The organism is Candidatus Acetatifactor stercoripullorum (assembly GCF_944382095.1).
In the GTDB taxonomy this organism is placed as follows: domain Bacteria; phylum Bacillota; class Clostridia; order Lachnospirales; family Lachnospiraceae; genus Acetatifactor; species Acetatifactor stercoripullorum.
In genome coordinates this window covers 1-57671 of sequence record NZ_CALWMU010000004.1, presented here as the reverse complement: position 1 = coordinate 57671, position 57671 = coordinate 1, and the positions used below count along the sequence as shown (strand labels likewise).

Genomic DNA, 57671 nt, shown 5'->3' with positions numbered 1-57671 from the left:
TCCCGTCCAGCGTCTGCCAGCCGGTATACTTCGCCTCGCCCTTCACAAAAAATTTATCTGCCGTATAATAATCCGCAAAAACCGCTTCTCTGTAGGCATTATTTTCCAAAACATAAAGCTGCTGTCCGCTGGAATCCTTCAGCTTGCTTGTCTTATCCTCTCTGGGATGGGCCTTTACGGTCACCGCACAGGCAGCTTTTACCTCTTCGCCATTTTCCGAATACTTCACCGTTATAACAGCACTTCCTGCGCTCACACCAGTGATGGTCACCGCCCTGCCGCTTACCGATACAGTGGCGACTCCCGTATCCGAGGACTCCGCCGTCACAGCATTCTGGGTGGTTGCATTGGTGATAGAAGCGTTGATGGTCACCGGCGCAGTAAGGTAAACCGTGGCAGAGGTTTTGTCCAGAGTAATCGTCTTATTCCCCGTGACTTTTACATTGAGCGCAGCGCTGGCAGCCGTGGCCGCAGCTCCGCCAGTATAGTTTACAGTCAGGGTAATCACAGCATCTCCCGCCGCAACGCCCTTTATGGTAAGATTGCCGGAAGCATCCACCGACGCCGTGGCAATATCCGTTCTGTTCGAGGAAACGCTGTAAGTGAGCTGCTTGCCCGCAGTAAATCCTGCGGCCTGTGCCTTTGCGGTTCCCTGAGCCCCAATGGCCAGGGTCATGGAGGACTGATCCAGACTCACGCTGCCCGCCGCGTCACTTACCGTCACACTGCAGGTTCCCGTCAATCCCGTCACCGCGTTGTTGCCGCTTACCGTGCTTCCGCTTGCGCTAAAGGAGATCAAAACCGCGCCGTTTGTGGCGCCAAGAGCCGTCACGGTGGCGCTTGCACCGCTTCCCTCCACCTTCACAGCGCCAGGATTGCTGCTGGTCCAGGTCACATTGGTCAGATTTACCTCCGGGCACTGGGCCGTAACTGTAAAGCTCTCTCCCACCTTCAGCGTCTTGCTGGAGGGAGACACACTGGCCGTGTAGGTTGCCATTCTTAAAAAGCTGCCGCTCATGGCGTAAGTAGCCGGGTCTGGTATAGTGCTCTTTGCCACCTCAGTATAAGTATTTACCGTGGATGTGCTCTCCACCCATTCCACCGTATCCTGCAGCGAGGATTCCACCACCGTTTCATTCTTTCTGGTGTCCTCCTTGGCCGCATCTACTTCGGATTCCTTCTTAATTTCGTTTTTTACATCTATTTTCTGATAAGTAATATCCTTTTTCACCACCACCGACTGTGCTCCCTGGGGGATGGTGTAATCCGCATATTTGGCATCTGTCAGCGCATTGATGGAAACCTTATAGGTGCCGGGCGTAATATCCTTTTGATAGATAATGCCATCCATATCGTCGTCCGTCCAGGTCTCGCTGTCCCCCTCCGGGTCTGTAACCGTCACAGAAAAGGGCACATTGGCAATCAGCTTGCCGGTTTCCTCATTGGTGAATTTCACCTTTAAATCCTTTTGCACGGAGGTCAGCTCCAGCTTCACAGTCACCTGTCTGCTGTATTCCGTCTCATCATACTCCGTATTCTGCTCCTGCTCCACAACGCCTGCCGCCGCAAGCCTGGCCAGCTCCGCATCCGCCACTGCCATAAGACCGGTCTCTCCTATGGTGGTAATCCCGTCCAGCTGGGCTCCCACGGTGACAAATTCATCCACCTGGCCGTCTGCAATCCGGGCGCTGGCATATATGCTCCCTGTCACCAGGGCAAGCACCAGGACTGCCACCCCTGTAGAGGTAATGATCTTGTCCATGGTTCCCATCGCCAGAAACCGATTCCATAATCCGGCCAAAAGCACGCCCGGGCCGGCCTTTTTCCCGGTACGCCTCTGTTTTTTGGGTGCAGCCGTGGAATGATAAGCGCTTCTTTCTTCCTCTTCGATGTAATATCCGGCTTCTGCGTCGTCCTCCGGGTAATACTCCTCTGCCTCATAAGGCTCTGTATCATCCTCCGGGTAATATTCAGCTTCTTCCGGGTATTCTTCCTCTATGTAATATGCAGCATCCTCTGCCTCGTCATCCTGGGCATAATATTCAGCTTCTCCGGATTCCTCCTCTGCATAGTACCCAGACGCCTCTATATCATCCTCTGCAGCATCCTCTGCGTAATATTCGCTCTCTTCTGCTTCCTCGTCTCCGTAATAATTCTCGTCTTCGTAATATTCCTCGTCGGCGTAATACGTCCCTTCTTCGCCCTCTAATTCCTCCTGGGCATCGTACTCCTCTTCCTCCCGGGCATCCCAGTCAGCATCCCAGTCGGAACGATCCTCTTCAAATTCTTCATATGGCTTTTTCGTATGGCCGAACAACCTTTTCATTTACACTACCCTTTCTAACATTTAAAACACCCGTTGACAATTCCGTAATATTATAGCATTCCCCACCCACAGCTTCAAGCAAGAAAGCCATTTCTTCATAATTTCTTAAATTTTCACAGGAACGGAATGTTCCATTTTCTCTCACCGCCCCATTCAAAAACTTAAACATTTCTAAAATTTTCTAATAATCTGGACTTTCCTCCCACATAATAGTAAAATAAAAAACAACTTTTTTACCCTGAAAATGGAAGCAGCATCGCAGAATGTGAGGTAATGTGAAAAATCACACTGATGTGCTGATTTTTCACACGGCTATTTGTTTCTGGACGAAAACAAATAGCCATGATGGCAGACGCAAATTTGACATTTGCGTCGCCTCCTCGCGACAAGTCGCTTAGAAATGAGGTAATATGAAACAAAATAAAGAAAACCGGGAGCAGGTTCACACTGCTTCTATCTCTGATAATGACATTCCTGATATTGAAATTATTGATCTGGAAAAAGAGGATTCTTCAGAGGAACCATACGATTCGGAGCCCTCTGAAGAGCTGGAAGAGGCATACGACGATGATGAGTTTTTTGAGGAACCATTAAAAAAGAAACGGTTTCCCATCAATATGCACCTGATCCTGATTTTCACAGTGATCGTCTTTTTCGGCGGCATCCTGTTCAAGTTTTTCAACTGGGGTGTGGAAGTAGATCTGGAAGAAATTTTTAAGGACGGACCGGGCACCTACGAGGACACCCTGGATGAGATTCTTCCGCTGGTGGGCGGAACCGAGGAGGGGCCTGTGGATGACGGCGTCACCACTATTGTAGCCTTTGGAAATGCACCCTTTGCCGATGACAGGGATTCTCAGGACAGTCTGGCCGCTATGATTGAAGAGCTCACCGGAGCGGTTGTCTATAACTGTTCTGTAAGCGGCAGCTATCTGGCGGCCCTTTCACCCCAGATCGATTCCCAGAATTATCCCATGGACGCCTTTAATTTTTACTGGCTCTGCACTCTTGCCACGGGAGGGCCCATCGACTATTTTTATGAGGAGGCCAAGGAGGTGATGGGGGAGGATTATCCCCCTGAGGGCGATGAGGTATACAACACCTTAAAGACACTTGACTTTAACACGGTGGACGTGGTAGTGATTATGTATGATGCCAGCGATTATCTTGCGGGGCATGAAATGTACAGCGACCAGAATTCCACGGATATTCAGCAGTTTACAGGAAATATGGAGGCTGGAATCGAGCTTTTGCAGTCCACCTATCCCAATATCCGCATTATTGTCATGTCGCCCACCTACGCTTTTGCCATAAATGAAGAGGGTGAATATGTGAGCAGTGATATTCAGCGCTATGGGCAGGATGTTTTGTCCACCTATGTGATCAGACAGTATGCCTCCTGCGCTACCCGAAGCGTCTCCTTTGTGGACAACCTATACGGAACCATCACTGAGGACAACGCAGAGGAATACCTCATTGACAATCTCCATTTGAATGTGGAGGGCAGACGAAGGGTTGCGGAACGCTTCGAATATGCTTTGAATTACTATAATAGGGAAGGCAGCTGAGCCTTCCCTGTTTTTTCCCTTATTTTCTATTCTTCTTCTTTTTTGTCAGCTCTGGAAGTTCCACCACTCCGGAGTGGTGTCCCGGTAAATCACATACCCTTGTGTGCTTCCAAAAACCACATATCCGTATTCCTCCAGATTTCCGTTGATTTCCTTATCCTGTGGCAAAATCACATAATGGCACATTTCCGCCTTTGCCTGCTGGGAAAGCGCCCGGGCGTCTATTACCTCTGCCTCCATCACATCGTAGAGATCACTTAAGTGACTCCACCTTTCCACTGTAATCTCTCTGCCGTAGGGCATACATACCACGGGAGAATACTGCCTCACATACTGCAGAAGCTCCGCCGGGAAAACAGCCATCACCTCCCGTCCCTCCACCTCTATGGCATCACAGATGTCCACAACGCTCTGAGGCACATGATAAAGATTTTCTGCCCTGCTGAAAAAAGGGTTGCTGTACACAAAGCTGCCAGATACCCCAATTATCCCCGCAAGACATGCTGCCAGCACATACCTGCCCTTCCCCTTAAGCTGCCCGTAAAGCCGCGCGGCCGCAAAGCCATTCACCAGTGTAATGGGCAGAAGCCAAAGAATCCGGTAATAAATCTCACTGTCCGCAACGCTGTATACCAGACGCGCAAACAAAGGATTGAAAAAAAACAGCAATAGAATGGCAGGCACATACAAAAAAAGGATTCTGATATGCTTTCTCTTTTCCACCACAAACAGATATACAGCCGAAACAAAAAACCAGATCACAATCAGACCGGTTCCCATATAATCCCGAAACAATGTGGTTATCTCACTCCACATAAGGCTTTCCTCCTATACGAACTCGATGAGGTGGGGGTGCTGCATGTTTCATAAACAGACCCTTGCTAACCGCCGGTACTTAGACTGCGTCCTCTGCAGCCTTATGTACCGCTGCGGTTAGCTCGGAGCGAAAGCGTGTCTGTGTTGAAATATGCAGCACCTCTTACACTATTTCCCCACTCATTTCTTTACAAAAGCAGGTACAGCACTGCAAAGCCCACGCAGGGAATGCAGCAGCAGCCCATAGGAAGCAGCACGCTCCATTTTCGAAAGCAGACCGCCGCGCATATCCCTGTGATTCCCATGAGCATACAGACCAGCAATGCTCCCATGGTGCTGCAAAGACAGGCCGCCGTCATGGCCGCTCCCAAGAGAACCCAAAACCCCGGAGGAATTTTCTCTTTCTCCTGAATCTTTTCCAGCAAAAGCAAAAGAAGCAGAAACAGGGCCGGTATGATGATACTGCCAAGAGCAGCCTTCCCCTGGCGGCTTCTGGCAATCATAAAGTTTTCCACAGTGTAAAAGGAGGTATCTCCAAACAGCACCAAAAGCTGCGTAAAAATCAAAAATACAGGGACACACTCACGTCTTTTGGCAAAAAGCTTTTCTCCAATCAGATAAAAGATTCCATAGGTCATGGCAATCAAAGCCACGGGAACCGCCACATGAGCCACGCTGACGGTACGGATTCCCGACATACTGGCCAGAAAGGCAATCCAGATGGGGAAAGGCGCCAGCCCGTGCCTTGCATCAAGCTCTGTGGTGCCTCCCGTATAGGGAAGCTTGCGGTACATGGTTCCTGCATTCTCCGTTATGGAAGAGACGGCCACATAATAAGCGTCGTCTCCGTCCGCATAGGTCATCACAACCGCCTGCACCAGCTGAAAAAGCAGCAAAACCCAAAACAAAATCCAGGCTGCTGTTTCCACCTTTCTCTCCTTAAAGCTGTGCTCCCGCACCACATAAAGAGCAGGCCGTTTTCTTCTTCTCAGGAAAAGGACTGCAGCCCCAAGCAAAAGAACCACCGTATAGGCCAAAAACAGCCTGACTAAAAATCGGTAATCCTTTTGAGCCAGCACCAGGGGAACGCATAAAAGCTGAAACCCGCCCCACAGGCAAAGCTGCCCGTTTATCAGGCGGAAGGGAAGTCTCCCTGCCAGCCTGTCTGCGCCCACGAAAAGCTCTCCCACCCAAATGGGAATCACAAAAAGCCATATACATAAAATCAAAATTCCTATCACCGTCATTAACATTTTCTTCTCCATGCCCTGGGCATCAAAGCAGCCCTTACTTTCCAAGCAAAAAGATTCGATCTTGATGCACACTGTCCGCAAGAAGCTCCTGCTTGAGAGACAGACCGTAGACCTCCTCCATCACAGTCAAAACCTCTTCCCAATCCGCCTCAGATTTTACCAGAACCACTGCCTGCTCCAAAGAGGCCACAGATTCCCTGTCCCTTCTCTCAATCAGCTCGCTCAGACGCACAAGAAGGGTTTTTTCATAATGCGTAAATTCCAGCAGATTCTCATAATAACCCACTCCTTCATAGACGCAGATACAGGGAAGGGAGGCATATTCCTGGGAAAGCTCTTCCTGTTTTTCGTAACCCCGATAAAGATAGCTGCCGTCATAGTCAAAAAGCCCAAGAACCTGCCAAAGCAGGCAGATGCCGCAGACTGTCCCCGCAAAAATGCCCTTCTTATTGCCAAAATAGCCCTCCAGCTTTCCCAGCCACAAAACCAGCGCAAGGGCACCCCAAAGACACACAAAGGGAAACAGCGGCATGATATACCGGTCCACCAGATAAGGGGACATTCTGGCCGCCAAAAAGAAATAGCCCACAGGAGGTACGAAAAGCAGGCAGATTTCGGCCAGAGGCTTTTTTTTCTTTTGCAGGCACACAAGCCCCCACACTGCGCAGCACAGCCCCATGGCGCATAAAATCCACATCAGATTCCCAAAGGTTCTGGAGACCAGGATTTCCAAAAAGGCAGACAGCCTCTGTCCATAGCCGGAAACACCGGCGGCCAGATTCTCAAGGGCCTCCACCCCACGGGAACTGGAAAACACATCCGAAAGAGCAAAGGGAAACAGTAAAATGCCTGCCGCAGCCGCAATCACCATAGATCGCACCAGGCAAAGGCATTCTCTGAAACGCCGTTTCCAAAGAAGCCCTGCAGCCAGGGTAAGAAACAAAAAAATACAGTAAAACAGGAAAAAATACTGGGTCAAAAAGCCAAGCACCGTAACTGCAATCAGCCTGAAATTTTTCTTTTCAAACCCACTGTGCTGCCATTTCTGCATACAAATGTAAAAAAACGCCACACAGAAAAAGGTCAATACCCCATACATCCGTATGAGAAGCACACAGGCCATGGCCCCGGTGGAAAGTCCGTAGAAAAGAGCCGCTAAAATTCCCGAAAGCCGCGCCTTGTCCGGTATTCCAAAAAGGCAGGCAAACTGCCGTCCCAGCCTCATCAATAGAAGCATCGTGCCAACAGCTGCTGTCAGATTGATCACGCAGCCCATGAAGGGCTTGATTTGTCCCCGAAACAAGGAACACACTGTGTGCAGCAGCATAAAATGCAGCGGAGGATGATTGTCATCCTTCACATTGAAATACACGGAGGCGTAGTTAAAGGCGTCCTTATCATCCACGGTAATGTAATCCGAAAATTCCTCCGCGCCAATCCACACCGGTTCCTCATAGACATCCGCCTGATAGGACAAAAGCTTGCTGTTTCCCCTGTTTTGTATCACATCCTTACATGTGCTCCAGAGGTTTCCCATGGTTTCGGAAAAACTTTCCCCACGAATCTCATTTTCCACAAACTTAGCCAGTCTCCCCTGGGGCTGGGTGGGCACAATCCAGGGATTAAACTCCCCATTGGCAAGCTCGAAGCTTAAAAACTCATCCATGTGGTAGCCTTCCTTTTGGGATATGCCAAAGGAAAGCACGATCACACAAAGCAGTATGGCTGCAATTTCCCAGCTTTTTTCTTTTAACCTTCCTTTTTTCATGGGCGCCTCACAAGTTTATAAAATTTCATATAGGAAAATACGGTAATAGCTGTCCTGGGTCTCAAAGGGCTCCTCTCTCACCAGCCTAAACCCCGTCTCCTCCCCATTTTCAATCCAGGCGGCGGAAAGCAGATATTTTCCTCCCAGCTCCTTAAGGGCGGACACATCCAGGGCGTAATCCTGAAAATAGAATCCATTTTTCTCTATGGTATAATAGCCGGGGCATTCCGCAGAAAACAAGTAACAGCGGTTTCCCCAATCATCAAAATATTCCTGTAAATACTGGTTCTTTTCCAGCTCAGGAGCAATAATCTCACGAAAGCTGTGCTTGTATTCCAGGGAATAATTGTTGGAATACCCGTCCAGACAGTAAAATCCCTGATAAAGCGCGGCGGCAGGGTCAATGCCAAGGCTCACCACCCGATAATCCTCCGGCTTTTGTCCTGTCTGCTCCAAAAGATATGCTTCCACCTGCTCCATCACGCCTATGGCGTAATAATCCCGAAAGGACAAAAGACCATAGTCGGGGTTGCGCAGCTTCTGCACATTGGGCTTTAGATTGCTGTTTCTTAAAACCTCCACCCCCGTTAGAATCGTCACGGCTGCAAAACAAAAAAGTCCTGCCCCCGCAAGAAACCGTCCCGCCACAAGGCTGCCTGAAAGGGCTCTCTTTTCCCCTCTCACAAAGTGAAGCAGGCAAAGCCCAAGCTCCAGCTCACAGGCCAGCAAAAGATACCACAGGCAGGGAGCCAGCCACAAAAGCCGATCCGCCTGGAAAGCTCCCAGAACCGAAAGCCTTGTGCGAAGCAAAATTCCCAGGCCGCTGTCCCAGAGGGCAGATACCAGAGCAAGCAGAAAAGTCACCCCGAGAGAAATCCCCATGGCCCCCAGAATCTTCCGTTCCTTTTCCCGCCGGAAAGCCCCGGTGAGGAGAGAAAACACCCCGGCAAGAACGGCTCCTCCCAAAATCCACTGGTGGTAGTCTCCACTGTGCTGCCCTCCCTGCAGAAAGCCCGTAAGGAGACTATTCCAAAAGGGCTCCGCCGTCAAAACATATTCCTCCTTGTGGGAAACCGCGCTTGGTATCCACCCAAGCAGCTGTCCCAAAAGGCGGAAATTTTCCACTACATAGATTCCCGTCATCATCCCAAGGCAAAAAAGGGGCAGGCGGCGGCGCCCCCTCTGACTGGGCAGAAGCGTCCACAAAAGTCCCATACCGATCACCCCAAAGCCGATGAGCACCAGGGAAGAGCATAAGGCGTACATTGCACTATACCCAAAGGCAAAGGCTCTGTACTTTTTATTCCTCAGCTGAAGGAAGCTCCAGAAAAGCAGGGGCAGCCCATACTGTGACAGCCCGTATACCGGCAGAAAGGGCAGGTATGCGTATAGAATTCCCACAGCCATGGCAGCCGCCGGATGCGCTCTTGGAATTTCCCTTGTCAGAAGGTACATTCCTACATAGCCGCACAGACTTCCCAGAAGCTGCATAGACACCAGTGCCCAAAAAGGACGCATGACCAAAAAAAGAAGCACAAATCCGGGCGCAGGCAGCGTCAGTGCAGTTTTGTCGGCTCCGTTCATAAATTCCGGCAGGAGATTCCCGTCAAAGAGATGCTTCGCCTGCAGCATATAGCCGATCAGTTCTCCGTCCAGCTGATCATGATAGGTTACAATGGCGTCCTGCCCTAAGATCAGATAAGGCACAAGCATTGCCAGGACGGCGCCAAAGCCCAGAAAAAAACAGATATTATGCAGTTTTATTTCCTTCTGTGCAGGCATACGCACCCATCCCTTTCTCCATCAGCAAAAGGCTAAAGACCATCCACACACAGGTCACCCCTATGGTATTTTTATAGTCCATCATTCCTGCTCCCTGCATGGTATACCAAAAGATAAGTCCCAAACAGGACACCCCCAGAATAAGGACCGAAAAGAAATTTCTGCCTGAAATAAGGCTCCTGTCCAGAAAAATACAAAATACCCCAAGAATCGCCCCAAGGCAGAGCGCTGCCGCAAACCACCAGCAGCTGTAATCCATATAAATCCGGGACAGCACCGGCGTGTAATGGCGCATGATCTCATAATTTCTCCCGGAATAGGAATCATATCCTCTGCCTGTAAGCTGCATCTGCAGCGCAATGGGAGAGACTGTGTACGCCGCCGCATCCCAGGCAATCTCATGGAGAATATGTGCCCGGTTCTGCTCCCAGGCCTGTTTGGAGAGGGCAAGGAAAAATTCCCGGGCTTCCTCCGTTCCCAGGGCCTCCTCCACTGCCGGGCCAAACACCATAGCCATGTTGTCTGCATAATAAGCGCTGGCTTGGACATCTCCCCAGTCTAAGATCTCCCGAAGCTGTTCCGGAAAGCCTTCATAATAGGACATAAGACTGGTCCACGCCGTACGGCTTACCAGACATGCCTCCAGGCTTTTTTCGTTTTTTCCATAATATCCCTTTACCTGCGTCAGACTGTTCATTCCTATGATCGTTGCCCCAAAGGCCAAGAAAATCACAAATTGTCTGGCAAACCGCCAAATGTCCTGACGTCTTGTTTCCTGGCAGTTCCCTCTCCGAACCAGTCCAAAAATCCGGACCAGCCCCCAAAGAAGCACAAGCACCGGGGGAATGGCCCCCAGAAGCAGATATTCTGGCAAAAGCAGAGCGCACAAAAGCCAGAAGGACGCAAGTTTCACCATCTGCCTTACCCGCAGCATACCCTTTCGCACCGTCTCCAGAGAAATAGAAAGCTCCAGCAGAAAAAAGGAGGAGACAAGAGAATAGGGAAGCACCGCCAGATGGCACTGCATGGCCATGGGCAGCGTCAGGACGGCCAGACTCCCCCAGAGATTCAGGGCTCTCTTTGTTTTTTTCAGCCCCATCAAAAGCCGGTGGGCCGCATAGCAGGCTACCAGCAGCTGCACCACATACATCACGCAATAATAGGGAAGTCCCGCAAGCCCCTCAATCCCTCTTGCCAAAAGCAAAAACACGGGATAAAGGATTCCCGTATACTCATCGCATATAAAGTTTTTGCTGATTTCCACGTAAAAAAGGCTCTCCCCAAACTGCGGAAGCTTGGAAAAATTCAGACACATCCAGGTCATGCCAAAGACGATCTGGATGGAAAAGCCTATGAAAATCACTCTGCCCAGAATGGCAGATATATGCCTGACTGCCCTCTGCATACTCATCTCCGTTAGCGATAAAACTTTTTGATGGTGTCACTGATATAGTCCACCTGATCAAGGGTCAAACCATAATACATAGGAAGCCTTGCCAGTCTTTCGCTCTCCCTTGTAGTATATCTGTCCTCCCCGTGGAAGCGGCCGAATTTCCGCCCGGCGGGAGCCGTGTGCAGCGGGATGTAATGGAATACGGACAAAATGCCATTCTCTTTCAGATACTGGATCAGAGCAGTCCGTTCCTCCAAATCCGCCGCCTTGATATAAAACATATGGGCATTGTGGACACAGCCTTGCGGCACCACAGGAAGTTTCACCTTTCCTGCTTCCTCCAAAGGCTTAAGATTCTCGTAATAACGGTTCCAGCAGGAAAGTCTTGCCTCATTGATCTCATCGGCCTTTTCCAGCTGGGCGTAGAGGTAAGCGGCATTCATATCGCTGGGGAGATAAGAGGAGCCAAAATTCACCCAGGTATATTTATCGATCTGCCCTCTGTAAAATTTACTGCGGTTGGTTCCCTTTTCCCGTATGATCTCCGCATCCTCCACATTCTTCTCATCCCGTATCAAAAGTGCGCCGCCTTCGCCCATGCTGTAATTTTTCGTCTCATGGAAGCTGAAGCACCCGTAGTCCCCAAAGGTTCCCAGCGCCTTTCCCTGATAAGAGGCCATGATGCCCTGGGCTGCATCCTCAATGACCATCAAACCGTATTTGTCTGCAAGCTCCATAATTTTATTCATCTCACAGGCTACCCCTGCATAATGCACCGGCACAATCGCTTTGGTCTTGTCTGTAATCGCTGCCTCTATGAGATTTTCGTCCATATTCATGGTATCCGGCCGGATATCCACAAACACAGGCACAGCCCCTCTTAACACAAATGCGTCCGCTGTGGACACAAAGGTATAGGAGGGCATAATAATCTCGTCCCCCGGCCCCACGCCTGCAAGCAGCGCAGCCATCTCCGTGGCGTGGGTACAGGAGGTGGTCAGCAGGCATTTTGCCGTTTTCGTCCGCCTCTCTATCCATTCATTGCATTTGTGGGTATAGGGCCCGTCCCCACATATTTTCTGGTTCTCCACGCACTCCCTGATATAATCTACAGCCTTCTCTTCGTAAGGCGGCACATTAAAATTGATCATAAGCTCCTCCTATCTCTTCCATGCCCCAAGCACACTGCCCTGAACATTGTCCGTCACCTTGCTGATAATATATTTGGGTCTCCCCTTGACCTCCTCGTAGATTCTTGCAATGTAATGCCCGATGATGCCCAGACTCAGCATCAAAAACCCTCCGATAATCAAGATCAAAAGAATCACTGTGGTAAAGCCCTCTACAGCAGTTCCCATAAGATACTTCACAAGAGTCTGTACCGCAAGTATAATGCTGAATAAAATGGAAATCATTCCCATCACCGTCACCAGCTGCAGCGGCAGTGTGCTGAAGGAGGTTGCGTTTGCCACCGCATATTTCATCAGACTGAAAAAAGACCATTTGCTTTCTCCATACTGGCGCTCCTGCACTTCATAGGAAACCGTCTCCGTGCGAAAGCCTGACCAGAAGGTCAGCGCCCTGAAAAAGGTATTCCGTTCAGGCAGCCCTAACAGCACATCCACCACCTTGCGGTCTAACAGCTTAAAATCCGAGGAGGCGTTCATGTCCATCTTAATCAGACGGCTCATTATCTTATAAAACAGCCCGGCTGACAGCTTGTGTCCCAGGCTTTCCTTCCCCCTGCTCTTTTTGATCCCTTCTACGATCTCTGCCCCTTCCTTCCATTTTTTCCACATTTCAGGAATCGCCCCCGGAGGGTGCTGCAGATCGCAGTCCATGACAATCACGGCATCCCCCGATGCCATGGCAAGTCCCGCAAATATCCCTGCTTCCTTGCCAAAATTACGGCTGAATTCCGCTCCCTTGATTCGAGGGTCTCTCTCTGCTTCCTTTCGGATTTCTTCAAAAGTGCCGTCTCTGGAGCCGTCGCTGATAAAAACCAGTTCGTATTCGATCTGATTTTCCGTGAGTATGCCTGAAAGCACACGAGCCGTATTGGAAATATTCTGCTCCTCATTATAAGCGGGCAGTACAATGGATAGCAAGGCCATTTTTTATCCTCCGTCAGTGATTCACATTTTCCGTCTTTACATATAAAATTCCATCCACTACCTTTGTGGACGTCTTGCCCGGAAAGCTTTCCATTTCCACATATTCCGGGGATTCATAAATATCCTCCATAGCCTGGGCAGGCAGGAAATTCAAAGTAGCTCCCAGATAGTTTTTTATAAATGCCTCATAATTATCGCTGGTGTATAACAGGCTGTCCCCATTTAAACCGATCATGTTGGAAGTCACATCCCCCGTGATATCCGTAAGAGGAAACTGATGATCCCCCACCACGCCCACAATGGCAATGGGGATGCCCTGATAGTATCCTTCCGTCTGCTCTATCCGGTCCAGCAGCCTGACACAGTAGGCATAGGTTTTCTCATAACGCTTTTCCAGATTGGAGTATCCGATATTGTCCGTGACGCCGTAGTGAAACACCAAAGCTCCTGCCCCCAAAAGGGCGCACCACTGCATAGCTCCGTTCCCGGGCAAAGCTTTTGCGTATCTGCTCACAAAGGCTGTCATGACGATCAGATAGATCACCCACTGATACCGCATCAGCAGATGATAAGTCAAATCCGGGGAAATAAACAGGATGGCGTTTGTCACAAGGGGCAGCACAGCTGCCAATAATGCCATTATAACGAAAAATGCCGGATTCTTCCACCATTTTTTCCGAAGGCACAGCGCTGTAAGGGTCCAGGCTGCCGAAATTCCCAGAATTATAATTGCCGCCGCTGAAATCCATCCGTTAAACAACACATTTCCCTTCAGGCTGAAGGCCCCAAAGTCCCTGTACGAAACGGCAAGCATCTCCATCAGTCCTTCCCCCGAAGCCCCGGCGCTCTCCAGGGTGTTTATCCCCTGGTAGGTATCCAGCTCCTTGCCTTGAATCCGCAGGAGCACCTGCAAAATAACGTAATACATGCCCGCCCCCAACAAGCCCATATACAAATAGCGCAGACTTTTTTGCAGCTTTTCCCTGAGGGTCAGCGTGTCCATAAGCGTCATAAGAATACAGTAAATGCTAAGCAGCATGGCAACGGACACATACGCCTGATAGGTTCCCATGCTGAATGCCAGGCAGATGCCTCCGCCCAGAAAGCCCAGACGCTTTTTTTTCGTAAAAAGCACCGCCAGTATAGCCAGAAAAAGAGCCAGCATATAGCCGTCCAGGGTAAATACATAGGCAAAGGTGGATGCCAGCGCCGGAAAGGAAACCAAAAGCCCGCTGATAAGCACTATGGCCGCAGAGTCCCTCACCTCCAAAAGCTCTGTCAGCGCCGCTGCCGAAAGGGCCAAAAACAAAAGGCCCAGCACTCCGATGAGCCAGGGAAGTGTGTAATAAGAGGAAAATCCGCAGGCAATCATCAAAAACCACCTGCCTGAGGTAATCATATTCTGATCAAAATACATGCTGTCTAAGCCGTCATGATTGGGAATATCCGACAGCATGACAGGCATATGAATCAAAAGCCCCAGAATAAACGCCGATAAAAAGGCGATTTTCCATTCCCTTTTGATTCTCCTGTTCAATGACTGCAATGCCTCAGTGGGAGTCAACATTTTTATCCTTCCTTTCCTCAATTTGTAACAGCTCCTGGCTTATGCTTTAATCTGTCCTTAAATATTCCGCCAGGGTTCTTGCGATCATTTCCCGTCCCGCCTCATTGGGATGCAGCCCGTCCACTGTGTACAGCTCCATATCAGACCAGCTCTCGTGGGGATAAAAATCGTGATACAGATCAATGACCTCCACTCCCAGCTCTGCCGCCACCTGCTTTTCCGCCTCCACAAAATCCTCCAGAATGCCATAACCCGCATCCAGCTCTTCACAGGTAAGCTGCTGCACCGTATACCAGCTGTAGGTGGGTGTCACAAGGATGATCCGCAGATCGGGGTACGCCTTCCTGATGGATGTGATACTGCTTCGCAAAGCCCCAGTAAAGGTGTATTCATCATAGGGGTCCTCCTCATTATACATCACCGCACCGCCGTGGTAATCATTGAGCCCGTGTCCGATAATGAGAATTTCCACAGCGGAAAAATCAATGTTTTCCAGCTCGTCTATGGTATCTCCAAAATATTCCGTAGCGCTCTCTCTGATCCGCACTGTCTGCTGTACGCCGAAGTCACCAGCCTCTATGGCCTTTGCCAGCCCGGCCATGGACAAGGCATCCTTGGAATATCCCATGCGTTTTTCCGTGTCCATGCGGCTTAAGCAGGTGCCCCCCAGGGCCCCGTTAAACACAGGCTCTCCCAGATAAGCGGCCAGCTTTTCCGTGACGGAGGTCTCATCCCGGACGATTCCCATGATACTGTCCCCCAAAACCACGATCCTCACCTGGGTTTTCTCCTGTCTGTTCTCCCGGCTGGAATAAGTGAGCGCAAAAAGAAGCACAAAAAACGCCGCTGCCAAGACTCCGTATAAAATTTTGCCAGAAAGTCCGTGTCCCTTCATTCCCGCTTTCTCTCCAGTCATTTCCTGAAATCCTCTATTGTGCCAGTATCCAGGCCAGTCTGTCCGCACCTTGGCCGTCCGCAACAGCTCGTATCCTCTCTCTTAAGCTTGCTCTGGCCTGTACATCATCACACAAATACCCAAACTTCTCTCCCAGCCGTTCCAAAACACCCAGGGCATCCCGATGGAAGGCTCCTGCATTTACGGCAATCCCATGATTCCCCAGGTACGCTGCCAGCTCCTCTTGATTTTCCGCATAGGAAAAGCACAAAAAAGGAACGCCCACAGCGCAAAGCTCATAAACCGTGGTTCCCGCTGCTGTCACCGCAAGATCACATTGCTCCATAAGTCCTGCCATATCCTGCACATTATGGTGTATGATCACACCCTCCCTTTTTTCTTCCAGCTTCTTTAATGCACTGAAATTTGGGGAGAAGCTTCCCGCCGTTATGTGAAAGTGTATCCCTTTTCTATAAATACAGTCAAGCACTTTACCAGCAATATTCTCCCTGTCTCCTCCACCGGTGGTGATCAGTACACTGCGCACTTTTGCAGATACCCGGCAATTTCTATTACGAAACTGGGGTCTTAAGGGCACATAGCAGCTTCCCAGGTACAGCTTTGTATTGCGTCCTTCATACAGCCTTTCATAGCTCCTTTGGTCTGCAAAGATGTTATAGTTGATCACAGCATCCACAGGAAAGGGGCGGCTGTGCATATCGTCCAGCAAGAATACCTCTCCCCAGCGGGCCACGTTCTGCAGATAGACATCCGTCACATAGTAGCTGTCCACCACAATTTTTCTCTGTCCCCTTTCACTTTTGTCCCCCCCGGGGAGGTCTTCTTTCTCCTGAAGCAATGCCTCCCACAGGGGAAGCTCCTCCTCCATCCTTTGAAAATCCGTGTGAAGCACATGCACCAAAAAGCCATAGCTCGCCGCCAGCTCCCCGGAGGCCTCATCCGCACATAAAAATAAAATCTGCTCCGGTGATCCCAGTCTCTCCGAAAGAGCCCTGGCGATGGTCAAGCACCGCATCAGATGTCCCGCCCCTATACGGGCATTTCCGTCCGCCCGAAAAAGGTATTGCTTTCTTTTCATGAAAAATCCACCAAATCCCAGCTCATAGGCGTGCCAAGTCTGGCGTCCCGGCTGATCTTCTTTCCCAAAAGCTCTTCATAATACATGGTATGCAGTCCGCAGGACGGTCTTACAGAACGGAGATTTTCCGGTGTAAATACGTCTCCCGCCTTCATATCCTGGGCCACAAAAAGCGAGCGGGAATGTTCTCTGCTCTTTTTCTGCTTTTCTGTCAGTTCATAGGTAACCTTCCCCACAGCCTTCTCAATCTGCCGAATATGCTCCACCATTTCCTTAAATTCCTCCGGCTCCATGGAAAAGGCTGCGTCTGCGCCTCCATCCGCTCTCCTTAAGGTAAGATGCTTCTCCACCACCTTCGCACCCAGGGCAACTCCGGCTCCTGCCACAGCGCTTCCCATGGTGTGATCAGAAAGTCCTGTCAGGCAGCCAAACACCTCCCCCATGGAAGGAATGGTCTTTAAATTGATTTCCTCATAAGGCGCCGGATAGGCTGAGGTGCATTTTAATAGAATCACATTTTCATTGCCAGCCTCCCTGCAGGTCTTAAGGGCCAGCTCTATGTCCGCAAGATAGGCGATGCCCGTAGACATAAGAATAGGCTTGCCCAAACGGGCAATCTTACGGATAAAGGGAATATCCGTAATCTCGAAACTGGCCACCTTATAAGCGGGCACATTCATTTCTTCCAGAAAGTCAATGCTGGAAAGGTCAAAGGGCGAGGAAAAAAAGATAAGTCCCATATCCTGTGCAATCTTCATCAGCTTTGGCTGCCACTCCCAGGGCGTATACGCAGTCTCATAAAGTTTGTGCAGAGTAGTTCCGTCCCATATGGTGCCCTGGGTGATCTGAAAGCAGGGATCGTCACTGTCAAGGGTGATGGTGTCCGGCGTGTAGGTCTGTATCTTCACCGCATCCGCCCCCGCATCTTTTGCAGCCTTCATAATTTTCACCGCCCGGTCAAAGTCCATAAGATGGTTCGCAGACATTTCTGCAATAACAAACACCGGCGCGTTTTCACTGATCATTCGTTCCCCAATGACAATTTCCTTGTTCATAACGCTACACCTCTCCGTTTTTAAAATCTATTTTCTCATATTTTTTGTCCCCTCGTATCTGCATCCAGTGTTCCGCTGTCATCCGCATAAAGGTCACATCATAGGCGACACCCTCCTTGAGAATATGCCCTTTTTTCTCCTCCACGATTTCACAGCCGCACATTTTATGCAGCTGGATGACTCCCTGGTTTTGGGTAAAGACATCGGAATACACCGCCGTTTTTCCCAGACTGTCAAAGACATAGTCATACATGCTCATCTCAAGGGACAATGCCGTTTTCAGGCTTCTGAGCCTTTTTTCTCCCATGTAATAGGCCCATCCTAGGTTTCCTTCCGGATTTTTGAGTCCCGTCAGATTAATCACTCCCGCTGGAATTTCGTCCACCCGTATGAGCCAATATCTCACATCCTCATTGCTTCGTATAGAGGCCAGCCATTTTCTTTGTCCCTCTAACGTAAGCTTGGGATTTGTATTCATGTATCGGGTAATTTCTTCATCCATGCGCCATCGCATAATATTTTCCAGGTCTTCTTCCTGTATGGGATGCAAGGTCACACTCATTTTTATCCTCCATTTCGAAGCGTTTTGGAACCGTCAGTCCAAAGCCCCTGATTTTTCCAACAGTTCTTTCATACTGGTGATTTCCACAGCCTCCTCCAGGGGAATGGAAATGCCAAACCGCTCCTCAAGCTCTCCGATAATCATGACCTGTGCCAGAGAATCCCATTGCTCCACATCCTCCATCTTTGTGGTTTCTGTGATAGTTCCCGCAGTCACCTTCAAAATTTCCTCTACTAATGAAATAATTTTTTCCTTCATATCGTCTCTTTCTCCATTACATTACTTTATCTGTTTTCCATCATACAATGATATTTGATCTCCGCGATTCTCCAGTCTGTCTGGTTATCAATATCCTGTACCTCCATCTCAGAAACCACCATGGGAAGAATGTTTCCCACCATAAGCTTCCGGTTTCTCCGAAAAGGGGCCGTCCGAAATACATAAAACTGACCTGCGTCATGGTAATGGGGCTCCAGATCCTGAGAACGGCTGTCCAAATATTGGGGATATTCAAATACCAATCGCCCTTCCTTCATAATCATGGCCCGCTGGGGAGGATATGAAAAAGCCACTACAGGAATCAGTGTATCCGCATTGCTGTCCAGAAGCTGGCTGACAGCATCCTTCAGCTTCTTTGCGGTCACAAAGGGAGCCGTTGGATAGATACAGCACGCCAGCTCATACTCCAAGCCTCTCTTTTCGTATTCCGCCAGTACCTCCAACAGCACATCATTGGTAGTAGCATAATCCCCGGAGGTCTTTTCACTCCGGTAGAAAGGCACCTCTGCCCCATACTGTCTGGCTGCCTGTGCAATCTCTTCATCGTCCGTAGACACCATGACCGTGTCAAACAAACCGGACTGCAGTGCTGCCTCCACAGAATAAGCCAATATGGGCTTCCCACAGAATTTTTTGATATTTTTTCGGGGAATCCGCTTGCTGCCGCCCCGGGCCGTAATGATTGCAATTTTCTTCATCGCTGCGCTCCTTGCTTCATTCTTTTCATTTTCATCCGCAAACTATACATCAAAAGTCCAATACTTACAATCACACTGAGCGCCTCTGCCAGTCTCCAATACCACATTCCGTCATACCACACGCGCACCGTTCCCTGAAATCCCTCCGGCAGCAGCACCCGCACGTCGCTGTTTTCCCCTTTGACTGCCGTAAGCATCTCTCCCGTTTCCAGAGCTTTGGCCCTATATCCTTTGTAGTACAACATAGGAAATTCTATATAAGACTCTTTTTCGGCAGTCACATAGGCCATGCAGCTTAGTCCTTCCTTTTCATAGCCCTCCATAGAGCCACCTTCCGAGATCACCGGTTCATGGTAAGTCATATGTTCCACCTCTGCACCAATGGGCAGATATGCCCCGTCCAGCACAGCAGTGCTTCCCATACTCTGAGCAGAATACAGCTTCACAACCTCATTTCTTGTAAGCAAAATGTCATTGACTTGATAGCTCCCAAATACAAAGGATATCAGCCCTATAAACGCCAGTACTGTTTTCCCTGAAAGAACGCCTGCCTTCTCCCGCAAAAACCACACTCCCATAACGCAGGCTGTAAATACGCTTGCTATAGCAGCAATAAAAATCATTCTGCCGGGGAACTGCAGATAGTCGGCCATTGCCGCCGCAAAGCGGCTGCTTTTACTTAATAAATCCCAAGGAAACAAGCAGGTACTCATAAACAAGGCCAGTGCTGTCATTCCAAAGGCAATATCTCCTGCCCTTTTCTCCCTTTTCCAGTATTCCTCCGACAGGCTCCCAGAATTCCTCCGGCGAATCACCAGCCACAAAACCAAACACAACAAGAGAGCTGCTCCCAATCCCACAGCGTCTGCCTGGAGTGTATAAAAAATCTGTGCCGGCAGGAGCCCTCGGCTTTGAATCAACGCATACCCATTGCCGTTGAAATTATACTTGTCAGCTGCCATTAAATCCAAAAAGGGTACAAGATACCACGCATTGACCGCCACAGTGATTCCCGCCGTATTCAAAAGTACTATAAAAGTTCTCCGGCGAAAGGTTTTCCTCCACAAAACCAGACACAACAGCACCGCAAATCCCACCGCCAGCTCACAGCTGGGCATATGGGACTGCATAATACCGGTAAAGCCAATCGCGGGTATCACCCAGTTCCAAAAATATCCTTTCCCCTTTGGGTCCTCCGTAAAAATACGATAAAATCCCCAAGCCAGCAGCGGGAGGAAAATCATGGCCGTATATTCTCCTACCGCAGCACTGTTATAAATATTATACAACCGATAGGGCGCCAATGTATACAGTACACTTCCAAAAATTCCAATATAACGGCTCCGAAAGCATCTCGAGAAACTCGCATAAGCAGTCAACGCTGTAGCCAAATTTACTGCGGCCACAAATATCCTGTAGGCGCTATCCATTGGGAACCCTATAATCCGCAGCAATGCAGGAAGAACCAGCCAAGTGTCTGCGCAAAAAATAGAATTTGCATAACCATGTCCGGCAAGCCACGCGGCTTCAATCCTGACACCCAGCTGCCCCCATTTTATACTGTCCGCCAGTGCCTCGATTCTCATCATGTGGAACATCAGTTCCTCTCCCATTATCGTATAATCCACCAGCAAAGGAAGGGAGGACACCAGCGTGATACCGGGAATTCCAAAGATCACAAGGCGACTCTCTGCGGAAAAAGGCTTTATCCGTTGCCGCCAGGCTGCCAGAAGATAGCCATCCAGAAGCAGGCTGCCCGTAATCACCCAAAAAAGCCATATCCTGCTTCCTCCTTTTTCAGCAATCAACTCTAATCCCTGGACTTCCACATTCTCCGCCACATTTAAAACTGCCCGCAGATTCTCCACTGAGTCCAGCAGATAAAACTGGCACGCACTCTCTCCTGCTCCGGCATACAGCGGTACATTGTTGCACAGCAATGTTTTGTACATCGGATTTTCAGCCTCCACACCGAAGTCCCCCAAACTATCGCCTTCCCCTTCATAATAAAGCTTTAGTGTGTAAACTCCTGCACTCAGCGGAATCCCTTCATCCACAAGCCATTCTGTATCCTGCCCTTCCAAAATCACTCCGCTTTTTCCAAAGAGTCCCGACACTCCAATCAAAAGCATCGCAAGCTCTGCAAACAGCAAAAGCAGTATCTTCCGATTTTTTAAAAATGAAACCTTAACTCGCACTTTTTCGTCTCCTCATAATCCACATTATCCCACAGACGAACAATGCCGCCACCGAGACAGCCTCGCAAAATCTCCATATTATGGATTCCTCCGTCACCAGAGAGAAAGGCACATTCCCAAAAGCCTCTATCTCCGCCTGTCTCACAAAATTCTGGGTAGTCAGGATTTTTCCCAGCAAAAACTGTGTGGTGCCAAAAGAGACGCACGCCACAGCCAAAAGCAAAAGCTTATATGACTTCTCCTCCATCACCTCCGCGAATCTCCCCAGAAGAATGCAGGCCGTCACAATTAATCCCATATCCGCTGCAATTCCCAGCTTAGCAGGCGAATACAATAGAGCAAGAATTATGGAAAACACCATATTTTTGTCCTGAAAAATGTCCCATGGAAACGCATTTAAGCTAAAAAGCATAAGAGCTGCGCTGACACACAGCATTCTTCCTGCAAAACGCCCCTCCGTACTGCCGTAAACGACACGCCTCCACCTTTCCTCGCGCCCTCTCGCAAAAAGAATCCAAAGATAAAAAAGCAGGATCAGTATAACTGCGATTCCAGGTCCCATAGCCCTGGCTTTATACATTCCATTTTCTCCCAGAAGCACACCGTCTCCTCCCCAGGAAAACACAGTAAAATACTGTGCTATATACATTCCTCTGCTGCGTACATCCTGCAGGATCATGGGGCCTACCACAGACACGTCGCGCATTCTTAGGAGCATTGGCACCAGAAACCACGCATTCACCGCCAATACTGCTCCCACAGTCTTTCCCACCACCACAAGTGTCCGGCGTTTTATTGTCTCTCTCCCCATTGCTGCCAGAACAAGCACCGTTACTGCCACTGCCAGAAACAAAAATACAGTGGAGGATACCGCCAAAAGGCTGAAGCTCCAGGTAAGCAATACCCACAGCCGCCCATACTCCAGCGCCGAGCCGGCGCCCCCCTCCCTGTCCTCAGTATAAAGAAGCTTCATCCCCAGAGCCAGCAATGGAAGAAATGTCCAAGCCGCCATTTCCCCCAGGTCCCCGGTCAGATACATCTCACTGCATCGGTAAGGACACCATGTATATAACATTCCGCCCACAACACCAACCTCACGTCTGCCGGTGCATTTTTCAAAACATCTGCAAGCCACCGCAGCCGTCAGCAGATTAAACAGCAGCAAAGTCAGCTTATAGGCCTCTCCCAGCCCCACGCCCAAAAAATGCAGCAGTCCGGGAATCAAATAGAATACATCTGCCTGAAAAGCTGCCGCACTGTATCCATAGTCCATATTTCCCAATGTTCCTACACGGATTGGAAACACTGTACCCAGTCCTTGGCTTATCACTCGGATCCGGCTCAGAGTAGCTTCAAGACAGCTGCCTTCCAGCACATAATCCGTCATAAGCGGTACGGAAGCCACTGCCGCAATCAGCAGGATATACCATTTCATGCCTTTCATTTCTTTCGTTTCTTTGCCTGATTTTTTCATCCTGCTTCTCCTAATGTCTCTCCCCCAAGAATCTCTTTTCCGTTCCCAGAGGTGCTCTTCCCTTGCCAAAGCCCTTTTCTCAAAAATCTTTGTAGAATCATTATCCCAAGAGAAAGCACCGTCACCGCTTCACCAGCTCTCCAGTACCAGGGGCTCACAAACCTGACCGTCAAAGCACCGTCAAATCCCGGCGGAATTTCCACTGTTACCTCCCCGTTTTCTCCGGCATGGCAGCTCAGCTCCTGTCCACTGTTTTCATCGAAAGCCCGATATCCCTTATAATACAGCAAGGCAAAGGAAACTCTCTCCCATACCTCGCCAGGGTTTGTCAGCCTCACCCTTGCGCCCAGTGACAGCTTCTCATAATCCTCTGCCTTCAATTCGCCGCTGCACACCGGATCGTGATACATAAATTTGGAGGCATCAACTCCATAGGGAAGGTACTCCGCACCGGAAATATAGCCTGTTCCCATTCCCTCATTATTGTACACTCGCACCGGTTCAAAGGTATCCATCAGATTCTCAAGCAGATACCCCCCGCTGATGCACAGCAGAAACGTCATCCCACAGAAATAGCACCTTGCCACTGTCCTCGTTCCGTACTCCAGAACATATTTTGCCAGAATCCCCGCCGCCCCGGTAAGACACACATTTGCAATCGTCAAAAAGCGGTTGGGAAATTGAATGCTGGATATCAATGTTGCGGCCCCGTCACCCCATGACTGGATTCTATCCCAAGGAAACAGATTCAAGCTCATCAGCATTGCGGCCAATGAAAATCCAGCCAAAATTTTGGCAAATCCGTTTTCTTCCCTTGTGAATTTTTTTATTTTTCCTGTAAAAAACAAATAGGCTAATCCTGCAAGGGCCAGCACGGGAGCTGTGCCCGGACCAATGGAAGCGCTGTTATACACAGGCTCCGAATCGTTTCCCTGTATAAAATATGTAAACAACAGCTGCGCCGGGAAAAGCCCTCTGTCCTGTATCGTCCTGCCGGATACATGGTGTATCGTAAAGTCTCCCGTTAACATATAATCTGCAAAGGGAACCAAAAACCATGCGCTGATAAGAACACTGTAAATAACCGTTTTTGCCAAAACCAAAAATGTCTGAAACCGGAAAACCCGTTTCCACATGACAATGCACAAGATAATCGTAAACAGTCCCACCATCTCTCCCGTAAGCAGATGTGACTGAACGAGCAAAGAAAATCCGGCAGTCAGCGGTACCCAGCTCCTTTTGTAGCTCTTCTCCCGTATATCCTGCGTAAACACCCGGTAAAATCCATACAAAATAAGCGGCAGTATCATAACACCCAAGCATTCTCCCCAAGAACCTGTACAGTAGGTCTTATAAGTGCGATACACAGAAAGTGTATACAACATACTGCAAAACACACCCACATAGGCTTCCTGAAATATCTTCTTAAAGCAGAAGTAAGCAATCAGCACTGTAGCTATGGTAACTGCCAGCATAAATAAACGGTAACTGGTAGTCACTGTAAAGCCAATCAGCCGAAACAGCGCTGCCAGATACAGTACTGTCTCCCCATAGAAAACAGGGGATGCATACCCATATCCCTGCTGCCATTCCGGCGAAATACGTATGGGGAACTGCCCGTTTAGAATGCCGTCCTTTATGCCCTCCACCCGCATCAGATGATACCCTAAATCTCCTCCTCCCATCATATAATTCAACGTGAGCGGAAGCGATGCAAACAGAATAATCAGTCCCAGGCAGAAAGTCACCGTCTTATTTTTGACAGGAATCCGGTATTCCCTGTCATATTGTACATAGCAGTATACTATATTAACAATGGATATCAGGCAAAGCATAACAAATAACTGTATCCTGTTCCAGTCATTGGTCTGCAGTATGCGAAGCCCTCTTACCGCCAGCATTCCGCTGCCACTATAATAAACATGTACAGTCAAATCCGTGGAATCCCGCAAAAGCCACATATCAAAGTCTGTGTGATCCAGCCCTGAAAAAAGCAGTGTGCCGTTGGTTTTCAGCGTCTGATCACTCAGTCGAAGATCTGTGACCTCACAGCTGTTTTCCATATCTGAATCAGTGGCGTACTGAAGCTGTACACGATAGGTCCCTCTGGGAAGCACAAGTCCTGTAAAATCAACAAGATTTCCACGTTCCTCTTCTGTGCCATACACGGCAATGCCGCCAAGCTCCTGGGAATACGTCCCAAAATTACAGCTTGCCGCATCCAGTCCATATTCATAGACCGCATCCTTTCCAAACAACCCCCAGATTCCCAGCATAACCAGGACTGCCTCTATGACTATCAGAATCCGGAATTTTTTCCTGCTGAAAAGGTGCAGGCTTCGTATTTTCGCATAATTGCTCATTTCTTTCATGCGTTATTTTCTTTCTCCACATAATATGCCCTTTTTGCCTCGGAAGGCAGCTGCGTCTCATAGACCCGCCAGGCGTTCTCTTTGGAATCGTCCCCTGAAATTTCCCGATAGCCCAGCCTGGGATACAACTGTGCTACCGGCCTGTTTTTCGCAGTTGGAATATAAATGCCCCTGAGCCGGTTCCAGCCTGAAGCAAAAAGCTCCTGCTCCACATCCTCTATGATGGCATCCTCAAGGTTTCTGCCCATCACCCTGCAGCTCATCACAAAATCTGTGACCACCGGTACCTCCTCCGAGGTATCCACAATGATCGCCGACACGATTCCATTATCTCCAAAGCAGTCTCTGACCTGATAGAGATAAATCCGTTTTCGGGAATCTTTTAACATCTCTCCAAGCTGTTGCAGGCCGTATCTATTGGTGGTCAAATTAAACTGGTTTGTTTTATTGAAAAGCTGCGTCAATCTCTCCAGGTTCTCATGAGGGTCCACTCTGGTCATCACCATCTTTAGCTGCTTTAAATACCCTTCAAAGCTTGCAGCCTGCTCCCTCATCAGGCTGCGTTTCGCATTTTCCGCATACTGCCTTGTTTTATGCAGGTCTTCCATGGTGACCACAGGCTTTTCAAAATATTCCCTGTAAATCGCTGTCATCGCAGAAGCAAGCTCCTCCGGCCTTTGGGGAAAATCCGGCACCACCACCTCCGGAAGCATCTCCTGCACCAGCCTCCTCTCTGCGGGATTGTCGTCCCAAAACACAAAGGAATCCAGCCCCAGATTCAACTCCTGTGCAATTTCCTGCAGATTTTCATGCTTGGGACGCCAATTAATCCGCTTTGCCGCAAAGGAATCCGATCTGAGCACCATATGAGAATGCCCGGCCAAAATGCGCTCTGCGTCCTCTTCATTATTTTTGGATACCAGCACAAGCAAAACCCCTTGCTTTTGCATTTGGAGAATCACCCGCTGCAGGTTTTTGTAAGCCAGCCCGCTGTGGTCGTCAGACAAAAGAATCGGCGTATGCTCCGCCTCCCCGGCCAGTCCTCCCCATAACGTATTGTCCAAATCCAACGCCAACACCTTTTTAGGCGTTCTCCTCTCCACGCGCAGCTTTTCCAATATAAGACTGCAGAGTCTCTCCTGGGCACCGGCAGTTAAGGGAAGCTTTCCCAAATACCACATTTTCCACGAAAAAGCATTTTCTTCTCCCATCACTTCTATCATGTGCCGATAAGGGAATATGCGTACATTGTCACAACGCTTTACAAGTTCCTCCAGATGTGTTTGCCACACCTGCTCCAGCGCCTGCTTTCTTCCCGGATCAAACAAAACCTCAGTCTCTGCGCACCATAAATAAACATCAGAAATATAGTATATCATCCCTGAGTCCATAGCCGCCGAAAAACTGGAAAACCAATTTCTCACAAGGACATTTGCCTCCTCAATATTCAGTCTGTGCTCCACAAGCTCCGCCAAATCCAAAATGAGGAAGGTCACCGCCGGATCATAGACATAATAAGAGGATTGTGGATTCATCAAAATACCCAGCTCATTTCCATATCCCTCCGCCTCATATACAGGAACCTTGCTCTGCAGCATACGGATTACAAAATTCATGTTTACATTAGAGAGAATCGCTATTTTCTGCTCTTCCATACCTTACCCTTTCATCGAACTTTCCTGCCTCTGATTACAAACACTGCGATTCCAAGGACAGCAGCCGCACTGGCCGCCTCCGCCAGATGCCAATACCACATTCCGGTATAGCTGCATTGTATATTTCCGGAAAAATGGTCCGGCAGCAAAACCCTTACATCAGCGTTATCTCCCTTGACAACTTGAAGGCTCTCTCCCGTATCTGTATTCACTCCATGGTAGCCCTTATAATAAAGCAGGGGAAACTCCACATAATGCTCTCCCGCTCCATCCGTCTCTACATAGGCGTTTACCTGAAGATTCCTTTTTTCATAAAAAGACATCTCCGTGCCCTGAGAGAGCACCGGCTCATGATAGGTCATATGCTCCGCCTGGGCATCCAGAGGAAGATACTCTGCACCCAGAATGGGGGAGTGTCCCATGTTTTGCGCAGAATCAAGCCGGAGAATGGAAGCTCTGGTGTTTAAAATATCATCCACCTGGTACATGGAAAACAAAACACAGACAACTCCCAGCCCCGCCAAAATGCCCCTGGCTGTGCTGGGCCTGAATTTCCCTTTTCCCTCTAAAAGCCAGGACCCTGCCGCACAGGACACAAAAACCATGCACAGGGTGACAATCACCATCAGTCTGGTGGGAAACTGCAGAGAGCCTGTCAAGGCTGCCGCTATAGAGCCTGCGCTGCTTAGCTTATCCCAAGGGAAATAGCTGGTGCTCATATACAGTGCAATACAGCCCAGCAAAAATGCTGTATCTGCCGTTTTTTTCCGGGTTTTGTCCCTATCCTCCCAAAATCCTTTGCGAAACCGCAGCCACAGCCATAAAAGTGTTCCGGCAAGCAATGCCGCTCCCATTGTAATGGGCTCTGCGTCCAACATGCCGTTCTCCGCAAATCGAGAAGAACTACCGCCCGCCTGCAGTGTGTAAAATGGATGGGCCAGTGTAATTCCCCTGCTTTGTATCAGCACATTGGCATTGTTTCCAAAATAATAACTGTCCGCTGTCATCAAATCTACAAAGGGAACCAAAAACCAGGCGTTCAAAAGAGCCGTAGCCGCAGCCATTTTAAGAAGAACCAAAAAGGTCTGCCTGCGAAACACCTTTTTCCACATAAGCAGGCACAGCAGTATAGCAAAGCCTCCGGCCATCTCACAGGTCAGTGCATGAGATTGTATAATGCCCGAAAACCCAAGCGTGGGAATCAGCCAGCTCCTCTTGTAGCTCTTCTCCTTCGTATCTGCGGAAAAAATTCGGTAAAAACCCCATGCAAGCAGAGGAAGAAAAATCATTGCCGTATACTCTCCCACCGAAGCTCTGTTGTAAATATTGTAAAGGCGATAGGGAGACAGGGTATAGAGCATGCAGCCAAGAAGTCCAATTTCCGCGCTTTGAAAGCACCTTTTAAAAGCAGTATAGGCAATAAGCGCCGTAGCCAGATTCACAGCCGTCACATAGCACTGGTAGCTTATAGTAAGCGGAAAGCCGGCCATCCGCAGTATAGCAGGAAACAACAAAAAGGTATCGCAATAGAAAATGGAATTGGCATACCCATGCCCGGCAAGCCACATAGGTTCTATTCTGGAAAAAGGCATTCCCGAAAGCAGAGCCTGTGCCAATGCCTCAATACGCCCCAAATGGAAGATCAAATCGGCTCCAAAAAAGAGATAGTCCACCATCAGAGGAATACTGGAAACAACCACCGTTGCGGATATTCCCCAAAATATCAGCTGCTGCCTGGCCGGAAATGGGCTCTTTCGGTGTAGTAAAAGAAGAACTGCCCCGGCATTCACCAGGAGGCTGAAAAACAGTACTGTGATCACCCACATGAAAACCGCCTGCCCGCCGTTTTCAATCTCCACCCCCTTCACCTCCAGGGTCTGGCCGTTATTTTCCACATAGACACATAAATGAGCCACGCTGTCTAAAAGATAAAATTGACATTGTGCCATGCCAGCACCAGCATAGAGAGTCACCGGATTGCTTTTCAGCGCAGAGAGGTTTTCTTCCTCCACCCTTACACCGAAGCCCCCCTGGATATCCTCTTGGGTATCATAGTAAATCCGGGCCGTGTACACTCCGGGAGAGAGGGATATCCCTTCTGCAAGCAGCCTGTCCGTTTCCTCCGTTCCTGCCACAATGCCGGTTTTCCCAAAAAGCATTATAATTCCTGCAAAAAGCAGAAAAAGCTCTATGCACAAAAGGATTCTGCACTTTTTATTTTTAAGAAATTCAGACTTTCTCAACACTTTTACCTCTCCTCATTCTGCCCTTGGCAGCCATAAATACCAGAAAGGCCAAGGCTGACAGGGATATCCCCTCAGCGACCCGCCAAAGCCATGGTATCCCCGTGATGACCTGTAAGGGAAGAGCCGCCCATTCCTCTGTTCTTTCCAGCCACAAGGGCTGTGCGGAAAGCAGGATTTCCCCCGTGAGAAACTGTGTGGTCAAAAAGGCCGTGCTTATGGTAATGCCCAGGCATATCCTGTACCATCCCTCCTCCCGCTCCAGATAAAGGGTCTGACAGGAGAGAAGAATGAATACCGCACAAGCCCCAATTCCCCACTTTGCCGGGCTCTGCATCCATCCAAGGAAAAGAGAAAAAAGCAGATTCTTATTCTGCAAAAGCTCCCAGGGAAAGCTGCTTGTGCTAAGGTATGCCAGCACAAGCCCCAAAACAGCCAGTCGCTTGCACAACGGCTTCTTTTCCTTTTGTGCATAGCGGCCGGTAAAAAGACTCCACAGGAAAAACAGCACGCAGGCCGTAACCGCAAATCCCATCCCCAGACTCTGTGTACCCGCCATTCCATTTTCCCAAAAATTCTCCGATGTTCCCGCTCCAAAAAAGGTCATCAGATAGACCGCCCAGGATAAACCGCCGGAGCGGACATCCTGAAGAATCAAATTTCCCAAAAGCTCTGTATTCTTATACACAAAATATAAAAGGGGAATCAAAAGCCAAGCCCCTAAAAGTCCTGTGGCAAGCACTGTTTTTCCCACCGTCAATCGGACATCTTTGGAAAGCGCCCTTTTCCCCAGAAGAAAAAGCCAAAGCACGCACATCCCTGCAGCAATCACAAACACTGTCATGGAAGCGGATAAAATCAGCAGCAAGGCAGCCGTAAGAAGCACCCAGGTTCTGCCAACGCCCTTTTGTTTGTCCTCACCTGCATACAGCCTTACAAGTCCCAAAAGCAAAAGAGGAAGAAAGCACCAGGCTGCAGCCTCCCCCGCCTGCGCCGCCACATACAGGCTGCTCAAGCGATAAGGACACCAGGTAAACAGCAGGCTTCCCACAAGCCCCATATCCTGTCTATGGAAGCATTTTTCAAAGCAGAGGAAGGAGCAGACCGCCGTCGCTATATTCACGGCCCATAGGTAAAGCTTATACGCTGCCTGCAGGCTTAAACCCATGCGGTGCAGTACTCCAGGGACAATTAAAAACACATCTGCCTCAAAGGCCGCTGCCCCACAGCCGTAATCTGACAAGGCAGCCGGCTGAATACGCACAGGAAAGCTCTTTGTGAGTCCTTGGCTGATTAATTCAATTCTGGTCAACACATTCTGCAGGTTTCCCCCCTCCAAAAGGTAATCTGTCAAAAGGGGGACTGATGCCGTCATCACAATCAGCGTCAGAAAAATCACATTTCTTCCATTTCGATTCCAGAAATTTTTTAGCCTTCCAGACACTGCGGCACCTCCTCACGCTTTTTCTTTTTGTCGTAAAGACCGGATATCCCCATAGAAAGCAGAGTTATCAGACTTATGATCTCCCCAAGCCTCCAATACCAGGGGCTTTCAAAGGAAACCGTCACTTCTCCCTCAAATCCTGCCGGAAGCTCCACAGTCACCTGAAAATTATCCCCGGCATAACAAGGAAGTTCTTCCCTGGTTTCTGCTGCATAAGCATGATACCCTTTATAATACAAAAGGGAAAAGGTCACCTGCGCCGGTTCCTCCTGTTCGTTGGAAAGCCAGGCTTCGGCTCCAAGCTCTTTTCTCTGATACTCCAGACAAGTCACATTCTCCGGACACTCAGGTTCATGATACCAGTATCTGGAAGCGTCCGCACCATAGGGCAGATACTCCGCTCCTGCAATATAACCAGTTCCCAGTCCGCCCTCGCTGTTGCAGGCCCGAAACACATCCACCCGGCTCAAAATGTCATTTAAAAGGAAAATGCTGCTGATTCCCAGAAGAAACACCATTCCTCCTATATACAGGGAAAGCTGGATCCTCCTTTTATTCAAAAGCTGCCATTTTGCCACAACTCCCGCCACCGTCACAAGACACACATTTGCAACCGTCAGGAAACGGTTGGGAAACTGTATGCTGGACACCAGCACCGCTGGGATGCTGCCAAGCTTCTGTATATCGTCCCAGGGAAACAGCCTCAGGCTAAAAAGCATGGCCAGCAGAGAAAAGCCTGCCGCCACCTTGCCCAGCGCAAGCTCCTTGTCTGACAGTACATTGCCCCTTTTGTTGAGAAGCAAAAGGCCGAAAACCAAAAGGGCCGCGATCAGAGAAATACCCACCCCCATAGGCTGCGTATCCGCCATACCGCTGTCAGCAAAATATACAGTAGAGCCTCCTCTGAAAAAGGTAAACAGCAAATGGGCCAGATACAGACCCCTGTCTTGTATAGTCCGCTCCGAGACATGCTGAATTACAAAGTCTCCGGTGAGCATATAATCCATAAAAGGCACTAGAAACCATGCGCTGAGCAATGCACTGTACACAACCGTCTTTGCGAGCACAAGGAAGGTCTTTTTGCGAAACACCCTTTTCCAGAACAAAATGCAAAGAAGAATGGTAAAAAAGCCTGCCATTTCCCCTGTGAGAAGGTGCGACTGGATTAACAGGGTAAACCCCACAGTAAGCGGTATCCAGCTTTTTTGACAGCCCTCCTCTTCCTCCCTGGAAAACACACGATAAAAGCCATAGACCAGAAGCGGCAGCGCCATAATTCCCAGCGTTTCCCCCCAGGAGCCGCACAGATAGGTTTTATAGATCCTATACACGGAAAGGGAATACAGCATGCTGCAAAATACGCCTATATTAGGGTTTTGAAACATTTTCCCAAAACAGAAATATGCGATTAACACCGTTGCCACCGTGACCAAAAGCAGATACAGACGGTAGCTGGTAACAATACTGAAGCCGATCAGCCGAAACAAAGCCGCCGGATACAGCAGCGTTTCCCCATAGAAGATAGGCGAGGCGTATCCATAGCCCTGAATCCAGTTGGGCGAAATACGAATAGGAAACTGCCCGGACAACAGGCCGTCCTTGATTCCCTCCACCCGCATCAAATGATAAATCAGGTCTCCTGCTCCCGGCATGCCATCCACCATCAGGGGCAGCGACGAAAACAAAACGATCACTCCCAGGAGAAAAGCCCTGCTCTTTTTTTCCGGAGGCACTCTGTAGGCTTTATCATAGCAGACATAAACCCAGCATACATTAAACAGCGTAATAAAGCAAAACAGGACAAACAGGCCAATCCGGTTCCAGGCGTTTGTCTGATATATGGTCAGCCCCTGCACCGCCAGCATTCCCTCTCCCCCATATTGAACCTGTACCGTCAGATGGGCACTGTCCTGCAAGAGCCACATGTCAAAGTCGGTTTGCGTAAGCCCCGCAAAAAGTCCCGTTCCGTTGGTCCGCAGATTTTTAGCCGGAATGCTGCTGTCTATAACGCTGCAGGAATTTACCATATTAGTGTCTGTGGCATACTTAAGCTGTACCCTGTAGGTTCCCTTGGGCAGTGAGATATTCTGAATTTCCACCGTCTCCCCATTTTCCTGTCCTTCCAGGTAGATACCCTCGTAAGACTCTACCCAGACTCTTGTACTGCTTATCATGCTCTCCGCGCCGTATTCATACACAGCATCCTTTCCAAACAGCCCCAAAGCAGCTGCAAAAAGAAAAAGCAGCTCCGCCAGCAAAAGTATGCGGAAATATTTATTTTCTGCTATGTGCAGCGATCTGATACGCGCCCAAAAGCTCATGATTTTCCTCCAAAAATTATCTGCCACATTTGCTGCGAAGCCTGCGAATTACCTGCTTGAGCCTGTAATACGCAAAAAAGGCAGCCGCCGATTTTCCCTGCAGGGCAATCAGCTCCTGCTCCTCTTTCCCCGTCAGGCTTCGGTAATAAGGATTTTTCTCAAATTCCGGAAAACGCTCCAAAACTCCCGCCCGCAGCTCCTTTACAAAGGACAGGCGTGGCTTTCTCACACCGGACAGATAAGAAAACAGGGTAATGGCGTAATAAAGCTCTGTAAAACGATATTCTATCTCCAGCCCATAGGTATCAAGCATACCTCTTTTTTTGCATTCGTCGTAGAAAAGAGCAGCCGCTTTCATACGATCCCTGCACTTTTCCTCTGTGATATGGTGCACCGTGGAAACCGAATGCTGGTAATAATAGTAGAGAGGCTCCTCCACCTTCTCAAAATGGGTAAAATACAGACTCCACAGCGGGCCTGCACAATTATCCTCGTAAAATATCCCCTCCGGGAAGCACAGTCCATGCTCCTTGATGACACTATGTCGGTATATCTTGATCACCATGCTGCCGCTGCGAAGCAGAAGCTTTTTGTGCTTTTCCACATCCAGCACGCCTGTCTGATCGGCAGTGTTGTTGCAGATTACCCTTCCCGGCTCCATAGTATGGTTTTCTACCAGGCTGTAATTGCAGCCCACCATATCCGCGCCGGTCTCCTGCCCTCTTTTCAGCAGCTTCTCATAACAGTCAGGAGCCACCCAGTCATCGCTGTCCACAAATCCGATCCATTCTCCCGCCGCTTGGGCAAGCCCCGTGTTCTTTGCGCCACCCTGACGTTTATTGGTCTCATGGAAGAGTGCCTTCACCCGCCCCGGGAAGCGTCTTTCATACTCCCGCAGAATCTCCGGCGAACGATCCTTTGAGGCATCGTCCACGGCTATGATCTCGTAGTCCTCTATGGTCTGCTTCAGCAGAGAGTCCATACAATATTCCAGCTTTCCCTCCGCCGCCATATTATAAACCGGCACAATGATACTCAGCTTCATTCTCTCTTAAACCTTTCAGCGCTTCCTTCTTTTTCCATGCGGACCTTGCCGTTTTCCACCCGGTATACAATATCGCATTTCTCGATGGTCTGCAGCCTGTGCGCTATAATAATCAGCGTTTTTCTGCCATGCAGACGGTTGATGGACTCCATAATGGCCGCCTCTGTGTCATTGTCTAAGGCAGAAGTAGCCTCGTCCAGTATCAGCACCTCCGGATTGTTATACAGGGCTCTGGCAATGCCGATTCTCTGCCGCTGTCCCCCGGACAGGCGGATGCCTCTCTCGCCAATGCCCGTGTCCAGTCCCTCCGGCAGCGTTTTTACAAACTCATCCAGCTGGGCTTCTCTTAAAACCTCCCAAACCCTGGTTTCATCAATCCGTTCCTCAGGTACTCCAAAGGCTACGTTTTTCCGTATGGTATCATCCAGCATAAAGATCATCTGGGGAATGTAACCTACATTTTTCAGCCACTTACGGTAATGGGTCTTCACATCCTGTCCGTCCGCCAGAATGCTTCCCTCCTGTACCTCCAGCAGGCCAAGCAGAATGTCCACCACAGTGCTTTTCCCCGCTCCGGAGGTTCCCACAATGCCGACAGAGGCTCCCACAGGAATGGTCATACTGGCATGGTCAAAAATCAGCTTGTCCGTGTTGGGATAGGCATAGGTAATATTTTTGAGCTCGATGGCATGCTTCACGGGAAGCTTCTCCTCCTCATCGGTGGCAAAGGACAAATCCACCTTTTCCCCGTTGATCTCGTCCTGCAGGTTATCGCTGACTCCCATAAAAAAGGGCTCAAAATAGGCAATGGAGTTGATCTGGTTATTGATGCGGTTCACACAGGGCAGCAAAACAAAGGCCGCCGCTGCCAGAGTACTGAATACATCCAGCATATTCTCAGCGGGCGCTCCAGAAGCCACCAGGTAAATCATATAACCCACCATAGACGCCACGCAGGCCGTCTCTATCAAAAGCTTGGGAATATTATTGTAGAGGCTGTATTTCTGCACTGCATCCACATACCCCTTTCCACATTTGCGGTACTCCGCTACGAAATACTGCTCCTTGCAGGAAATCTTTACCTCTTTTATACCCTGTACCGTCTGGGAAATCCACTTAAAGAGGCTGCTGTAATAATCCTGGTTATCCTTTCCCGCTTTGTACATAATAGGCTTTAGCACCTTTTTGATCACCAGCATCAGAGCCACCAGCACCACAGCCATAAGCACCGTCATGGTGCCGTTGGCGGCAAAGCAATAGCAGATGATAAACAGGGAAACCACCCCGTCCGAAAGCATCTGCAAAAGAGCCAGAATCAGCGCATACATATTGTTCACATCTGAGGTGATGCTCCGCTGCACCACCGCCGTATCCGCATTTAAGTAAAACTCATAGCCCCGTCTCAAATAATTGCGCATCATGCGCTCCGAGGTGCGGAACTGATTGGTGTACACAAAGGAAAAGGTCAGCTTCTGCTGAACGAACAGAAATAAATTCTTCACCACAAAGGTAAGAATCAAAACCGCCATCACCGTGATGGAAAAGGTTTGGTAATCCGCTATCCCCGACAGCTCATACAGCGTTTTCGTGAGTCCGTTTTTTTCAATGGACTCCGGGTCGATCACCACATTTACCACCTGAACCAAAAGACCCACGCCAGCCGTCTGCAAAAAAGCGCCGATTATCATCAAGACGATCAGCCCTGCCATAATAGTCTTCTGCCTTCTGTCCAGCAAAACATTCAGCTTTTTTAAGATTTGTAGCATATTATCTCCTTCATTCCCGGCCTTCCAAAGGACCTGGGTTAAATCTGCTCATTCTGTCTGTGAATGGCTGGTTCCTCATAGGCATCCATAAAATCCTCCCCCAGACGCACCACCTCATCTGCAAAAGCTATAGCCTTGATTTCCGTAAGCACTGCCACCGCCTTTTTGAAGCGCAGTCTTGGGAAAAAATTCAGCACCTCCATAGGCACCTTTGCATCAAACTGAGGATACTGTGGAAAAAGCCGTCTGTAATCCAGCTCATCTCTGGGATGCGGCTTTAAGAATACCGTGCCCTCCTTCTTGTACCGGTCTGTGATATCCCTGAAAATCCTCTCCCGGACGGGAAGGCTGCACAATGGGTCTGTCAGCACCAGGATTTTATCTCCAATTCTGCTGCTTTCCTCTATCTGCTTTTCAAGTCCCTCCTTATCCCGGATAAAGGCCTTTAGAATCATTTCCCGGTCCGGAGCATCCAGCCTGTCAGCCAGCTCCTGTCTGGGCTTTTCTATATACCGGGGACAGGGATATTTTATGGCGGAAATATCATTGACCTCCATATCCAGACAATATTTTCCGTAACCGTTCTGTACAAAAATCAGGTTCAGCCTTCTGGACAAAAAGGCCTTCAGGCCAAAATGCCCCCTGTTGTCATACCTGGCCGCGTCAAAATTTTTCAGGCAGTTAAGCCCATCCTCCAAGGCATGGTAATAAATTTTCTTCTGATTCAGATAATAGCCTATCGGGTCGGAATCGCAGTACACATAAATGTCCTTATATTTACGAAAATCCACCGGAATGTATGGCTCCTCCAGTCTGGCATAAAGTCTGGTAAACCGTATCCGGTTGATGAGATTTTGAAGAAAGTTTCCGCTGTCCTTTCGGAATCTGGCAAGCTGTGGAAAAAAGTCCTCTCTTTTTTCGTCAAATTCCACAACGCCGGCAAAGAGCCCCGTGCCTTCCACCCGGCTTTTCAGCTCCTCAAAATCATTGGACATTTTTGAGAGCACAAGCACAGCTTGTCCCCGCATTTCCTTCGGCAGATTCAGCTCCTTCAAAAAGGTCACATATACATGATAGTAGGTATGGCAAACGTAAATCCTGTCATTCATGGAAAAATTCTCCTGCATTCCCTTCATTCTAGCACAACTTAGGCTGGTAGTAAAATACATCTCCCATTTTTCAAAAATTCTTAAGGGATCCGGTACAGCCAGATTCCCCAGAAGGAGGTCTCTGTCTCATAATATCCCATACTTTCAAGCCCCATACGCTCAGCATCCACTATCTCCCCTCCGGAAAACAGGTATTCGCACCCAAGGGCCTTTAATGCCTCCATATCAAAGTCCAGATTTTCATAGACCACACCGGAGCCCTTTTCCAGATTCCAGTAGGTTCCCGTTACGCTGTTAAACAGATAGCAGCGGCTTCCCCACTCATCAAAATAAAGCCGCGCCCCTTCATTTTTTCTAAGCTCCTCAGCGATAACCTGCCGAAAGCGGTGCTTATACTCCAGAGGATAATTGTTGGAATAACCGTCTGCCGTGTAAAAGCCGTGCATCAGAGAGGGCGCAGGGCTCACGCCAAGATGTGCCACGCGATATTCTTCCATATTCCTTCCTATGGCATCCTCCAGCTGCTGCATCAAATCCTCCGCATAATAGCTCTCCCATGTAACATATCCGGTTACCCCGGAGCCGTTGTTTATCTGATTTACATTCCTGTAAAAAGACGAATTTATCTTCACAGGCTGAAACATGGGAAGCAGAATAAGAGCTGCCACAGCCAGTCTGAGAAAGGTTTTATTTTTGCCCGTCAAAGGCCTTAAGGCCAAAGCCAGCTCCAAAAGCCAGCAGGAAGGATACAGCCAGTAATATCTCTCCAGCTGAAAATAGCGTAAAAAACCGCTCAGGCTGTTTTTGAAGTCTGCAACAGGCTGGGATTTGCACACACCGTAAAGAAGAGCAACTGCTCCCAGGGCCATCAGCCCCGCCACAGCCTGCAGAAACTGCCTCTTTTTCTCTCTGTCCATACGTCTATAACAGATGCCGTTCCATAAAAGGAGAACGCACAGGGGAATCAGCATATATTTGTGGTAGGAGGGCGCATGCTGGGCACTGTTTAAAAAGACCTCCTTTACCGTTTCCCAAAAAGGCTGTCCATAGTTGACCAATTCCTCCCTGTGGCTGACATACTCCGCCTCCCCCACAAGCAGCTGGACAAAAAGGCTCCAGTTCACTGCAAGATAAATACACAAAAGCAGGGCAAAGCCTCCGTACACCCAATAATTATGCTTTTTCTTTAATATCATCCACACAAGCCGCAGCGCCCAGAGACTTAACACCACATAGCCTATAAGCACCAGATGGGTGGTAAGCCCAAACAAAAGCACCAGAAGCAGGGCCGTTATCAAATGCTTCCTCTTTTCCAGACACATCCAGGCAAAAAAGAGCATGGGAACTCCCAGAATAGACAAGCCGTAGACAGGCTGTATGGGCAGCATGCAGAAAAAAGCTCCCAGCACAAAGGACAAAATGCTGCTGCCCGTCAGCTCCCTTGTACAAAAATACATCCCGAAAAAGCCTGCAGCCCACACTACTGCGTATTGCACAACAAAAGCGGTAAAGGTGTTAAAATAGCGGTATAAGGGAATAAACAGCACTGCAGAGGGCTGCATGCCGCTTTTGTTGATCCCGCCCAAAAGCTCCGGGAAAATCTCATCCCCCGTCCACATGTGCCGGGCATTGAGCACATAGGTAAGCAAGGTCTCATCCAGCTGGTCGTGTATCTCAAATACACTTCCCTCCCCCAAAATAAGATACGGCAGAAATGTAATCGCCAAAAGAAGAAAGCCAAAAAGCCACAGCGGAAGATTATCCAGAAAGGCACACGCCTGATTTACTTTTTTCCAAACACCAATCGCTTTATCTCTCATATTCCGTCTTTTATAAATAAAGTCCTCCCTGTAAAAGTACCCTGAAATAATCTATACCGCAAATCAAATGCAGACCGTATGCTCCCCACTGCACCCACAGCTTCCAGGGCTTTAGATTACGGGCAAGAGTACTTTTCATAAGAAGGAGTCCACTAGTCACAAACAAAAAGAAAAGTCCATACATATATCCCCATGCAAAATTCAAATGTGCCATGCGATAGCCCTTTTCATACAAAAAAGCCAGTGTCAGAAAACCCATTCCGTACAAAAGCCAGGCAAACAACAGATTTTTCTCCTGTGCAAGCCGCCTTCTGTGAAACCAACTCACAAGCACCGGAAACAACAGATTACTGGCCACAGCCAGTGGAATATTAGAGCAGGCCTGGGACCAGGCGGTGAAAAAACCGACGCCAATCCCTTTTTCCTCAAGAACCGTCCCCGTAAAAACATCGCTGTACTGATACAGCAATACCCCAAAAGTTGGCAGGAAATAAATTCCCAGTTGGAAAAAGGCCTTCACTCCCCGAAAGCGTCCCGCTGCCAGCCTTACCAGCATTACACTCCCCGCAGAAGCTACGAGTATCAACGTAAAGCTGGGCTTAGTCAAAGTAGCCAAAAAAAGAAAAACCGAAAACAACCCGTAGTCTCGATTGACCCAACGGTTTTTGCCTTCATATTCCCTCAGGCAAAAACAGCAGAGAAAAAAAGCCGCCACTGCAAATGGTCTTGCCGCCAGATAAGTGGCATTGTGATAGGGATTAGGAGAAAAAACTCCTTTATAGCGATATAGGTATCCTTCTCCCATCTCCTGATAATTTCCCAGGTAGGTCAAGGGATACAGCATGGAAACCAAAAGCAGCGTAACGGCTATTGCCGTAGCTGCAGCTCCCCGCTTCCAGTCCTGTCCTCCCCTCACCTTCAGTGCACTGTCGGCAAACCATTTCAAGGAAAGCAGTGTCAGCCCGTTAAAAAATGTCACAGTTACTGCCATGGCATGCTCCGGCGTAGTAAAACGAGCCAAAATACCGGCAACCCAGAACATCACAGGATAGGGAAAGGAAAAGCCGGAGTCTATCCCCTGTATCTCTACAATGTACGCCCCCATGTCCGATGGATACCTTCCGCCATAGGCCACCGTCTGCCGGTGAAACAGAAACAATGTCACAAGCAGGTAGAAAAGAAACACCACCCCGAATACCAGAATATTAATTTTGTCCGCTCTCTTTCTGTTTCCCATACCATCCTCACCTAAAAATGCACAATGATATAATCTCCCATGTCCACTACCGAGCCCTCCGCCGGAAACTCAGGCAGCGTCAGAGAGTATTCCTCCGCAGCAGCGTAATCCCCGTCTAAGAGGGGCACAAGCTCATGGCCGTGCATGGCGGCAAAGCGCACCAGCTCCTCATCACTGTCAAAGGCATATCTGCCCCAGTCGATCACAGACAAGGAAGGGGTCTGGGCCACCCACACACCGTAATCCCGGTAAAACTTTTCCAAAAGATGCTCGTCCACCAGGGAGGTAATCCGAAGCATTTGATAGAAGGTTTCCGAGTTATACTCCACGTAGGCATCCGCAATAATGCTTTTGGGAATCTCATAGGTGCCCGTAAATACCACCGGCTTAGAGGTATCAAAGTCCTTCTCCAGAACATAGACCACCTGATTCATGGTGTTTTTGGCGTCCTCATACTTCAGGTAATCCACATAAAACCACCGGTTCATATCCGCGCACTGGTTCCAGAGAATCACACAAAGTAAAGCCGTGATTACAGCCCTCGGCGCTTTCTTTAAAAAGAGCTTCCGGGCCGCGTACACAAGCACCAAAGCGCCGTATCCGCAGATCACAGGCAAAAACTGAGCCGCCCGGTACAGTGTGGCCTTTCCCTCTACAAATGCAAGCAAAAAAGCTGCCAGAAAAGCCCCTGCGCACAAAAGGAAAATCCACGGGTCCCTCTTTCGTATGCTCCGGTAAAGGCTGAAGCTGACAATCACCGCCGATGCAAGCACAAATATCTTAATTGGGTAGTAGGCCAGAGCGAACACCCCATACATGACAAACATCCGCTTTAACACCATGGCAAACTCGCCAAGCGCTCCCGGCGCAAGCATCCAGGAAAGCATCTCCCCTATGGAACGCTGCACAGCCTCCTCTTTCAGGTATTCCAGCCCAAAGACCGCCGTCACACCCGCAATCATAAGGCTTCTTAACACAATGGCCAAAACTGCGGCTGCCGCCCCAATCCCTAGTGCAGGCAGTATTTTTCTTTGAAGGCTTGCAAAGCGCTCCGACAAAAGAAAAAGACACAGCCCCAAAAGCCATACTGTCATAAAGGATTCATAGCAGCCCAGGGCAGCCCACAAAAACAGCACAGAGCCTGCAAAAGGCCCAATACATTTCCCACGCTTTAAGCCCTCTCTGAAAAAGCACAGGCTGACGCCACAAAACAGATATCCCAGCGCAACCCCATTGTGGAGATAATAAGTAAACACCTCACTTAAGAGGGGGCAGGACACAAACAGACAGGCGAACATGATATATCCAAGCTTTGGTACCGTCTCTCCCAGAATGCTGTAAAACAAAGCGCACCATACCGTCACTGCGGCCATGAGGATCAACACCGCCGCCAAGTCTGTGAGGAAGGGGGCATAATCCCCGATATCCAGCACCTGATTCAATAAAAACAGCACCCATCTGCCCACGATGGCTGAAAGCCCCTCCTCAAAATAATAGGCATAGGGCGTATCGTCTATACCTACGGCAGAATGGGTTACCAGATAGCCATAGGAAAAAAGCGCCGAAAAGCCAAGGAACAGCAGATACACTTTGTTTTTATAAAATTCCTGGATATAGATAAGCCACTTTTTCATGCAAAAATACCTCCGCCGCCTTTCAGGAAAGCCCCGTCTTGGGAATCAGACGATAAATCACAAAATCATAATACATATAGTGAAAGCTTAAGGCCTCCTCATAGTCGTACCGCTCCGCCATCTGATCGGGCTCATTCCCCGCAAAGCAGATATACCAGAGATTCCCCTGAATGCTTTCCAGCTGGCTAAAATCCGTCAGCGCCTCTGTATTGGCAAAGGGAAGGCTGTAGAGCTTATAGCCATAAAGAAAATACTGAAGCTGCGGATGGTACACATTCAGAAAAATAGTATGGGTATAAGGCCCGATGAAGGCGTCCTTTTCCGTGACCTCCTGCGCAACAAACTCCTCATAGACTGCAAGCCCATTGTCATATTCCAAAGAAAGCTCACTTCGATACTGCAGCACAAAGCACAAAAGGGCAGGCACCAGAATACAGACCCTTCGTATGGGGAATTTTCTGACAGCGCCAATATCGTCCTGGGCACAGGCCCGGCTCATTCCCACTGCATAAAACAGCATGAGAAATCCAAAGCCCGGAAAAGCATACCGCCCCAGAAAACAGTTATTGATAAAAACAGAAATCAAAACTCCTGACAGCACGGTAAGACCCAGGGCAAGCATTCCCACCGCAGGAGCGTAATTGCGCCTGCTTTTCATCCAGTCCACCGCATAATACCCCAGCACCACCAAAAGCCCCATGCCAAGAAACACCACCAGTCCAATGGGCGTTTCCAGGGCAGAAAACCACTCCTTGCAGTAATCCATAAAGCTGTAAATGGTGGGCCTCTCCGTTACGGACCCTGCATCGTAGCGCATCCGAAGCAGCATCTGGCGCAGGGTCACCAAAAGCCATGGAGAAAACACAACAGACACCACAATGCCGCTTATGAAAAAGGGCTTCAGCTTTTTCTTCTGTCCGCTGTATAGAAGAGCACCCAGAAACAGCAGATAGAATAAAAAGGTCTGAATCAGGGCAAAGGTGTGGCAGTATACCGTACAGATACTTGCCACGCAGAAAATGATCCATTTCTTTCGGATTCCCCCATTCTGCGGATCTGTCAGAAAAATATCATAGGCGGAAAGTCCCGTGAGGGTAAGGCAGAAAAGGGCAAGGGCATACATACGCACGTTTCCCGCCTGCACGGACATGATGGGCATCAAAAGGGAAAACAGCATAAACCATACCGATATCTCTTCCCCAAAAAGCTTCTTTACATAATATTTTCCCAAAAGCATATACCCCATCATAAACAAAAGGGACATAAGCTTCAGGCCATAAAAATGGGTGCCCCCGCCAAAGAGATGATAAAAGAGCTTTAACAGCACATAATAAAAGGGGGAGTGATCATCCACAGCAGTAATATAAATCAGCCTTTTCCAGGGCAGTGCAACCATGGACGCAGAGTAGGCTTCATCATACCAAAGCTGATTGGTGATGCAAAGCGCCCCCCAGAGGACAAGCGCCGCCACAGGGAGAAAGTGCCACAAAAAGCGCTGTATTTTTATTTTGTTCATCATAACCGGTTCCTTTCAATATGCTACATTATACCCCAGCAGTATTTTCGAAGCAAGTTAGTCTATCATTTTTTCTCCCAATATGGTAAAATCGGAGGACAGAGGCATTCTCACAGAAGGGGCAGATGAAATATGAAAAAACCAAAATCACCTTTTAAAATACTTCTCCGGTGTGCGGCAGCATGCGCCATTGCAGCGGCGGCAGCTTTTCTTTTTCTGTATCTGTCCACACCCGCCAAGAAACGGGAGGATTTCAAACGCATTTCCTCTCAGAATTACGACAGCGTCTTACTCTCCATGTTTCCCGCCTCTTTGTACGATCCTGAGGATTTTGCCGTCTACCGGGGCATGACCCTGCTCAAGACCGGCTATGAGATCCCGGATGCCTCCACCTTGGACGAATATCTAAGCCGTATTGCAAAATCCGGCAATTCCATAAATACCATTTACCTGGGCGTCCTGCCAGAGCAGATCACAGCCAGTGAGCTGTCCGCGATTTTGGAAAAATATCCTTCCGTGATTTTTGAGGTTATCCCGGCATACCCTTCCCTGTCGTATTTGTCCGGTCTCTCTTCGGAGGAATTTTCCTCCCTCTGCGCCTCCTATGAGGAGCTGATTTCCCCTTTTCTTGGTTCGGATAATATTCACTTTTTTTCCTTTTTTGCCCAGGAATGGTTTATCTCCAATCCTGCCAATTATCTGACGGATTTTGAGGTCACCGAGGATATTTCCCGGCTGGTCATGCTCAATGCAGACAGAGACCACCCCTACCTTCTCACTCAGAAAAATTTTTCCTCCCTTTTTGAGGATTACAGGGCTTTGGCCCAGACAGCGGCCGAGAGCACAGAAACTATGCCCGATTTGTCCCAATGGACCGTGATTTTCTTCGGCGACAGCATCATAGCCAATTACACGGATTCTACCTCTGTTCCCGGTGTGTTAAGCGGCATCTCCGGGGCTTCGGTTCACAATCTTGCCGTTGGCGGCGCAAGCGCATCCTGGGATGAGAATGAAAGCACATCCTTTCCTCATGTAGTGCAGTCCTTTTTGGACAGCGGCTCCCCTGGAGCAAAAGAGGCGGACAGGCTTTGTTTTGCAGTTAATTTCGGTCTCAACGACTACTTTATCGGACTTCCGGCGGACGACGATGCAGACCCCTATAACAGCAAAAGCTATGCCGGGGCTTTGCGCCTTGGCGTAAAGCTTTTAAAGGAAGCCTTTCCCGATGCCGATATTTTTATCATGTCCCCGAACTTTACCAGTTATTACGGCTACGGAAGCATCCCCCAGAGTGAAAATGGAGGAACCCTCAGAGATTACGTGGCTGCGGCCAAGGAAGCCGCTGCTGATATGAATGTGCATTTCTTAGATAATTATACAGAGCTTGGCATCAACAGGACGAATTCCACCAGCTATCTTCTGGACGGATGCCATTTAAACGAGGCCGGAAGGTTTTTGTTTGGCACACATCTGGCAAAAGCCATAGCCGGACTGTAAGCTTGAAATTGCTCCCCAAAACATTAATCTCCAGGAAAGGAATCTTCTCCCATGAAACAGAAGCTGAAAACCTATTATCCTTATATTTTTCTTTTACTGGCCCTTTGTCTGTTAATTATCCTGAATCTATTTTTCCAGGATCACTGGCTGGACTCGGATATGGCGGCAGAAATGATTTTTTCCAGACTTCTGGCCCAGGAAGGGCATATTTTTGCATCCCCTGACTGGTGCTATTCCACCGAATTTCGATTTTTGTATACCCATCTGATTATGGGTCCCCTCTTTCGGATTCTAAACAACTGGCATGCTATCCGCACCATTACAAACCTGGTATTTTACGGTCTTTTGCTGGTATCCTATTTCTATTTTTTAAAACCCCTGAAGGTCTCCCCCAAAGCAGCAGTTCTCACCTCCCTTCTGCTTCTCCTTCCCTTTTCGGAGACCATGATGCTTCATATGCAGATCGGCAATACCTATATGTCCCATGTGATCATTGTATTTTTCTATTTCGGGATGTTTTTAAGGCTCTGGAACAGCCACAGAAAAATGACCTGGAAAAAGGCTTTGCTCCTTTTTCTTTACCTGGCCCTCTCTGTGGTGTGCGGCATCTCGGGAATCCGCTACCTGTTGGCGATGCAGTGCCCTTTGGTGCTCACCGCCTTCCTCTTCTGCGTGCGCTCCACGCAGTTTCAGGAGCTGCGCCGCTCTCCCTCCCGAACGAAATTTTACGCTCTGCTTTCCGGAAACAGCGCCGCCAGCTTTTTTTACAGCCTTCTTGGCTTTGCAGGCAGCATTTTAGGTTACGGGGTCAATGTGCTCTACATCAGCAGGCATTACAGCTTTCAAACCTACGAGTCCACCAACTTTATTTCCATCTATGACGGTGTGCTGCTTACGCGCCTGCAGAACGCGCTGGGCGCGCTGCTCATGCTCTTTGGCTATATCCCCGACAGAAGCGTGCTGTCCCTGCGGGGGCTGATTTCCATCATTTCCTTCCTATTGATCGGACTTTTTATTTATTGCACCGTAAAATGCTTCCGGCGCACCGAAGGCTCCTCCTTCTTTGTGGTTTTGTTTCTGATTACCGCTTTCTTTGTAAACTGCTTTGCCTTTGTTTTCACCACAAGCACTCTGGTGCCCCGTTACTATATCACGGTGTTTATTTTTGTGCTGCCAGTTCTGTGTTTGTATTTTACAAAGGAAGAGCTCGTGTTTGACAAGGCTGTGACTGCACTGCTTTTAGCCGGCTGCCTTCTGTTAAGCACCGGAAAAACGGTGCTCTCAGAGATCACGGTGGACAAAAACGCGGCTAAGCGCCCTGTGGCGGAATTTCTGGCAGAAAACGGCTATCACTTCGGCTATGCCACCTACAATAACGCCAACATCATCACGGAGCTTACCAACGGCCAGGTGGAAATCGCCAACATCTGGGACCCGGAAAATCTCAATGATTTTAAATGGTCCTCCCCCATGAAATATTACGAAGCGGATTATCATGAGGGCAGCGTCTTCCTCCTGCTCACTCAGCAGGAGGCTTCTGCCTACCAAAACGCGGCCTCTGTGCAAAACGGCCAGGTAATCTATGAGGATGACAGCTATCTTGTGCTTTTGTACGATTCCGTGAAGGTTTTGAAGTCCTATGGGGCTTCTGCCTCTTAAGAGCGCTCCAGCGCCGCAATGCAAATGCAGCGCCCGCGCTCCCAGAGGAAGGACTATACAGAAAGCCGCCTCAGTGCTATACTTGTAGCAAAAGACTGCAAAGAAACGAGGAAAATGATCATGGAAAAGCTGGCAATCAACGGAGGCACCCCCGTGCGGGAAGTTCCTCTAAGCTATGGAAGACAATATATTGATGAGGCGGATATTCAGGCGGTAGCGGAAACGCTCCGCAGCGATTATCTCACCTGCGGACCCCGGACAGAGGCGCTGGAAAAAGAGCTTTGTGCAGTTACCGGAGCAAAATACTGCGTTGCAGTCTCAAACGGCACCGCCGCACTGCATATCGCCGCACTTGCAGCAGGAATTGGGCCGGGAGACGAAGTAATCACCACCCCCATCACCTTTGCCGCTTCTGCAAACTGTATTCTTTACTGCGGCGCAAGGCCTGTGTTTGCCGATATCGATCCCAGAACCTATAACATAGACCCGCAGGCCATCGAAAGGTGCATCAGTCCCCGGACAAAGGCCGTGATCGCTGTGGACTTCACCGGCCAGGCCGCCCAGCTTGACCCCATCCGGGATATCTGCCGCAGACACGGGCTCATCCTCATTGAGGACGCCGCCCATTCCATCGGCACCAAATACAAGGGACAGCCGGTGGGAAGTATTGCAGACATGACCACCTTCAGTTTTCATCCTGTAAAGACGGTTACTGCCGGAGAAGGGGGCGCTGTCACCACAAACGATGAAGCTCTTTACAAAAAGCTTGTGCTGGCCCATGCCCACGGCATCACCAGAGACCGCTCCCAAATGGCGCATCCCACAGACGATCCCTGGTACAATGAACAGGTGGGATTTGGCTATAACTACCGCATCACAGAGTTTCAGGCTGCGCTTTTGTCCAGCCAGTTAAAAAAGCTGGATGCGTTTTCCCGGCGCAGAAAGGAAATTGTAGGGGTCTATAACCAGGCCTTTTCCCAGGTTCCCCAGATTCAGGTGCAGGAGGAAATCCCGGAATCTGACACCACCAGGCATCTCTATATTCTCCGGCTGCGCAGTGAGCTCCTTCGCTGCAGCAGAAGGGAATTTTTTGACGCGCTGCACCAGGAAGGCATCTACTCCCAGGTGCATTACCTTCCCGTATACTGGCACTCCTACTACGAAAAGCTTGGATATGAAAAAGGCCTTTGTCCCCACGCAGAAAAGTATTATTCGGAGGTTATGAGCCTTCCTCTCTACTATTCTCTCACGGACAAAGACCTTCAGGATGTGATTTATGCAGTGAAAAAGATCATCCAGTTCTATCAAAAATAAGCGCCCTGCTGCATTCGGTCGTAAAAGGCCATATCCTGGTCGCTGTACAAAAGCGCATAGCCCGCCTCTTCGCAGAGCCTTGCCACCTCGCCCCCCGGAATGGCTGCAATATAGCGGCTCTTAAGGGACTGGAAGTTTTCCGTCACATACTCGGGATAACAGCAGCTGATTCCCATGCCCTCCGGCAGCGCATATAGAATCTGCCAAGTATCTCCTACTGTACCCTCTTGCGTATTGTCGTACAAAAGCCAGATAGCCACATTCTCAAAGCTTGGAGTCTCCTCCCGCTCAAGCTGCACCTGCTTTGCCAGTTCCTGTCTCCAGGTTTCTATCTGTACCTGTCTTTCTTCCGTCACATAGGGAATTTGATAGTCGTAAGGCTCCACTGCCATATAAGTATAAAAAAATGCGAAGGCGGTTCCCAAGAGGGCTGCCTTTTTATAAAACCGGGTACGCATGAGGCTGACCACAAAAATCCCCACGCCGATAAAGGTCAGCAGATGCTTGCTTCCCTCCGTCAGCTTATACATCAAAAGCAAGGCAAACTGCATTCCCACAAAGCACAGAGCCAGATGGGCTTCTATGATAAAAACAGGCTCTTTTTCTTTCTTTTCCCTTCTCTGTTTCAGGAAATCCGCCCCCGTCTGCCAAAGGAGCACCGCCATCATGAGAAGATACCCGCCAAAGGCCGTTCCTGCCGCCATTCCGCTTCGAAAGCCCTGTATGGTATATCTCAAAAAATCCGTTCCCATCCAATACAGCTTGCTGAAAAAGTAACGCAGTCCCCCGAAAAATCCCCGTTCAAAAAATGCAGTGATCCAGTCCGTAAAAAACAGCGGCGTAAAGTATTCCGCCCCCAGATAATGCTTGATCAGGGCATAGCTTCCTCCCACTGCAGCCAGCACAAAAAGAGAGCCAAAAAGCCCCTTTAGGCCGGACCTTCTCACCCACAGATACACAGGGAGCAGCATAAACAGCAGCATATAAGGCCGCATCAGGGTAAGCACCCCGGACAGCACAAACAAAAGCACCAGCTTATAAATTCTTTCCCTGTTTAAGTAATTCAGGGCCAGCCCGTAAAAGATAATCAGCAGGCTCATACAGATGATTTCCGGCATGCCCGAGAGCATATACCGTACAAAATGGGTATACAGACAGAACAACAGGGTAAGCACCCCCAGCTGCTTCCAGGAGGGCTTTACCAGACAGACAAATAAAACCATTGCCGCTGTCATCAAAACCACATTACAGAGAATGGGGGACATGAGATTCCAGCCAAAAAGCAGCCCCCATAAAATCCAGGGAAACACCAGCACCGGGCTCCACGCCGCAAAGGAAAGCCTTAAGGCATGGCTTTCGTTGAAGCCGAAATACCCCTGGGGATATCCAAAATGCACAATGCCCTCCACCTGCTTGAAGTAAAAAAGCTCGTCGTTCCACTCAGAATTGGGCAAATACACGTCCCAGATGGCTTTCCCCTGTGCGGCGCAGGTGACAACACAGCACAGAAGGGGTAAAAGCCCCATAAGTACTGCCTTTACAAGCAGCTTGTACCGATTTTCCTTCTTCCACCAGCCTACAAATCTTTCCATACAAATGCCGTGTTCCTTTCTATTCCTCTATGCCTATTTTCTCCCGGATAACGTACTGAGGCGAATTGTTCAGGCTGATGTAAATGCGCCCAATGTATTCCCCGATCAATCCCAGCATTACCATGATCATGCCTCCGAAAAACACAATGACAGACATTAAGGAGCTGAAGCCCATGGGGACAGCCGGGTTGATCAGGCGCTTTAAGATGGTATATATGCCGTACAAAAATCCGATGCCCGCAAAGGTGCCTCCCACAGCGGTGGCCATGCGAAGGGGCTTTACGGAAAATGCGGTAAAGCCATTAAACCACAGTCCCAGCAGCTTCTTTAAATTATAGCCGGAGACTCCCTCCTCCCGCTCTCTGTGATGCACCATCACATTTGTAATGTTTTGGGTAGCCCGAAGCACAAGACCGATCACATAGGGATAGGAATTTTCATACCGGATCATATCCTCCACTACAAACCGCTTCACCCCAAAATAACTGGAAAGATACAAGTCCGCAGGCTTTCCCAGCATAATTCTGGTCATCCACTCGTTTACCCTGCTTCCCAGGTTGCGGAAGGCGGAGTGCTGCTTGTGATCATATTTGGCATAGACGGCATCATAGCCCTCCTCCAGCTTCTCCAAAAGCTTGTCCGCCTCCTGTGCAGGAGTCTGTCCGTCATCGTCAAGGCAGATCACATAGTCCCCGTCCGAAAACCGAAGGCCGGCCATCAGCGCCGCATGCTGCCCGAAGTTGCGGGCAAAGCTGATCCCCTTTACATTCTCCCTGTCTTTGCAAAGCTCTCGTATCACCTCCAAGGTATTGTCCGGGGAGCAGTCGTTGACCAGAAAAATGTCATAGGTGTACTTGGAAAGCGTCTCCATCCTCCGGTCGATCTCCTCCACCACATGAGGCAGCGTATGGGCAGATCGATAGCAGGGAATTACAAAACTTACTTTTTTCATTTCATCCGTCCTTCTGTTACGTTCTTTTTTCATTCTTTTTCGTTCATTCTTCCTCAGCGGGATTTAATGCCGCCATCCATACGATATCCCGGTATTTTCCATCTATGCGCACATCATCCCTAAGACTGCCCTCCCGGACAAATCCAGCCTTTTCATAGCTGCGCAGGGCCTGGAGATTATCAGCCAGCGCCCGCAGATAAATCCGGTGCAGCTTAAGCTCCTCAAAGCAGCAGGCAAGCATCAGCTTTGCTGCTGCCGTGCCTACCCCCCGGCCCCTGGCATCTGCCTCTCCGATAAAAATCCCGTATTCCGCCTTGTTATGCTTTCTGTCAATGTCCCGGATATACACGGAGCCCAGGGGCTTTCCTCCTTTTGTGTCACAGATCACAAACTGCAGTGCCTTCCCAGTGTCAATCATGGTGCGAATCCAGTTTTCATGTCCCGCTCTGGTAAAGGGCTCCTGATAGATAAAATTCTTTCGCACTTGGTCGCTGTTTCGCCAGGCTATGATCAAATCCGTATCCTGGGGCGTCATCAGCCGCAAAAAGATTCCCGCTTTGTCGTCTCTGTATTCTTTCTCTAAGTTCTGCATACTTCTCCCTATTTCCGCGCTGTACTGCGCCTTTCTACCCCTGATAGCTGTTGCACAGCTCTATCACCCGGCAGATCTCCTCCTCCCGCATTTCCGGGAACAAGGGCAGCGTCACACAATGCTCTGCCAGATATTCCGCGTTGGGGCAGTCTCCCTTTTGATATCCCAGATATCCATACGCCTTCTGCAGATGACAAGGCACCGGATAATGAAGGTTGCACTCCACACCCGCCTGTGCCATATATGCTACAAAATCATCCCTGTGAGGCACCGTCACCACAAACAGGTGAAACACAGGCTCCGTATTGGAAGGATGGCTCTGCATGGTAAACAGAGGATTGGTTATCTCCTGCAGATAGCGCCTGCCAATCTCCTGCCTTTTTTTCGTCCAGCCAGGCAGATATTTCAGACTGACGGAAAGCACCGCCCCCTGGATTCCCTCCAGCCGGTAATTGTATCCCACTTCGTCATGATAGTAACGCACGTCACAGCCCTGATTCTTTAAGCGGGTGATGTGCCTGTAGTACGCTTCCTTATCGCAGGTGACGCTTCCCCCTTCTCCAAAGGCATACAGATTCTTGCCGGGATAAAAGCTGAAGCACCCCATTTCTCCCAATGTACCCACATTTCTCCCCTCAAATCTGGCTCCGTGGGCCTGGGCGCAGTCCTCCACCACAAATAGTCCGTGCCGGTCCGCAATCTCCTTTACGGCTCCATAGTCAAAGGGCTGCCCGTACAGATGCACCCCTATGATGCCTTTTGTTCTGGAAGTGATTTTTTTCTCTATCTCCCCTGGGTCAATCTCCCAGGTATCCGCCCTGCAATCCACAAACACAGGCTCCGCACCTGTGTAGGTCACTCCCCAGGCTGTGGCAATATATGTGTTTGCCGGCACGATCACCTGGTCTCCTTTTCCCACCCCAAGGGCCAGCATGGCACAGTGCAGCGCCGAGGTGCCGTTGTTTACGCCGCAGGCATACCTTGTGCCCACATAAGCCGCAAACGCTTCGTCAAAGGCATCCGCATATTTTCCTCCGGAAAAGGCAGTCTGGGCGCACACCCTTTCAATGGCCTCCAGGTATTCCTCCCTGTGAGCCTCATAATCCCTGGTCAGATCAATTCTTTTGATGGGTTCGCTCATCACGTCACATCCCTTTCTCAAATATTCTTTCGAATGTTAAATTCCCAGAACAACCTGGCAATCTGCTTCAAGTAGTTAAATATGGTGCGAAACAGTTTCACCGTCGTATTATAGTCCTCTTCCCATTCCACGGGATAATCCAGAATCCTTACGCCCCGTTTCTCCGCCCGCAGCAAGAACTCGATCATGTAAAACCAGCCATTGTCCCGGCTGCAGCCCTTGATCAGGGAAACCGCCGTCTTTTTTCGCACGAAGGTAAAGCCGCAGATGGCGTCGGTACTCTTCATCCCCAGAAATACCTTAAGCAGGATTAATAGACCCTGGGAAGTGATCTTCCGATACCACTTTCTTCCTCTTGTATCTGACGCCTTTGCAAATCGGCTGCCGTTGATATATGCAATCTCCGGCCTTTCCTTAAAAATCTCTATGGCCTCTCCAAGATGCTTGATATTGGTGGAAAGATCGATATCCATATATCCCACAATGTCTCCGTGGCTTAGCTTCACTCCTCTTCGGAAGGCTGCCCCCACTCCCCTGACCGGGATTCTCTCATACTTCACCCGGCTGTAGCGTCTGCACAGCTTATCCGCAATCTGCGGAGTCTCATCCTCGGAGCCATTGTCCACAATCAGGATTTCATAATCGGAAAACCCGATCCTGTCCAAATATTCCACTGTACGGGTGATCCCCTTCTCAAGCCGCAGCCTCTCATTCAATACCGGAAAAATAATGGTAAGCATCATTTTGTCAGTTTTTCCACTCCTTCTATCACATAGCGCTGACGCTTAAAGCTCATATTTAAAATCACCGAAAGATACTTAAAGATCAAAGTTAACAGCACAGAAAGCATAAAAAATCCAAAGCACATGAAGAACATAATAGACAGCCAGCCCTCCACCGGACGCACCGAGCTGAAAACGGACCAGGCCAGATACCCAAACATGATAAGCAAAGCTCCAAACAAAAGAATCGTCACCGCAAGGGACAGCTTTTCCAGAACATCCGTAAAAATCACCAGCGTATCCGCCGCAAGTGTGCTTCTCGCCCCCCGTTCCTCCCTGTTTGCGGCCTTCCTTGCCATATACTTATTATCATACACAATGGTATCCGTTTTTAAACCGCAGTTCATATACAGGGCTTTTCGGTAGGGCACATAAATATTCATCTGGTTTACCCGGTTTACCGCCCTTCTGGAAATAATACGGAATCTTTCTCTTCTTATTTTCCCTTTATAATGACTTCCCCAGTTGTATAGGGCATAGAACAGTCTGGAGGTTATGGGCACTCCATATCTGGGCGCGGCGGCCACCACGTCAAAGCCCTCCAGAGATCTGCGGTAAATCTCCATAATCAGCCCCGGTTCAAAATCCAGCTGGCAGCTGTCAAACTCAAAAATAAAGTCCCCGACCGCCAGATCACAGCCTGCATTCATGGCGTTTTCCACCCCTTGAAAATGGCTGAGATTCACCAGACTCACCACCAGGCTCTGCTTCCTCTCCTGCAGAAATTCTCTTACCTTTTCCACCGTGGCATCCATGCAGCCGTCATTTACACAAATGATCTCGAATTTTTCAAAGTTTTCCTCCATGACGCCACAGATTTCATTCAAAAAACCCTTTACTCGGTTTTCCACATTGTGCAGATAAATCACACAAGACACAAAGTTCTTTTCCCTGTTTTGCATCAGCTTTTCCTTTCATCCGGCCCCAGGGCCTGTATTTTATTCCAAAAATGGGTCCAGATCATACACCGTATTGATCTTGCCCGACAAAACGCTTACAAAGTCCGGATTTCTGGAGGCGTACCGGATCACCGTGGGCCTGGAATCGTCAATCTCCGACGCCTTTAAGATAGGCTTCATGGAAAACAGAGACTTTTCATAGGTGAACGCATACTCGTCCCTGATGTATTTGCGGGCCAGGGCGGACATATATTCCCATGCGCTGTCCGGCCTGTTTGGGCAGTCATTACAGTTGCCCAGAAAGAAGCCCTCGCAGCCGCCTCCTTTTTTGCAGGAAAAATCCGGCGTTTCCCCATAGCTTGTCATGTGCGGTGTAAAGGTAACAGAGGTCAAAGAGTGAAGTCCTGTCTTTCCAAAGGGCATAATGGAGAAAAAAGGCCCATCCATCACCGTCAGCCCCAGGTTTTGCAAAGGTTCTTGCGTTTTGCAGAGTATGATCTCACACAGTTCATACTTAAGGCCAAAGGGCTCTGCATCCACCCCCTCCACCTTTTGGAGCACCTGATTTACAGAGGCATAGGAGGCATTCAGTACAAAGGGAGCACTGTAGCATTCCTTTTTTCCATCCCGCAAGGCATAAATGGTAAAACGGTCCGCTTCTTTGACAATTCTCTGTATCTCCGTATTATAATAAATCCGCACACCCGGATATTTGGAAAGCTCCTCCAGGAAAAAATCCCGCAGAATATGGGCGTCATAGGTGTACTCCTTGGTGAGAAAAGCGCCGTCACAGGTTCCCTCTCGAAAGAAACGTTCCACTGGAAGAGGCATACAGGGAATATCCGCATCCTTGCAGAATTTGCCAAATTCCCTGGCATCCGTCCAGGAAAAATGGGCCGAGGTGGCATAAACCTGTTCAAAATCAAAACGGATGCAGAAAGCATACTCTTCCACAAATCTCTTAAAATAGCCCGCTGATTTTAAGGCGGTGGATAGAGATCTGGGATAATGGTAACCCATATGCACCCTTGCCTGATTGATATAGGTAGCCCGTCTAAAGGGCCCACTGTCAATTTCCAGCACCTCCACACTCTGCCCTCTTTTGGCGCAGTATAAGGCCGCATACAGCCCGTAGAGCCCTGCACCGATAATTAATTTGTCCGTCATATTCCCGTTCCCTCATCCATATTCTTTTTCCCGCACAGAAGCGCCGCAAAGGGCAGCGCCGCCATCACAGGATATAGATAGCGAAGCTGTACCGCAGGCCCTAAAAAAAGCGTGATGTAATACCCGGCAAACAATGCCAGGGGAATACACATTCCAAAACGCCTGTGGACCAGAAGGTATGCCCAAAGAAAAAGCAGCAGCCACAGCCAGGTGCCCGGTACAAACAAATATTTGATCAGAGGCAGCTGCAGATATCCGTTATCATCTGCCCAGCTTTCCAGCCTCTCATGAAGCCACTCCCATTTGGAGTCCTTGTAAATGCCCCGTCCGGCAAGCTCCTCCTCCACCCATCTGGTCTGTACATAACCAAGACCTTTCTCTCCGGAGCCCTGGTTGATGTCTGCGTGGCTTTCGTCAAAGGGAGAAAGATAGCCTGCGTTCAAAGCAAGCGCCGCATTGACAAAATCTCCGGGATACTGCACAAACAGCCGAAAATAGGTCTGGGCAAATTCCAAGGTACGGTAGCGCACCACGTAAGTGTTGGTATGGCTTTTCACAGGGTCCGAGATGGATGGGTTGTATGACAGATAGCCCTGATCCAAAAGAAAGTCGTTGATTAACGCCTTATCCCCTTCTCCCATGGTATTGTCGTCCTCTGAAAGAGCTCCAGCTCCCCCGTGATAGAGCATACACCGGGCAAGCTGCTGAATGGGCATACTCAGCATCTCCCGCTTATCCCCCTGCTGTGCCTTTGTAGCCCAAAAAAGGGCGCTGAGAATCAGATTTCCCAAGAGAAACGCCGTTCCCAGACACAAAAGCAGCCGCCCCCAGAGCTTTCTTCTTTCCTTTCCAAACAAAAAAACAAGCGCTAAAACCGCCAGCAGTACCAGCATAGCATATTTCCCGTTGTTTCGAAATAAAATCATGCCGATTGTGCCAAAAAAAAGCAAAAAATCTAATTTCCCGGGCAATTGCCCGTGCAATTGCCCGTGCGAAAGCCCGTTTTCTCCCCGGCGCAGAATCAGGCACAGCGCCAAAACCTGCAGCACAAAAAAAGCGGAAAATACCGTATCCTTTGTGATGCTGACACTCATATACATATGGAAGGGGAAAAAGACCCCGTACAAAAGGAGCAATATCCTAAGCCAAAGACGCACCCCGCACCGGGTAAGGGCAGCCATCCCAAAAGCAAAGGCAAAGGCCAAAAATAAAAGCTGTAAAAGGGAAAGCGCTGCGATGCCCGCATTTACCTCTCCAAACACTGCCTCCCCCAGGCGCATGGCTCCTTCAATCAAAAGCGTGTGGGCGATAGGATGGTGGTCGTTGTAGCTTCCCGAAACGATCTGCCCTGTCTGAATGGGCATATCGTAGGCGCAGATACCCGGATAATATGCCAGATACCCCGGCAGCCAGAAAAGCACCATAAGCACAAAGGATACCCCAAACACCTTTCCCGGGCTGCTGTGCCAGGCCTCTCCCCACTCCTCTCTGGCTTTTCCGGGACGAAACGCACTTTTGTATACCAAAAAGCAGATGCCCCCGCCAAAGACCGCGCCCCCCACAAGGCTTACCGCAGCAAGGCCCAAAAAGTAAGAACCCGTCCAAAGAATGTTTCCCTGCTCTGTCAGCCTGTGAATGGCGCCGCATAAAAAGAAAAACCAAAAGCCGATGCTGATAAAAATAAAATAAGCAGCCGGTCTGGAAAGCATTTTTTTTCTATCCATGAAAGTCCCTCCGCTCACTCAGGCGTTTTCCTGTTCTCGTGAATCCTGTTGAGCCTGTACTCGAAATCCTTTTTATCCTTTGCAGCCATAACCTCCAGTATCATTCCCGAAAAAAAGGACTGGATTCCGGCCAGCACCATAAAGCCGCATACAATCAGCGTGGGAAATCTGGGCACCAGTCCTGTGTCCAAGTATACGCCGATAATAGGCAGCATAAAAATGAGGGCAATCAGTATAAGAATCAGACCAAGCCCGCCGAAAAACCGAAGAGGCTTATAATTTTTATACAGCTGAAGCATCTTGCGAAGAACCTTAAGCCCATCGCTGTAGGTATTGAGCTTGGACACACTGCCCTCAGGCCGGTCTCTGTACTCCACCACCACATTGTCAACCTGCATATTGTAATTCACCGCATGTATGGTCATCTCCGTCTCGATCTCAAAGCCCTTGGAGAAAACGGGGAAGGTTTTTACAAATTCATAGCTCAGTGCCCGGTAGCCTGTCATAATATCCTTGATGTCCGAGCCGAACAGGCCGTTGATTCCCATGCGCATGAGACTGTTTCCAAAATTGTGGAAGGGTCTTTTGTTCTCCGTGAAATAAGTAGAGGAGAGCCTGTCCCCCACCACCATGTCCGCGTTGCGGCAAAGCACCTTGTCCACCATCTCCCTGGCACAATCCAGAGGATAAGTATCGTCTCCGTCAATCATCAGATAGCACTGGGCGTCAATCTCCCGAAACATCCTGCGAAGCACATTGCCCTTCCCCTGCTTGTATTCCCGGCGCACGATGGCACCGGCCTGAGCGGCCAGTTTAGCCGTATCGTCTGTGGAGTTGTTGTCATACACATAAATCCGGGCCTCCGGCAGTGCTTCCTTTACATCCCCTATCACCTTAGATACCGTCTGCTCCTCGTTATAACAAGGGATCAATACCGCTACTTTATCCATGTGGAGTATATCCTTTCTTTTCCATCCGTTACCCATTTTTAAGAAAAAAGCAAAGGATAATATTGAATTATCCTTAGCATCATGCTATAATTTAATCAGAAAAGGAACAACCGCCCACGAGGGGGTTGACCAAGTTAGCAAGCCAGCAAATGCCACCCTGAACCGACCAAAGTACAAGGGTGGTTTTGCTATGTATAGCTACTTACAAAACGAAAAAACGAAAGTAAGCAATGCCAAAAGGAAAAGACCAAATGTCATTAAATCCTTAAAATCAAAACGATTTTTCATAGGCATCACCCCCATTCTTTTAGAATGAGGCCAACACACCCTGTAACACGATTGTTCCATGAAAAGATTCTATCACATTCTTTTAGTCCTGACAACTAATATACC

43 protein-coding genes (1 of these 43 running past the window's edge) are annotated in these 57671 nt (G+C 49.2%); 4 read left to right on the top strand and 39 right to left on the bottom strand.

The genetic code is table 11. From position 1 onward, the window contains the following. Together SHK35_RS02145 and SHK35_RS02140 are read right to left on the bottom strand one after the other, a co-directional pair. Positions 1 to 2326, bottom strand: the 5' portion of a protein-coding gene (locus tag SHK35_RS02145) for a GH25 family lysozyme (protein WP_318708346.1). It extends 698 nt beyond the left edge of the window; only the first 2326 of its 3024 coding nucleotides appear in the window; it begins with the start codon at positions 2324 to 2326; the stop codon falls past the left edge of the window. Continuing rightward, complete coding sequence (locus SHK35_RS02140) at positions 2289 to 2495, bottom strand: hypothetical protein (protein WP_318708344.1); 207 nt, start codon at positions 2493 to 2495, stop codon at positions 2289 to 2291. The genes SHK35_RS02145 and SHK35_RS02140 overlap by 38 nt, the downstream gene beginning before the upstream one ends. Positions 2496 to 2736: 241 nt before the next feature. Here SHK35_RS02140 and SHK35_RS02135 point away from each other — a divergent pair, with 241 nt between their 5' ends. Next, a complete protein-coding gene (locus SHK35_RS02135) occupies positions 2737 to 3894 on the top strand; it encodes an SGNH/GDSL hydrolase family protein (protein WP_318703030.1) in 1158 nt (385 codons plus the stop codon). Between the two features lie 45 nt (positions 3895 to 3939). On the opposite strand, the gene SHK35_RS02130 is transcribed toward SHK35_RS02135, so the two are convergent. From SHK35_RS02130 to SHK35_RS01995, 28 genes are all read right to left on the bottom strand, one after another. Continuing rightward, positions 3940 to 4710, bottom strand: coding sequence for a hypothetical protein (locus SHK35_RS02130; RefSeq protein ID WP_318703029.1), 771 nt, complete (start codon positions 4708 to 4710; stop codon positions 3940 to 3942). A gap of 188 nt (positions 4711 to 4898) precedes the next feature. Continuing rightward, a complete protein-coding gene (locus tag SHK35_RS02125) occupies positions 4899 to 5975 on the bottom strand; it encodes a DUF6077 domain-containing protein (protein WP_318708343.1) in 1077 nt (358 codons plus the stop codon). A 22-nt stretch (positions 5976 to 5997) separates the two neighbouring features. Next, positions 5998 to 7731 carry a hypothetical protein gene (locus SHK35_RS02120; protein ID WP_318708341.1) on the bottom strand — a complete coding sequence of 578 codons (1734 nt, stop codon included), beginning with the start codon at positions 7729 to 7731 and terminating at the stop codon, positions 5998 to 6000. A 15-nt stretch (positions 7732 to 7746) separates the two neighbouring features. Next, complete coding sequence (locus tag SHK35_RS02115; protein WP_318708340.1) at positions 7747 to 9513, bottom strand: DUF6044 family protein; 1767 nt, start codon at positions 9511 to 9513, stop codon at positions 7747 to 7749. After that, a complete protein-coding gene (locus SHK35_RS02110) occupies positions 9482 to 10918 on the bottom strand; it encodes a hypothetical protein (protein ID WP_318708339.1) in 1437 nt (478 codons plus the stop codon). The genes SHK35_RS02115 and SHK35_RS02110 overlap by 32 nt, the downstream gene beginning before the upstream one ends. A gap of 11 nt (positions 10919 to 10929) precedes the next feature. Further along, a complete protein-coding gene (gene rffA, locus SHK35_RS02105) occupies positions 10930 to 12057 on the bottom strand; it encodes a dTDP-4-amino-4,6-dideoxygalactose transaminase (RefSeq protein WP_318703024.1) in 1128 nt (375 codons plus the stop codon). 9 nt (positions 12058 to 12066) lie between these two features. Continuing rightward, positions 12067 to 13020, bottom strand: coding sequence for a glycosyltransferase family 2 protein (locus SHK35_RS02100; RefSeq protein WP_318708338.1), 954 nt, complete (start codon positions 13018 to 13020; stop codon positions 12067 to 12069). 13 nt (positions 13021 to 13033) lie between these two features. Beyond that, positions 13034 to 14587, bottom strand: coding sequence for a glucosyltransferase domain-containing protein (locus SHK35_RS02095; protein WP_318708337.1), 1554 nt, complete (start codon positions 14585 to 14587; stop codon positions 13034 to 13036). A gap of 46 nt (positions 14588 to 14633) precedes the next feature. Further along, positions 14634 to 15503, bottom strand: a complete 870-nt coding sequence (locus SHK35_RS02090) for an SGNH/GDSL hydrolase family protein (protein ID WP_318703021.1) — start codon at positions 15501 to 15503, stop codon at positions 14634 to 14636. 13 nt (positions 15504 to 15516) lie between these two features. Beyond that, positions 15517 to 16581 carry a UDP-2,4-diacetamido-2,4,6-trideoxy-beta-L-altropyranose hydrolase gene (gene pseG, locus SHK35_RS02085; protein WP_318708336.1) on the bottom strand — a complete coding sequence of 355 codons (1065 nt, stop codon included), beginning with the start codon at positions 16579 to 16581 and terminating at the stop codon, positions 15517 to 15519. Then, positions 16578 to 17636 (bottom strand): pseudaminic acid synthase, encoded by a 1059-nt coding sequence (gene pseI / locus SHK35_RS02080; RefSeq protein ID WP_318703018.1) that lies wholly within the window; start codon positions 17634 to 17636, stop codon positions 16578 to 16580. Before pseI ends, pseG begins: the two co-directional genes overlap by 4 nt. Before the next feature lie 4 nt (positions 17637 to 17640). After that, a complete protein-coding gene (locus SHK35_RS02075) occupies positions 17641 to 18198 on the bottom strand; it encodes a GNAT family N-acetyltransferase (protein WP_318708335.1) in 558 nt (185 codons plus the stop codon). 33 nt (positions 18199 to 18231) lie between these two features. Next, positions 18232 to 18456, bottom strand: coding sequence for an acyl carrier protein (locus SHK35_RS02070; protein ID WP_318703016.1), 225 nt, complete (start codon positions 18454 to 18456; stop codon positions 18232 to 18234). A gap of 26 nt (positions 18457 to 18482) precedes the next feature. Beyond that, complete coding sequence (gene pseF, locus SHK35_RS02065) at positions 18483 to 19175, bottom strand: pseudaminic acid cytidylyltransferase (RefSeq protein WP_318703015.1); 693 nt, start codon at positions 19173 to 19175, stop codon at positions 18483 to 18485. Then, on the bottom strand, positions 19172 to 21373 hold the full coding sequence (locus SHK35_RS02060; protein WP_318708334.1) for a hypothetical protein: 2202 nt from the start codon (positions 21371 to 21373) through the stop codon (positions 19172 to 19174). The genes pseF and SHK35_RS02060 overlap by 4 nt, the downstream gene beginning before the upstream one ends. Then, entirely contained in the window at positions 21363 to 22847 is a 1485-nt protein-coding gene (locus SHK35_RS02055; RefSeq protein ID WP_318708333.1) for a hypothetical protein, read from the bottom strand. The genes SHK35_RS02060 and SHK35_RS02055 overlap by 11 nt, the downstream gene beginning before the upstream one ends. Beyond that, on the bottom strand, positions 22844 to 25219 hold the full coding sequence (locus SHK35_RS02050) for a YfhO family protein (protein ID WP_318708331.1): 2376 nt from the start codon (positions 25217 to 25219) through the stop codon (positions 22844 to 22846). Before SHK35_RS02050 ends, SHK35_RS02055 begins: the two co-directional genes overlap by 4 nt. Beyond that, positions 25216 to 26874 carry an HAD-IIIC family phosphatase gene (locus SHK35_RS02045; protein WP_318708329.1) on the bottom strand — a complete coding sequence of 553 codons (1659 nt, stop codon included), beginning with the start codon at positions 26872 to 26874 and terminating at the stop codon, positions 25216 to 25218. The genes SHK35_RS02050 and SHK35_RS02045 overlap by 4 nt, the downstream gene beginning before the upstream one ends. Positions 26875 to 26885: 11 nt before the next feature. Further along, positions 26886 to 29120 (bottom strand): hypothetical protein, encoded by a 2235-nt coding sequence (locus SHK35_RS02040; RefSeq protein WP_318708327.1) that lies wholly within the window; start codon positions 29118 to 29120, stop codon positions 26886 to 26888. Further along, on the bottom strand, positions 29104 to 30561 hold the full coding sequence (locus SHK35_RS02035; protein ID WP_318708326.1) for a hypothetical protein: 1458 nt from the start codon (positions 30559 to 30561) through the stop codon (positions 29104 to 29106). The genes SHK35_RS02040 and SHK35_RS02035 overlap by 17 nt, the downstream gene beginning before the upstream one ends. Continuing rightward, positions 30546 to 32882: a hypothetical protein gene (locus SHK35_RS02030; protein ID WP_318708324.1), complete on the bottom strand. Its 2337-nt coding sequence runs from the start codon at positions 32880 to 32882 to the stop codon at positions 30546 to 30548. The genes SHK35_RS02035 and SHK35_RS02030 overlap by 16 nt, the downstream gene beginning before the upstream one ends. A gap of 16 nt (positions 32883 to 32898) precedes the next feature. Continuing rightward, positions 32899 to 33927, bottom strand: coding sequence for a glycosyltransferase family 2 protein (locus SHK35_RS02025; protein WP_318708323.1), 1029 nt, complete (start codon positions 33925 to 33927; stop codon positions 32899 to 32901). Then, positions 33924 to 35693, bottom strand: a complete 1770-nt coding sequence (locus SHK35_RS02020) for an ABC transporter ATP-binding protein (protein ID WP_318708322.1) — start codon at positions 35691 to 35693, stop codon at positions 33924 to 33926. Before SHK35_RS02020 ends, SHK35_RS02025 begins: the two co-directional genes overlap by 4 nt. A gap of 38 nt (positions 35694 to 35731) precedes the next feature. Beyond that, positions 35732 to 36802, bottom strand: coding sequence for a glycosyltransferase family 52 (locus SHK35_RS02015; protein ID WP_318708321.1), 1071 nt, complete (start codon positions 36800 to 36802; stop codon positions 35732 to 35734). Between the two features lie 80 nt (positions 36803 to 36882). Beyond that, complete coding sequence (locus tag SHK35_RS02010) at positions 36883 to 38622, bottom strand: DUF6044 family protein (RefSeq protein WP_318703004.1); 1740 nt, start codon at positions 38620 to 38622, stop codon at positions 36883 to 36885. 10 nt (positions 38623 to 38632) lie between these two features. Then, positions 38633 to 39859, bottom strand: coding sequence for a hypothetical protein (locus tag SHK35_RS02005; protein ID WP_318703003.1), 1227 nt, complete (start codon positions 39857 to 39859; stop codon positions 38633 to 38635). A gap of 11 nt (positions 39860 to 39870) precedes the next feature. Then, positions 39871 to 41493, bottom strand: coding sequence for a glucosyltransferase domain-containing protein (locus SHK35_RS02000; protein WP_318703002.1), 1623 nt, complete (start codon positions 41491 to 41493; stop codon positions 39871 to 39873). 22 nt (positions 41494 to 41515) lie between these two features. Continuing rightward, positions 41516 to 43012: a glycosyltransferase family 39 protein gene (locus SHK35_RS01995; protein ID WP_318703001.1), complete on the bottom strand. Its 1497-nt coding sequence runs from the start codon at positions 43010 to 43012 to the stop codon at positions 41516 to 41518. A gap of 129 nt (positions 43013 to 43141) precedes the next feature. Between SHK35_RS01995 and SHK35_RS01990 the strand changes: the two genes are divergently transcribed. The 3 genes from SHK35_RS01990 (at position 43142) to pseC (ending at position 47479) form a co-directional block, all read left to right on the top strand. Continuing rightward, positions 43142 to 44506, top strand: coding sequence for an SGNH/GDSL hydrolase family protein (locus SHK35_RS01990; protein WP_318708320.1), 1365 nt, complete (start codon positions 43142 to 43144; stop codon positions 44504 to 44506). Positions 44507 to 44557: 51 nt separating this feature from the next. Continuing rightward, positions 44558 to 46165 (top strand): hypothetical protein, encoded by a 1608-nt coding sequence (locus tag SHK35_RS01985; RefSeq protein ID WP_318708319.1) that lies wholly within the window; start codon positions 44558 to 44560, stop codon positions 46163 to 46165. 120 nt (positions 46166 to 46285) lie between these two features. Then, entirely contained in the window at positions 46286 to 47479 is a 1194-nt protein-coding gene (pseC, locus tag SHK35_RS01980) for a UDP-4-amino-4,6-dideoxy-N-acetyl-beta-L-altrosamine transaminase (RefSeq protein ID WP_318708318.1), read from the top strand. On the opposite strand, the gene SHK35_RS01975 is transcribed toward pseC, so the two are convergent. From SHK35_RS01975 to SHK35_RS01935, 9 genes are read right to left on the bottom strand one after another with little or no spacing between them, the layout of a single operon-like run. Then, a complete protein-coding gene (locus tag SHK35_RS01975) occupies positions 47470 to 49071 on the bottom strand; it encodes a hypothetical protein (RefSeq protein WP_318708316.1) in 1602 nt (533 codons plus the stop codon). The genes pseC and SHK35_RS01975 overlap by 10 nt on opposite strands. A 19-nt stretch (positions 49072 to 49090) precedes the next feature. Then, positions 49091 to 50023, bottom strand: coding sequence for a glycosyltransferase family 2 protein (locus tag SHK35_RS01970; RefSeq protein WP_318708315.1), 933 nt, complete (start codon positions 50021 to 50023; stop codon positions 49091 to 49093). 43 nt (positions 50024 to 50066) lie between these two features. After that, positions 50067 to 50615, bottom strand: a complete 549-nt coding sequence (locus tag SHK35_RS01965) for a GNAT family N-acetyltransferase (protein WP_318708314.1) — start codon at positions 50613 to 50615, stop codon at positions 50067 to 50069. A gap of 34 nt (positions 50616 to 50649) precedes the next feature. Next, entirely contained in the window at positions 50650 to 51756 is a 1107-nt protein-coding gene (locus SHK35_RS01960; protein WP_318708313.1) for a DegT/DnrJ/EryC1/StrS family aminotransferase, read from the bottom strand. A gap of 17 nt (positions 51757 to 51773) precedes the next feature. Next, positions 51774 to 52499 (bottom strand): glycosyltransferase, encoded by a 726-nt coding sequence (locus tag SHK35_RS01955; protein WP_318708312.1) that lies wholly within the window; start codon positions 52497 to 52499, stop codon positions 51774 to 51776. After that, positions 52496 to 53440 (bottom strand): glycosyltransferase, encoded by a 945-nt coding sequence (locus SHK35_RS01950; protein WP_318708311.1) that lies wholly within the window; start codon positions 53438 to 53440, stop codon positions 52496 to 52498. Before SHK35_RS01950 ends, SHK35_RS01955 begins: the two co-directional genes overlap by 4 nt. A gap of 36 nt (positions 53441 to 53476) precedes the next feature. Continuing rightward, positions 53477 to 54604: an FAD-dependent oxidoreductase gene (locus SHK35_RS01945; RefSeq protein WP_318708310.1), complete on the bottom strand. Its 1128-nt coding sequence runs from the start codon at positions 54602 to 54604 to the stop codon at positions 53477 to 53479. Next, entirely contained in the window at positions 54601 to 56328 is a 1728-nt protein-coding gene (locus SHK35_RS01940) for a DUF6020 family protein (RefSeq protein WP_318708308.1), read from the bottom strand. Before SHK35_RS01940 ends, SHK35_RS01945 begins: the two co-directional genes overlap by 4 nt. 14 nt (positions 56329 to 56342) lie before the next feature. Then, on the bottom strand, positions 56343 to 57278 hold the full coding sequence (locus SHK35_RS01935; protein WP_318702989.1) for a glycosyltransferase family 2 protein: 936 nt from the start codon (positions 57276 to 57278) through the stop codon (positions 56343 to 56345). Positions 57279 to 57671: the final 393 nt, after the last annotated feature.

Coding starts and splice junctions, on each gene's coding strand:
- pseG (WP_318708336.1), bottom strand. CDS start 16,581: ATGAAAAGAAAGCAATACCTTTTTCGGGCGGACGGAAATGCCCGTATA.
- SHK35_RS02135 (WP_318703030.1), top strand. CDS start 2,737: ATGAAACAAAATAAAGAAAACCGGGAGCAGGTTCACACTGCTTCTATC.
- SHK35_RS02005 (WP_318703003.1), bottom strand. CDS start 39,859: ATGGGAAACAGAAAGAGAGCGGACAAAATTAATATTCTGGTATTCGGG.
- SHK35_RS02110 (WP_318708339.1), bottom strand. CDS start 10,918: ATGCAGAGGGCAGTCAGGCATATATCTGCCATTCTGGGCAGAGTGATT.
- SHK35_RS02050 (WP_318708331.1), bottom strand. CDS start 25,219: ATGAAAGAAATGAGCAATTATGCGAAAATACGAAGCCTGCACCTTTTC.
- SHK35_RS01985 (WP_318708319.1), top strand. CDS start 44,558: ATGAAACAGAAGCTGAAAACCTATTATCCTTATATTTTTCTTTTACTG.
- SHK35_RS01960 (WP_318708313.1), bottom strand. CDS start 51,756: ATGAGCGAACCCATCAAAAGAATTGATCTGACCAGGGATTATGAGGCT.
- SHK35_RS02100 (WP_318708338.1), bottom strand. CDS start 13,020: ATGGCCTTGCTATCCATTGTACTGCCCGCTTATAATGAGGAGCAGAAT.
- SHK35_RS01940 (WP_318708308.1), bottom strand. CDS start 56,328: ATGGATAGAAAAAAAATGCTTTCCAGACCGGCTGCTTATTTTATTTTT.
- SHK35_RS02020 (WP_318708322.1), bottom strand. CDS start 35,693: ATGCTACAAATCTTAAAAAAGCTGAATGTTTTGCTGGACAGAAGGCAG.
- SHK35_RS01990 (WP_318708320.1), top strand. CDS start 43,142: ATGAAAAAACCAAAATCACCTTTTAAAATACTTCTCCGGTGTGCGGCA.
- SHK35_RS02075 (WP_318708335.1), bottom strand. CDS start 18,198: ATGAGTGTGACCTTGCATCCCATACAGGAAGAAGACCTGGAAAATATT.
- pseC (WP_318708318.1), top strand. CDS start 46,286: ATGGAAAAGCTGGCAATCAACGGAGGCACCCCCGTGCGGGAAGTTCCT.
- SHK35_RS02015 (WP_318708321.1), bottom strand. CDS start 36,802: ATGAATGACAGGATTTACGTTTGCCATACCTACTATCATGTATATGTG.
- SHK35_RS01975 (WP_318708316.1), bottom strand. CDS start 49,071: ATGGAAAGATTTGTAGGCTGGTGGAAGAAGGAAAATCGGTACAAGCTG.
- SHK35_RS02140 (WP_318708344.1), bottom strand. CDS start 2,495: ATGTTTAAGTTTTTGAATGGGGCGGTGAGAGAAAATGGAACATTCCGT.
- SHK35_RS01950 (WP_318708311.1), bottom strand. CDS start 53,440: ATGCAAAACAGGGAAAAGAACTTTGTGTCTTGTGTGATTTATCTGCAC.
- SHK35_RS01955 (WP_318708312.1), bottom strand. CDS start 52,499: ATGATGCTTACCATTATTTTTCCGGTATTGAATGAGAGGCTGCGGCTT.
- SHK35_RS02045 (WP_318708329.1), bottom strand. CDS start 26,874: ATGGAAGAGCAGAAAATAGCGATTCTCTCTAATGTAAACATGAATTTT.
- pseF (WP_318703015.1), bottom strand. CDS start 19,175: ATGAAGAAAATTGCAATCATTACGGCCCGGGGCGGCAGCAAGCGGATT.
- SHK35_RS02125 (WP_318708343.1), bottom strand. CDS start 5,975: ATGGAGAAGAAAATGTTAATGACGGTGATAGGAATTTTGATTTTATGT.
- SHK35_RS02120 (WP_318708341.1), bottom strand. CDS start 7,731: ATGAAAAAAGGAAGGTTAAAAGAAAAAAGCTGGGAAATTGCAGCCATA.
- SHK35_RS02070 (WP_318703016.1), bottom strand. CDS start 18,456: ATGAAGGAAAAAATTATTTCATTAGTAGAGGAAATTTTGAAGGTGACT.
- pseI (WP_318703018.1), bottom strand. CDS start 17,636: ATGAACAAGGAAATTGTCATTGGGGAACGAATGATCAGTGAAAACGCG.
- rffA (WP_318703024.1), bottom strand. CDS start 12,057: ATGATCAATTTTAATGTGCCGCCTTACGAAGAGAAGGCTGTAGATTAT.
- SHK35_RS01970 (WP_318708315.1), bottom strand. CDS start 50,023: ATGAAAAAAGTAAGTTTTGTAATTCCCTGCTATCGATCTGCCCATACG.
- SHK35_RS02115 (WP_318708340.1), bottom strand. CDS start 9,513: ATGCCTGCACAGAAGGAAATAAAACTGCATAATATCTGTTTTTTTCTG.
- SHK35_RS02055 (WP_318708333.1), bottom strand. CDS start 22,847: ATGAAAAAATCAGGCAAAGAAACGAAAGAAATGAAAGGCATGAAATGG.
- SHK35_RS01935 (WP_318702989.1), bottom strand. CDS start 57,278: ATGGATAAAGTAGCGGTATTGATCCCTTGTTATAACGAGGAGCAGACG.
- SHK35_RS02010 (WP_318703004.1), bottom strand. CDS start 38,622: ATGAGAGATAAAGCGATTGGTGTTTGGAAAAAAGTAAATCAGGCGTGT.
- SHK35_RS02090 (WP_318703021.1), bottom strand. CDS start 15,503: ATGACTGGAGAGAAAGCGGGAATGAAGGGACACGGACTTTCTGGCAAA.
- SHK35_RS02095 (WP_318708337.1), bottom strand. CDS start 14,587: ATGTTGACTCCCACTGAGGCATTGCAGTCATTGAACAGGAGAATCAAA.
- SHK35_RS02030 (WP_318708324.1), bottom strand. CDS start 32,882: ATGAGCTTTTGGGCGCGTATCAGATCGCTGCACATAGCAGAAAATAAA.
- SHK35_RS02025 (WP_318708323.1), bottom strand. CDS start 33,927: ATGAAGCTGAGTATCATTGTGCCGGTTTATAATATGGCGGCGGAGGGA.
- SHK35_RS01995 (WP_318703001.1), bottom strand. CDS start 43,012: ATGATGAACAAAATAAAAATACAGCGCTTTTTGTGGCACTTTCTCCCT.
- SHK35_RS01965 (WP_318708314.1), bottom strand. CDS start 50,615: ATGCAGAACTTAGAGAAAGAATACAGAGACGACAAAGCGGGAATCTTT.
- SHK35_RS02000 (WP_318703002.1), bottom strand. CDS start 41,493: ATGAAAAAGTGGCTTATCTATATCCAGGAATTTTATAAAAACAAAGTG.
- SHK35_RS02130 (WP_318703029.1), bottom strand. CDS start 4,710: ATGTGGAGTGAGATAACCACATTGTTTCGGGATTATATGGGAACCGGT.
- SHK35_RS01945 (WP_318708310.1), bottom strand. CDS start 54,604: ATGACGGACAAATTAATTATCGGTGCAGGGCTCTACGGGCTGTATGCG.